This window comes from Stappia sp. (assembly GCF_048261845.1).
Lineage (GTDB): Bacteria > Pseudomonadota > Alphaproteobacteria > Rhizobiales > Stappiaceae > Stappia.
This window is the reverse complement of record NZ_JBLXFR010000023.1, coordinates 1-55306: the sequence shown is the minus strand read 5'-3', so window position 1 is coordinate 55306 and position 55306 is coordinate 1. Positions and strand designations below refer to the sequence as shown.

56 protein-coding genes and 3 pseudogenes (1 of these 59 cut by a window edge) are annotated in these 55306 nt (G+C 63.6%); 47 read left to right on the top strand and 12 right to left on the bottom strand.

Annotated elements, in window-relative coordinates; translation table 11 throughout:
* The 20 genes from ACN0T5_RS11585 to ACN0T5_RS11490 form a co-directional block, all read left to right on the top strand.
* Positions 1-2880: the 3' portion of a strawberry notch-like NTP hydrolase domain-containing protein gene (locus ACN0T5_RS11585; RefSeq protein ID WP_417768765.1), read on the top strand. 1443 nt of this gene lie to the left of the window's left edge; the window shows 2880 of its 4323 coding nt (coding positions 1444-4323); its start codon lies beyond the left edge, outside the window; it ends in the stop codon at positions 2878-2880.
* On the top strand, positions 2880-3926 hold the full coding sequence (locus ACN0T5_RS11580) for a DUF7146 domain-containing protein (protein WP_273068926.1): 1047 nt from the start codon (positions 2880-2882) through the stop codon (positions 3924-3926). Before ACN0T5_RS11585 ends, ACN0T5_RS11580 begins: the two co-directional genes overlap by 1 nt.
* A gap of 306 nt (positions 3927-4232) precedes the next feature.
* Positions 4233-5159 (top strand): DUF2493 domain-containing protein, encoded by a 927-nt coding sequence (locus ACN0T5_RS11575; protein WP_417768764.1) that lies wholly within the window; start codon positions 4233-4235, stop codon positions 5157-5159.
* Between the two features lie 133 nt (positions 5160-5292).
* Entirely contained in the window at positions 5293-5730 is a 438-nt protein-coding gene (locus ACN0T5_RS11570) for a hypothetical protein (protein ID WP_417768770.1), read from the top strand.
* A 555-nt stretch (positions 5731-6285) separates the two neighbouring features.
* Positions 6286-6609: a DUF736 domain-containing protein gene (locus tag ACN0T5_RS11565; protein WP_417768763.1), complete on the top strand. Its 324-nt coding sequence runs from the start codon at positions 6286-6288 to the stop codon at positions 6607-6609.
* 194 nt (positions 6610-6803) lie between these two features.
* A complete protein-coding gene (locus tag ACN0T5_RS11560) occupies positions 6804-7052 on the top strand; it encodes a helix-turn-helix domain-containing protein (RefSeq protein ID WP_009573769.1) in 249 nt (82 codons plus the stop codon).
* A 99-nt stretch (positions 7053-7151) separates the two neighbouring features.
* Positions 7152-7421, top strand: coding sequence for a DNA -binding domain-containing protein (locus ACN0T5_RS11555; RefSeq protein WP_417768762.1), 270 nt, complete (start codon positions 7152-7154; stop codon positions 7419-7421).
* A 106-nt stretch (positions 7422-7527) separates the two neighbouring features.
* Positions 7528-7848, top strand: a complete 321-nt coding sequence (locus tag ACN0T5_RS11550) for a transcriptional regulator domain-containing protein (protein ID WP_417768761.1) — start codon at positions 7528-7530, stop codon at positions 7846-7848.
* Positions 7793-8302, top strand: coding sequence for a DUF2285 domain-containing protein (locus ACN0T5_RS11545; protein WP_417768760.1), 510 nt, complete (start codon positions 7793-7795; stop codon positions 8300-8302). The genes ACN0T5_RS11550 and ACN0T5_RS11545 overlap by 56 nt, the downstream gene beginning before the upstream one ends.
* Positions 8303-8439: 137 nt before the next feature.
* Entirely contained in the window at positions 8440-8721 is a 282-nt protein-coding gene (locus tag ACN0T5_RS11540; protein ID WP_093412520.1) for a helix-turn-helix transcriptional regulator, read from the top strand.
* 18 nt (positions 8722-8739) lie between these two features.
* Positions 8740-9915: a replication initiator protein A gene (locus tag ACN0T5_RS11535; protein ID WP_417768759.1), complete on the top strand. Its 1176-nt coding sequence runs from the start codon at positions 8740-8742 to the stop codon at positions 9913-9915.
* A complete protein-coding gene (gene parA, locus ACN0T5_RS11530) occupies positions 9912-10565 on the top strand; it encodes a ParA family partition ATPase (RefSeq protein WP_417768758.1) in 654 nt (217 codons plus the stop codon). Before ACN0T5_RS11535 ends, parA begins: the two co-directional genes overlap by 4 nt.
* A complete protein-coding gene (locus ACN0T5_RS11525) occupies positions 10562-10816 on the top strand; it encodes a hypothetical protein (protein ID WP_043870025.1) in 255 nt (84 codons plus the stop codon). Before parA ends, ACN0T5_RS11525 begins: the two co-directional genes overlap by 4 nt.
* Positions 10813-11334 (top strand): DUF2840 domain-containing protein, encoded by a 522-nt coding sequence (locus ACN0T5_RS11520; RefSeq protein WP_417768757.1) that lies wholly within the window; start codon positions 10813-10815, stop codon positions 11332-11334. The genes ACN0T5_RS11525 and ACN0T5_RS11520 overlap by 4 nt, the downstream gene beginning before the upstream one ends.
* On the top strand, positions 11331-11873 hold the full coding sequence (locus tag ACN0T5_RS11515; RefSeq protein WP_417768756.1) for a S26 family signal peptidase: 543 nt from the start codon (positions 11331-11333) through the stop codon (positions 11871-11873). Before ACN0T5_RS11520 ends, ACN0T5_RS11515 begins: the two co-directional genes overlap by 4 nt.
* 67 nt (positions 11874-11940) lie before the next feature.
* Positions 11941-12276, top strand: a complete 336-nt coding sequence (locus ACN0T5_RS11510; RefSeq protein ID WP_417768755.1) for a DUF736 domain-containing protein — start codon at positions 11941-11943, stop codon at positions 12274-12276.
* A 2-nt stretch (positions 12277-12278) separates the two neighbouring features.
* A complete protein-coding gene (locus tag ACN0T5_RS11505) occupies positions 12279-13043 on the top strand; it encodes a lytic transglycosylase domain-containing protein (protein WP_417768754.1) in 765 nt (254 codons plus the stop codon).
* Positions 13044-13286: 243 nt separating this feature from the next.
* Positions 13287-15041 (top strand): relaxase/mobilization nuclease domain-containing protein, encoded by a 1755-nt coding sequence (locus ACN0T5_RS11500; RefSeq protein ID WP_417768753.1) that lies wholly within the window; start codon positions 13287-13289, stop codon positions 15039-15041.
* Positions 15042-15067: 26 nt separating this feature from the next.
* Positions 15068-17053, top strand: a complete 1986-nt coding sequence (locus ACN0T5_RS11495; RefSeq protein WP_417768752.1) for a conjugal transfer protein TraG — start codon at positions 15068-15070, stop codon at positions 17051-17053.
* Positions 17054-17055: 2 nt separating this feature from the next.
* On the top strand, positions 17056-17484 hold the full coding sequence (locus ACN0T5_RS11490) for a hypothetical protein (protein WP_064790326.1): 429 nt from the start codon (positions 17056-17058) through the stop codon (positions 17482-17484).
* Between the two features lie 121 nt (positions 17485-17605).
* Here the strand turns inward: ACN0T5_RS11490 and ACN0T5_RS11485 are convergent, their stop codons facing one another.
* Positions 17606-18925, bottom strand: coding sequence for an MFS transporter (locus tag ACN0T5_RS11485; RefSeq protein ID WP_417768751.1), 1320 nt, complete (start codon positions 18923-18925; stop codon positions 17606-17608).
* 8 nt (positions 18926-18933) lie between these two features.
* Complete coding sequence (locus ACN0T5_RS11480) at positions 18934-19188, bottom strand: metal-sensing transcriptional repressor (protein ID WP_293011416.1); 255 nt, start codon at positions 19186-19188, stop codon at positions 18934-18936.
* Between the two features lie 119 nt (positions 19189-19307).
* On the opposite strand from ACN0T5_RS11480, the gene ACN0T5_RS11475 reads away from it, so the two are divergent.
* The 3 genes from ACN0T5_RS11475 to ACN0T5_RS11465 are packed head-to-tail and all read left to right on the top strand — an operon-like array spanning position 19308 to position 21036.
* Positions 19308-19628, top strand: a complete 321-nt coding sequence (locus ACN0T5_RS11475) for a hypothetical protein (protein ID WP_372530082.1) — start codon at positions 19308-19310, stop codon at positions 19626-19628.
* A 54-nt stretch (positions 19629-19682) separates the two neighbouring features.
* Positions 19683-20402 carry a HupE/UreJ family protein gene (locus tag ACN0T5_RS11470; protein WP_293011420.1) on the top strand — a complete coding sequence of 240 codons (720 nt, stop codon included), beginning with the start codon at positions 19683-19685 and terminating at the stop codon, positions 20400-20402.
* Positions 20403-20418: 16 nt separating this feature from the next.
* Complete coding sequence (locus tag ACN0T5_RS11465; RefSeq protein ID WP_417768750.1) at positions 20419-21036, top strand: transmembrane anchor protein; 618 nt, start codon at positions 20419-20421, stop codon at positions 21034-21036.
* A 123-nt stretch (positions 21037-21159) separates the two neighbouring features.
* On the opposite strand, the gene ACN0T5_RS11460 is transcribed toward ACN0T5_RS11465, so the two are convergent.
* Positions 21160-22545 carry an IS1182 family transposase gene (locus tag ACN0T5_RS11460; RefSeq protein WP_417768749.1) on the bottom strand — a complete coding sequence of 462 codons (1386 nt, stop codon included), beginning with the start codon at positions 22543-22545 and terminating at the stop codon, positions 21160-21162.
* 284 nt (positions 22546-22829) lie between these two features.
* On the opposite strand from ACN0T5_RS11460, the gene trbB reads away from it, so the two are divergent.
* From trbB to ACN0T5_RS11405, 11 genes are read left to right on the top strand one after another with little or no spacing between them, the layout of a single operon-like run.
* Positions 22830-23825, top strand: coding sequence for a P-type conjugative transfer ATPase TrbB (gene trbB, locus ACN0T5_RS11455; RefSeq protein WP_417768748.1), 996 nt, complete (start codon positions 22830-22832; stop codon positions 23823-23825).
* Positions 23822-24154: a TrbC/VirB2 family protein gene (locus ACN0T5_RS11450; protein ID WP_064790337.1), complete on the top strand. Its 333-nt coding sequence runs from the start codon at positions 23822-23824 to the stop codon at positions 24152-24154. Before trbB ends, ACN0T5_RS11450 begins: the two co-directional genes overlap by 4 nt.
* Complete coding sequence (locus ACN0T5_RS11445) at positions 24154-24435, top strand: VirB3 family type IV secretion system protein (protein ID WP_417768747.1); 282 nt, start codon at positions 24154-24156, stop codon at positions 24433-24435. The genes ACN0T5_RS11450 and ACN0T5_RS11445 overlap by 1 nt, the downstream gene beginning before the upstream one ends.
* A gap of 6 nt (positions 24436-24441) precedes the next feature.
* The gene (trbE, locus tag ACN0T5_RS11440) at positions 24442-26952 is read left to right on the top strand and encodes a conjugal transfer protein TrbE (protein WP_417768746.1); all 2511 of its coding nucleotides are present in this window, start codon (positions 24442-24444) and stop codon (positions 26950-26952) included.
* On the top strand, positions 26949-27731 hold the full coding sequence (trbJ, locus tag ACN0T5_RS11435) for a P-type conjugative transfer protein TrbJ (protein ID WP_064790340.1): 783 nt from the start codon (positions 26949-26951) through the stop codon (positions 27729-27731). The genes trbE and trbJ overlap by 4 nt, the downstream gene beginning before the upstream one ends.
* Before the next feature lie 17 nt (positions 27732-27748).
* The gene (gene trbK-alt, locus ACN0T5_RS11430) at positions 27749-28036 is read left to right on the top strand and encodes a putative entry exclusion protein TrbK-alt (protein ID WP_417768745.1); all 288 of its coding nucleotides are present in this window, start codon (positions 27749-27751) and stop codon (positions 28034-28036) included.
* 3 nt (positions 28037-28039) lie between these two features.
* Positions 28040-29392 carry a P-type conjugative transfer protein TrbL gene (gene trbL, locus ACN0T5_RS11425; RefSeq protein WP_114089511.1) on the top strand — a complete coding sequence of 451 codons (1353 nt, stop codon included), beginning with the start codon at positions 28040-28042 and terminating at the stop codon, positions 29390-29392.
* Complete coding sequence (gene trbF / locus ACN0T5_RS11420; protein ID WP_417768744.1) at positions 29389-30078, top strand: conjugal transfer protein TrbF; 690 nt, start codon at positions 29389-29391, stop codon at positions 30076-30078. Before trbL ends, trbF begins: the two co-directional genes overlap by 4 nt.
* Positions 30075-31103, top strand: coding sequence for a P-type conjugative transfer protein TrbG (gene trbG / locus ACN0T5_RS11415; RefSeq protein ID WP_417768743.1), 1029 nt, complete (start codon positions 30075-30077; stop codon positions 31101-31103). Before trbF ends, trbG begins: the two co-directional genes overlap by 4 nt.
* Complete coding sequence (locus ACN0T5_RS11410; RefSeq protein WP_417768742.1) at positions 31100-32221, top strand: TrbI/VirB10 family protein; 1122 nt, start codon at positions 31100-31102, stop codon at positions 32219-32221. The genes trbG and ACN0T5_RS11410 overlap by 4 nt, the downstream gene beginning before the upstream one ends.
* A gap of 2 nt (positions 32222-32223) precedes the next feature.
* Positions 32224-32463 carry a DUF2274 domain-containing protein gene (locus ACN0T5_RS11405; protein ID WP_064790346.1) on the top strand — a complete coding sequence of 80 codons (240 nt, stop codon included), beginning with the start codon at positions 32224-32226 and terminating at the stop codon, positions 32461-32463.
* Here ACN0T5_RS11405 and ACN0T5_RS11400 read toward each other — a convergent pair.
* A complete protein-coding gene (locus ACN0T5_RS11400) occupies positions 32396-33379 on the bottom strand; it encodes a LysR substrate-binding domain-containing protein (RefSeq protein ID WP_417768741.1) in 984 nt (327 codons plus the stop codon). The two genes, ACN0T5_RS11405 and ACN0T5_RS11400, sit on opposite strands and share 68 nt — an antisense overlap.
* A 383-nt stretch (positions 33380-33762) precedes the next feature.
* Here ACN0T5_RS11400 and ACN0T5_RS11395 point away from each other — a divergent pair, with 383 nt between their 5' ends.
* The 3 genes from ACN0T5_RS11395 (at position 33763) to ACN0T5_RS11385 (ending at position 35663) form a co-directional block, all read left to right on the top strand.
* On the top strand, positions 33763-33972 hold the full coding sequence (locus ACN0T5_RS11395; RefSeq protein WP_064790348.1) for a heavy-metal-associated domain-containing protein: 210 nt from the start codon (positions 33763-33765) through the stop codon (positions 33970-33972).
* A 278-nt stretch (positions 33973-34250) separates the two neighbouring features.
* The gene (locus ACN0T5_RS11390; protein WP_064790349.1) at positions 34251-35267 is read left to right on the top strand and encodes a cation diffusion facilitator family transporter; all 1017 of its coding nucleotides are present in this window, start codon (positions 34251-34253) and stop codon (positions 35265-35267) included.
* 51 nt (positions 35268-35318) lie between these two features.
* Positions 35319-35663, top strand: a complete 345-nt coding sequence (locus ACN0T5_RS11385) for an ArsR/SmtB family transcription factor (protein ID WP_417768740.1) — start codon at positions 35319-35321, stop codon at positions 35661-35663.
* A gap of 142 nt (positions 35664-35805) precedes the next feature.
* On the opposite strand, the gene ACN0T5_RS11380 is transcribed toward ACN0T5_RS11385, so the two are convergent.
* The 3 genes from ACN0T5_RS11380 to ACN0T5_RS11370 form a co-directional block, all read right to left on the bottom strand.
* A complete protein-coding gene (locus ACN0T5_RS11380) occupies positions 35806-36231 on the bottom strand; it encodes a DUF305 domain-containing protein (protein WP_174713899.1) in 426 nt (141 codons plus the stop codon).
* A 92-nt stretch (positions 36232-36323) separates the two neighbouring features.
* Positions 36324-37085 carry a MauE/DoxX family redox-associated membrane protein gene (locus tag ACN0T5_RS11375; RefSeq protein WP_417768739.1) on the bottom strand — a complete coding sequence of 254 codons (762 nt, stop codon included), beginning with the start codon at positions 37083-37085 and terminating at the stop codon, positions 36324-36326.
* Between the two features lie 17 nt (positions 37086-37102).
* Positions 37103-37378 (bottom strand): metal-sensitive transcriptional regulator, encoded by a 276-nt coding sequence (locus tag ACN0T5_RS11370; RefSeq protein WP_064790834.1) that lies wholly within the window; start codon positions 37376-37378, stop codon positions 37103-37105.
* A 116-nt stretch (positions 37379-37494) separates the two neighbouring features.
* Between ACN0T5_RS11370 and ACN0T5_RS11365 the strand changes: the two are divergent.
* Positions 37495-38679: pseudogene (locus ACN0T5_RS11365) on the top strand (MFS transporter).
* A 90-nt stretch (positions 38680-38769) separates the two neighbouring features.
* On the opposite strand, the gene cueR reads toward ACN0T5_RS11365, so the two are convergent.
* Together cueR and ACN0T5_RS11355 are read right to left on the bottom strand one after the other, a co-directional pair.
* Positions 38770-39219 (bottom strand): Cu(I)-responsive transcriptional regulator, encoded by a 450-nt coding sequence (cueR, locus tag ACN0T5_RS11360; protein WP_114089509.1) that lies wholly within the window; start codon positions 39217-39219, stop codon positions 38770-38772.
* Positions 39220-39279: 60 nt separating this feature from the next.
* Positions 39280-41979, bottom strand: coding sequence for a heavy metal translocating P-type ATPase (locus ACN0T5_RS11355; RefSeq protein ID WP_417768738.1), 2700 nt, complete (start codon positions 41977-41979; stop codon positions 39280-39282).
* A gap of 194 nt (positions 41980-42173) precedes the next feature.
* Here ACN0T5_RS11355 and ACN0T5_RS11350 point away from each other — a divergent pair, with 194 nt between their 5' ends.
* The gene (locus ACN0T5_RS11350) at positions 42174-42368 is read left to right on the top strand and encodes a heavy-metal-associated domain-containing protein (RefSeq protein ID WP_064790831.1); all 195 of its coding nucleotides are present in this window, start codon (positions 42174-42176) and stop codon (positions 42366-42368) included.
* Positions 42369-42382: 14 nt separating this feature from the next.
* On the top strand, positions 42383-42775 hold the full coding sequence (locus ACN0T5_RS11345) for a DUF305 domain-containing protein (RefSeq protein WP_064790830.1): 393 nt from the start codon (positions 42383-42385) through the stop codon (positions 42773-42775).
* A 164-nt stretch (positions 42776-42939) separates the two neighbouring features.
* Here ACN0T5_RS11345 and ACN0T5_RS11340 read toward each other — a convergent pair whose 3' ends face one another.
* Positions 42940-43971 (bottom strand): 2Fe-2S iron-sulfur cluster-binding protein, encoded by a 1032-nt coding sequence (locus tag ACN0T5_RS11340; RefSeq protein ID WP_417768737.1) that lies wholly within the window; start codon positions 43969-43971, stop codon positions 42940-42942.
* A 10-nt stretch (positions 43972-43981) separates the two neighbouring features.
* Entirely contained in the window at positions 43982-44248 is a 267-nt protein-coding gene (locus ACN0T5_RS11335) for a glutaredoxin family protein (RefSeq protein WP_064790828.1), read from the bottom strand.
* A gap of 322 nt (positions 44249-44570) precedes the next feature.
* Between ACN0T5_RS11335 and ACN0T5_RS11330 the strand changes: the two genes are divergently transcribed.
* From ACN0T5_RS11330 to ACN0T5_RS11305, 6 genes and pseudogenes are all read left to right on the top strand, one after another.
* Positions 44571-44960, top strand: a complete 390-nt coding sequence (locus ACN0T5_RS11330) for an ArsR/SmtB family transcription factor (protein WP_197482613.1) — start codon at positions 44571-44573, stop codon at positions 44958-44960.
* A gap of 131 nt (positions 44961-45091) precedes the next feature.
* Positions 45092-47752, top strand: coding sequence for a heavy metal translocating P-type ATPase (locus tag ACN0T5_RS11325; RefSeq protein WP_082923643.1), 2661 nt, complete (start codon positions 45092-45094; stop codon positions 47750-47752).
* Positions 47753-48036: 284 nt separating this feature from the next.
* Positions 48037-49296 (top strand): efflux RND transporter periplasmic adaptor subunit, encoded by a 1260-nt coding sequence (locus tag ACN0T5_RS11320; protein ID WP_114089507.1) that lies wholly within the window; start codon positions 48037-48039, stop codon positions 49294-49296.
* Positions 49293-52463: an efflux RND transporter permease subunit gene (locus tag ACN0T5_RS11315; protein WP_064788632.1), complete on the top strand. Its 3171-nt coding sequence runs from the start codon at positions 49293-49295 to the stop codon at positions 52461-52463. The genes ACN0T5_RS11320 and ACN0T5_RS11315 overlap by 4 nt, the downstream gene beginning before the upstream one ends.
* Positions 52464-52600: 137 nt before the next feature.
* Entirely contained in the window at positions 52601-53050 is a 450-nt protein-coding gene (locus tag ACN0T5_RS11310; protein WP_064788633.1) for a MerR family transcriptional regulator, read from the top strand.
* Positions 53051-53091: 41 nt separating this feature from the next.
* A pseudogene (locus tag ACN0T5_RS11305) lies at positions 53092-53148 on the top strand (hypothetical protein); the annotation flags it as partial.
* A 26-nt stretch (positions 53149-53174) separates the two neighbouring features.
* On the opposite strand, the pseudogene istA reads toward ACN0T5_RS11305, so the two are convergent.
* A pseudogene (gene istA, locus ACN0T5_RS11300) lies at positions 53175-53933 on the bottom strand (IS21 family transposase); the annotation flags it as partial.
* Between the two features lie 115 nt (positions 53934-54048).
* Between istA and ACN0T5_RS11295 the strand changes: the two are divergent.
* Complete coding sequence (locus ACN0T5_RS11295; RefSeq protein WP_272988589.1) at positions 54049-54942, top strand: Fic family protein; 894 nt, start codon at positions 54049-54051, stop codon at positions 54940-54942.
* The last annotated feature ends 364 nt before the right edge of the window (positions 54943-55306 follow it).

Below are 55306 nucleotides of genomic sequence, written 5' to 3'. Positions count from 1 at the left end.
GATGCTGCCGGCGCTGTCCGTTTCCGCCGCGGCTTCATGCTCGGTGACGGCACCGGTGCCGGCAAGGGCCGTCAGTCGGCCGGGATCATCCTCGACAACTGGCTGCGCAGTCGGCGCAAGGCGGTCTGGATCTCCAAATCCGACAAGCTGATCGAAGACGCGCAACGCGACTGGTCGGCGCTTGGCATGGAACGCCTGCTGGTCACGCCGCTCTCGCGCTTCCCTCAAGGCGCAAAGATCACGCTGACCGAGGGCATCCTGTTCACCACCTATGCCACGCTACGCTCCGATGACCGCGGAGAGAAGGTTTCGCGCGTCAAGCAGATCGTCGAATGGTTGGGCACCGATTTCGATGGGGTCATCATCTTCGACGAAAGCCATGCGATGCAGAATGCCGGTGGCGGCAAGGGAGACCGCGGCGATATCGCCGCCTCGCAGCAGGGACGCGCAGGCCTGCGGCTCCAGCATGCCCTGCCGGATGCCCGAGTGGTCTACGTCTCTGCGACCGGCGCCACCACGGTCCACAATCTCGCCTATGCGCAGCGTCTCGGTCTCTGGGGTGGCGAGGATTTCCCGTTTGCAACCCGCGCCGAGTTCGTCGAGGCGATCGAAGCCGGTGGCGTTGCGGCCATGGAAGTGCTGGCCCGCGATCTGCGGTCCCTCGGCCTCTACACCGCCCGCTCGCTTTCCTATGATGGCGTCGAATATGAACTGATCGAGCATCAGCTCACGGATGAACAGCGGCGCATCTATGATGCCTATGCCGGAGCTTTCGCCGTCATTCACAACAATCTCGATGCGGCGATGGAGGCGGCCAACATCACCGGCAGTGAAGGCACGCTAAACCGGCAGGCCAAATCCGCCGCGCGCTCGGCCTTTGAGAGCACCAAGCAGCGTTTCTTCGGCCATCTGCTGACCTCGATGAAAACCCCGACGCTGATCCGTTCGATCGAAGCCGATCTGGCGGCGGGCCATGCGGCCGTCATCCAGATCGTCTCGACCGGCGAGGCGCTGATGGAACGGCGGCTGTCCGAGATACCCACCGACGAATGGAACGACATCTCCGTCGACGTCACGCCAAGGGAATATGTCGGCTCATATTTGCAGCATTCCTTCCCGGTGCAGCTCTACGAGCCTTTCACCGACAGCGAGGGCAATCTTTCGTCGCGGCCAGTGTTCCGGGACGGCCAGCCGGTCGAAAGCCGCGAAGCCGTAGCCCGGCGCGATGAGATGCTGGAGCAGCTGGGTTCGCTTCCGCCTGTCCCGGGCGCGCTCGACCAGATCGTTCAGCGCTTCGGCACCGATCTGGTGGCGGAGGTTACGGGGCGGTCCCGGCGCATCGTGCGCAAGGGCGATGGCGCATCGGCCCGCCTGGTCGTAGAGAGCCGTGCGCCCTCCGCCAACCTTGCCGAGACTTCGGCCTTCATGGATGACCAGAAGCGCATTCTGGTCTTCTCGGATGCGGGAGGCACCGGGCGCAGCTATCACGCCGAACTCTCGGTGCGGAACCAGCGCCTGCGGGTGCACTACCTGCTGGAGCCGGGCTGGAAGGCCGATGCCGCCATTCAGGGGCTCGGGCGCACCAACCGCACCAATCAGGCGCAACCACCGCTCTTCCGGCCCATCGCCACGGATGTGAAGGCCGAGAAGCGGTTCCTCAGCACGATCGCCCGCCGCCTCGACACCCTGGGTGCGATCACGCGCGGGCAGCGCCAGACCGGCGGCCAAGGCCTGTTCCGGCCCGAGGATAATCTGGAATCCGCCTATGCCCGCGATGCGCTGCGCCAGCTCTATCTGCTGATCGTGCGCGGCAAGGTCGAGGGCTGCTCGCTCGAACGGTTTGAATCGGCCACCGGCCTGAAGCTGATGGACGCGAATGGCATCAAGGACGACCTGCCGCCGATCACGACCTTCCTCAATCGCCTACTGGCGCTGACCATTGAGTTGCAGGGTATCCTGTTCTCGGCATTCGAGCAGCTTCTGCAGGCCCGGATCGACGGGGCGATTGCCTCAGGCACCTATGACATGGGGCTGGAGACGCTGCGTGCAGAGAGCTTCATCGTCACCGACCGGCAGGTAATCCACACCCATCCGGGTACTGGTGCGGAAACGCGGCTGCTGACCCTGACCGAGCGCAAGCGCAATCAGCCGGTCACGCTGGATGCAGCGCTGGCGGAGCTGGATGATCCGCGGGTGAAGCTGCTCGTGAACGAGCGATCCGGTCGCGCTGCCGTACAGATCCCGACCACCAGCGTCATGCTGGATGATGGCGAGATCGAGCGCCGCGTCCGGCTGATCCGGCCGATGGAAGCAATGAACCTGCCCATGCGGGCGATGGGCGAGACCCACTGGGTAGAGGCCGAGCGCGCTGCCTTCGCCTCGGCATGGCAGGCCGAGTTGGACGAAGTGCCGGAGTTCACCGACAGCATCCTGCATATGGTGACCGGGCTCCTGCTGCCGATCTGGAAACGCTTGCCGCAAGACTCCTCCCGCGTCTATCGACTCCAGACCGACGAGGGCGAACGCATCATCGGTCGCCGTGTCTCGTCGGCATGGGCTACCAATGCTTCGACCAGTGGCGTCACCAGCAGCCTGACGCCGGATGCCGCCTATGCCGCGTTAATCGAAGGCCGAACGATCCTTGATCTCACCGAGGGGCTGCAACTGCGCCGCGTCCGCGTCATGGGCGCGAACCGTATCGAACTCACCGGCTTCACCGCTACCATGCGCGATCGGTTGCGAACCTATGGTCTCTTCAGCGAGATCATCTCATGGAAACTCCGCTTCTTCGTGCCGGTGGGCGCATCGGGGCCGGAGATCATCGGCAAACTGGTCGACCGCTTCCCGGTCGAGCGCATCTCCGAGCGGGGGGCTGCGTGATGGCACGTCTCAACGCTTCCGAGCTGGCGCAGCGTCTTGGTCGCCAGGCCGAGGCGGTGTGCCGCCACTATCTCTCGAATGGGCGCAAGCAGGGCAATTACTGGCAGGTTGGGGATGTGCGAAACACGCCCGGTCGCTCCATGTTCGTCCGTCTGACCGGGCCGGAGTCTGGCAAGGGCGCAGCCGGCAAATGGACCGATGCGCAGAGCGGGGAACATGGCGATCTGCTCGACGTGATCGGCGAAAGCCTCGGCCTCATCGATTTCGCGGACATCGCCGAAGAAGCCCGCCGCTTCCTCAGCCTGCCGCATCCCGAACCGGAGCCAGGGTCCCGAAAGTTCCGAACACCGCCAGCGCCATCCGGATCGTCCGAAGCGGCGCGTCGCCTCTGGCGCATGACGCAGCCGCTCACCGGCAGTCTCGCAGAGACGTACTTACGGCAACGCGGCATTGCGGATTTACGCGGAAGAGCAAATCTGCGCTTCCATCCGACCTGCTACTGGCAGCCGGAAGGCGACGGCCCAACCGAAACCTGGCCGGCCATGATCGCCGCCGTCACCGACCTCGACGGCAGGATCACCGGTGCGCATCGCACCTGGCTTCAACGTGACGGCTCCGGGAAAGCGCCGATCGATCCGCCGAGAAAAGCGATGGGAGACCTGCTCGGAAACGCCGTCCGGTTTGGCGAGGCGCAGGATGTCATGGCGGCAGGCGAGGGGATCGAAACCATCCTCTCGCTGCGGCAGGCATTGCCGTTCCTGCCGATGGCCTCCGCACTTTCGGCCGGGCATCTCGCCGCCATCCAGTTCCCGCCGCAACTGCGCAGGCTCTATATCGTCCGCGACAACGATCCGGCAGGCGACGCCGCACGGGACAGCCTGGTGGACGGGGCCATCGAGGCCGGGATTGAGGCAATCACGCTTTCGCCCATGCTGGGAGATTTCAACGATGATCTCGTCAGTTTCGGCCTGGAGGCGCTTCGGGCGCAGATCCGGGTGCAGATCGCCCCCGAGGACGTCAGCCGCTTCATGGCGCTTGCGTCATAGCCAGAGAGGGCCGTGATCGGAGATAACCGATCCCGCCATGGGCAAGGGGGTGCGGCACCTCGGCAAGGAGGCCGCGCCTTGGCCTTCTTGAGAGGGCGAGCGGCCCACAAACGCTCCGGCCCGGCAATGGCGGCGCCCGACTGATTTCCGTCGGCGGCGGAGCCGCCTTTACAGCGCGAAACAAATCAGCCGGGCTTTGCCATCAAGGCCCTCGCAAAGAGCTCGGGCTGTCAGACCGGAGCGCCCGTGGGCTTGTCGTCGCCATGAAGGCCGCGACGGTCGCGGTCCAGCCGAAGGACACATCCCATGTATGCCCATGACGAATTCGAACCCGATCACAGCACATCTCCCACTGGCCATGTCATTGAAGCGCTCGAACTCTATGGCTACCATCCAGCCGAGGGCGAGGCCGATCCCCGGATCACGCCCGAGGATACCGCCATCCAGGGCGCGGTTGCCGACATCTTCGATGCCCTGATCTCCACCATGGCCGACACCAGCCTCGATTTCGACCTCGACGAGATCATGTGGTCCACCGTCAATACCTTCCACCGCGCCGTCGAGCGGATCGAACGCAAACTCGACGATAACGAGCAGGCCCAGAAGCGCCTTCAGCGCGAACAGGACGGAAGCGAGGTCAAATCCGTCCAGCTCGAAACCCTGATCGGTATCGGCCAGAGCCTGATCGAGCGCCGCGACAGCATGGAGACCTTCCGCGAGACCGCCGCCGACCTCTACCTGCGCAGCACCGGCACGCCCTGGTCGCCGCGCTCCGGCTCACGGGTCAACCATCGCCAGATGACCTCGGCCATGATCGACAGCCGCGATTTCCTCGCCGCCAAGCGACGGGCCGACAACGAGGTGCTACTGCCCGCCGGACCGAAGATTGCTTTCTCGGGCGGGGAGACCACCGATCACCGGACGATCTGGGCCAGGCTCGATCACGTTCATGCCAAGCACCCCGACATGGTGCTCCTGCATGGCGGATCGCCAAAAGGCGCCGAACGCATCGCCGCCACCTGGGCCGACAACCGCAAGGTGCCGCAGGTCGCCTTCAAGCCTGACTGGACCAAACACGCCAAGGCCGCGCCCTTCAAGCGCAACGACCGTATGCTCGATACCATGCCGATCGGGGTCATCGTCTTCCCCGGAACGGGCATCCAGGAAAACCTCGCCGACAAGGCCCGCAAGATGGGCATTCCGGTCTACCGCATGGCGGAGGGCAGCGCGTGAGCGCTGCCAGCAATCCGTCGACACCATGCCCGGCAGAACTCTCGCCATGCCGGGCGATTTCATGCTATGTTCGCCTTGCGCCATGGTGGTGGTGGAAGGCGCGACCGTTCCAAGTCAAACGGGAGACTCCACCATGATCGTTCTCGGAATCCTCGCATCTTTCGCGGCCATTGCGGGCCTGTGCTGGTTGGTGTTCAACCTCGCGGTCTTCGCCCTGCCGTTCCTCGTCGGACTTCATACCGGCATTTGGGCCTATGGAACCGGCGCAGGCTGGTTCGGTGCAATCCTCGTCGGCGGCTTCGCTGCTGGGTTGACGCTTGCCATCGGTCAGGCGCTGATCATGCACGTGCGCCCGCTCTGGGCGCGGTTTTTCATCGCGCTGATCTTCGTGGTGCCGGCGGTGCTCGCTGGCTTCCACGCAACCCTCGGGATCGCCAGGGCCATGATGCCCTCGGAGACCTGGCAGATGATCTTCGCCGTCATCGGCGCTGGCGCTGTAGGCGTTTCCGCCTTTCTTCGCATTGCCGGTTCGGCAGCCGAGCCTTCGGACAGCTCTCCTGTGAGCGCCTGACACTGCAGGCGATCCGATGAGGCGGGGCCTGATCAGTGCTGGACTGTCATCCCAATCCTCAGATTGCCGGTATGGGGCGATGTGCGGATCGGCATGAGGCCCGCATCGCGGCCGGTGGCCGTGCGGTGGGAATGGCGGACCGTTCGAGCGACAAATCGCACCTGCGATCGCGGGGAGGACGCCGGGCGGGGCGCCTGGAGAACGACGCGCATGGCCTGTCGCGGGTGAGCCAATTCGCCGGTGAAAAGCCGGTTAGGTTGAGGGGCATCCACGGTTGCCAGCGTCTCCGTTCTGACCCGTCCCATGTCCGCTCCATACGGCCCTTTCAATGGCCTGATCTGGCCGAAGACCGGCTGCGCCTCGACCGGCTTGGCGCAACAGCGCCGCCATAACTTTCTTCCCCTGGGCTGTGCCCATTCCGCGCGGAACAAGAAAGTTCTGCCTTTGCTGTCCAGCCCCCGGTACGCCGGGGGTGCGCCGCCGGTCGTCTCCGGCCTGTCGATCGCCATCGGGCCGCAATGGTGCGGACCCGGAAACGGAAAAAGGAGACTTAAAATGGCAACCATCGGCACCTTCAAGAAGACCGGCAACGAATTCACCGGCGAAATCGTCACCCTCAGCGTTCAGGTCCAGGGCGTGCGCATCATCCCCGACACCCGCGCCACCGGCGAGAACGCCCCCAGCCACCGGGTCCTGGTCGGCCGCGCCGAGATCGGCGCCGCCTGGTCCAAGCGCTCAGGCGAGGGCCGCGACTATCTGGGCCTCAAGCTGGACGATCCGAGCTTCACCGCCCCGATCTACGCCAACCTCTTCGACGACGAGGACGGCGAGAGCTACGCTCTGATCTGGTCCCGCCCCAACGGTCGCCGCGGCGAATAACGCCGTCGCGAGGCCCCGGTCGTAAGACCGGGGCCGATCGCCAAACAAGGCAACCGAATCAGTTCCCGAAATTTGCGACGCCAAAACGGAAACGCGATGTAAACAAGTCAGAATTTTGGTGGTGAAATTCTGATAGGCGACTATAATAGTCGTAGTTCTGGCGTTTGCGCCGGGCCGGATGGGAGGTGATCTGCATGATCACCGCCCGACAATCACGGGCCGCGCGCGCGCTTCTTGGCTGGACACAGGAGCAGCTTGCGGATGAGGCCCGGGTATCTTTGACCGCGCTCAAGCGCCTCGAGTCCGAAAGCGGGCTCGAGGTCTACGAGACCACGCGCGATCAGGTCCGACGGGCTTTCGAGGCGAATGGCATTCTGCTCCTGAACTCCGACCAGGGGATAGGAGTGATGCATGTTCAGGCGAAGGCTGCCTCGAAGGCCTGACCTTTCCGGCAGGTTTTGCAGAGAGCCGAATTGCGCTATTGCCGTGCTCACGAAAACGTCAACCTTCTGTGCTAGGATTGTACAGAAGCCGCAGTGGGGATGCGTGTGACGATCAGCAGCTTGCAGGATGTGCCGCCGCAGGGGGCCGTGGTGACGGAGTATGACCGTCGTCACATGACGCAGTACATGCGTTTGCTCGATGCTGCAGGCGAGGGCGCGAGCTGGCAGGAGGCCGCGCAGATCATCCTGGGTCTCAATGCGCAGAAAGAGCCGGAGCGGGCGCGCATGGTCTATGACGCCCATCTTGAACGCGCGCGCTGGCTGAGTTCCGAGGGCTATCGGCAATTGGCGGCGGGGCGAACCGCCTGAGGAGGTGATGCGCCGCGCACATCACCTAATGCCTTGGGGTGGGCTTCCCAAGTGATTGACCTCTTGGAATCCTTTCTCGTGATCAACCCAGGGGAGAGGCGATGCCATGCAACCTGATCGCTCGAATTGGCGTGACCAGGCCGCCTACGACTATCTCGATGATCTGGCTGCGCCGGACCTCGGCTGGGAATGCCTGCGCCGCAATCCCGAATATCAGCATGATTACGCGAAGCTCGCAGGAGAACCCCCGGAGAGGGTTGATCTGATGGATCAGGTCGGCCGTCGATGGGGGTTGTGCTTTCCCGATCCGGCCCGGGCTGCCCGCCTCCGTTGCGGAGGTGTTCTGGTGTCCGGCGGTCGATACAGGTGTCGTGGTGCTCGTTGCCGCCCCCGAGGCACTGGCCGAAGAGGCAGACGCCCCCGGTAGTGAAATAGTTGCCCCGACGGGCAGGGCGTCCCCCATTGGCAAGCACCTGCGCCACAGGCTGCCGGACGGGACATACCTGCATCTCGTCGCTCCCCTGAAACAAGACGGTCGGCTTGTGGCCACCGTTCCTCTCGGCCTCGACGGGCTCGACCGCATCGAAGCAATCCAGCGGCTCCTGGCGGATCAGCATCGACGTCGATCCATCCCCCGCGACACCCGTCTGACCGCGCAGCAGAAAGCGCGCCTGCGGCGTGTCCTTCAAGCCTCCGACGCCGCCTTCCATGGCGCGACCCAGAAGCAGATCGCCGAGGTCTTGTTCCGGACCGGTCGCCTGGACCGCGATGAATGGCAGGTCTCCTCGGCCCGCTTTGCCGTCTCCAGCCTCCTTCGCGAGGGGCGTGACCTGATCGCTGGCGGCTATCGCAAGCTCCTGCGTCACCAGCGCCGCCTCTAGGTCGGCGATCCCGCGCCGCGGTGTGCGAATTTACCCCTGCTACCTTCCCACTGCATCTGACCGGACGCGCTTCGCCATCGTGACCGTCATCAGCCGCTGTTTCGCGGCACTAGTCACACACAGTAGGGAGACGCCCGATGTCCGCCATCTCAACCGAACTTCCCCCGCGCTATCTGCGCACCAAGGAAGCCGCCCAGTTCCTGAGCCTGTCGGCTCGGACGCTGGAGAAGCACCGGACCTATGGCACCGGTCCCGCCTACCACAAGCTGGGCGGACGCGTGGTCTATGCGATCGAGGACCTGCAGGCCTGGGTCGGACGCGGCGCCGTCACCTCGACATCCGACCCGCGCGGGCAGGTGCTGCCGGCGAAACGCCACACGCTCGCCAACCTCCCGCAGCCCGGCCGCTTCGTGCGCTGACCTGGGGGCGACACCTTCATGACCGATGGACGCAGACCCCGTTCCGAGCGTGGACAGCTCGATCTGTTCCGCGCGCTGCCCGGGGATTTCGCCCCAAGAGATGCGCAAGACCTCATGGCCTATCCCTTTTTCTCCCTCGCCAAATCCAAACGGGTCGCACCGATCGACTTTGCCGCTGGCAACGTCAGCATCCGGGTCGAGGCGGTTCCCGATCACGGTATGGCCACAATCTGGGATGCCGACATCCTGATCTGGGCAGCGAGCCAGATCGTCGAGGCGCGTGACGCGGGGCTGCGCACTTCCCGGCTGATGGCCGCCACCCCTTACGAGATCCTCACCTATGTCGGTCGCGGAACCGGTGCGCGGGACTATCAGCGTCTGAAGGCGGCGCTGGATCGTCTGCAGTCGACGACAATCTCCACCTCGATCCGGCAGCCGGCGGAAGGACGCCGCCATCGCTTTTCCTGGATCAACGAATGGCAGGAGCGCAGCGACAGGGACGGGCGTCCGGACGGCATCGAGCTGATTGTGCCCGACTGGTTCTACCAGGCCGTGCTCGACAATGCGCTCGTCCTCACCATTGATCGGGCGTATTTCGACCTGACTGGCGGGCTCGACCGTTGGCTCTATCGCCTGGTGCGCAAGCACGGTGGCCGGCAGCGGGATGGCTGGCGTTTCGACTTCCATCATCTTCACCAGAAGTCCGGGGCGCTGTCCCCCTTCAAGCGCTTCGCCTTCGAGCTTCGCGACATCATCCAGCGGCAGCCGCTGCCGGGCTACACGCTCTTTCTCGAGACTGAGGTTGGTGGACGCAAGCTGCTGGCTTTCGAGCCTGCGCCGGGCTGTGGAAAACCTGTGAATGGGCTCGTGCTATCGGGAACCCGGGCTATCGTGCTATCGGGAACCAAAGGCTCGTGCTATCAGGAACCCAAACAGGGGGTAACGCACGGAAGAAAAAGCGGAAATTGCCCCCTTAACTTAGAGTCTAACAAAGAGTCTAACTTTGAAGGGCGCGCGCGTGATGTGGAAAACCTCATCCGTGCCACCGCAAAAAGCCTCAGCCAGGCCGGTAAGACGAAGGCAGCCGTCGCCCCATCGGTGCCGCGAACGGCTTCCGATCAGGGTGTCGCAGCAGCCTCCGATCATCCAGATACGCCCCGCCTTCCTCTCGAATTGCCGGGAGATGGCGAATGATCATCGCTCTGCTCAATCAGAAGGGTGGCGTCGGCAAGACGACGCTGGCGCTCCATATTGCTGGTGAATTGGCGATGCAGGGCAAGCGTGTCACCCTGATCGATGCCGACCCGCAAGGCTCCGCCCTGGACTGGTCGCAGCAACGCGCCCGCGAAGGTCTGCCGCGGCTCTTCGGCACCCTCGGCCTAGCCCGTGACACCCTGCACCGCGAAGTCCCCGAACTTGCCCGCACAGTCGATCATGTCGTTATTGATGGCCCACCGCGTGTTGCGGGGCTCATGCGCTCAGCGCTGCTCACCGCCGATCTGGTGCTGATCCCGGTACAGCCCTCGCCATTCGATGGCTGGGCCTCTGCCGAGATGCTGTCCCTCCTTGCGGAGGCCCGCATATATCGGCCGGAACTTGTAGCTCGCTTCCTGCTCAACCGCTGTGGCGCGCGCACCGTCATCGCCCGGGACACCGCCGAGGCGCTGGCGGATCACAATCCTCCTGTGCTTGCCAGCACGATTGGTCAGCGCGTCGTCTTTGCGGATGCGGCGCAAACCGGTCGCCTCGCCAGTGACATCGACCGTCAATCGCCTGCTGCCCGAGAGATCGCGGCGCTGACGTCTGAGATCGGGCGCCTCGGTCTTGGGAAGGTGGCGGTATGACCGGGCGCAATGACAAGCGTGGTTTCGCCGCGCGGCCAGTCGATGCCGAGACCTGGATCAAGGCCGGCGAGGCGCCATCCGCACACGGTCGCGCGGCGGCGATCTATACGGCCCGGCTCACCATCGACATCACCCCGGACCTGCGCGGTCGCATCAAGGTCGCAGCTTTCAGCCGAGGCGTCACTGTCGCTGACATGCTGCGCGAGTTGCTCGGGCGCGAATATCCGGAACCCGAAGGAGAACCTCAATGACCGGCTTTGTGATCCCTGACGTGACGGGAGACGGACGTTTCGACGCCCATTCCCGCGGCGCGCTGACGCGCGTGGAACTGACCTGGGTGGAGAAGCGGATCGAGTTCTGGATCAGGTTCGGCCAGGAGGCCGGAACGCAGATCCTCGACCGCAGCCGCCGCATCGTCTTCTTCCGTCCCGGCACCGTGTTTGGCTTCGTCCGCTGGACGGCGAATGACTACGGTACCGTTGTCTCGCGCATCGACATTGTTCGCGCGATCGCGGCTGGCAACTCCTACCAGACGCTGCCCTTTGTGCGTCCCGGTGGCGAGATTTTGTTGAAAATCGAAGGCTGGCCCAAGGTCGAAGAGGTCCTGCGCCATATCGATGCCATCGAGGGTCTCGGCATCGATCCGGCCGACGTCGATCCCGATCACTGGCGTCATGTCGGGCACTGGATGAAGGCGGGCGAAGCGCCGCGACCCTATACGGCGGAACGCCATGCCGCATGGCTCCGGCGTCGGGAGATCGGAAAATGACCCACGTCCGCTACATCGTGGCGACGGTTGCCGCGCTCGCCGCCGTCATCGCCGGCAGCATTCCGACTGCGCCACGGCTGGTCTGGAACGCCTCGGCCAGCGTGCCGATCGGTTTCTACACCATCGCACCAACGGATCGGCTCGAGGTGCCAGATCTGGTCGCCGTTATGCCGCCCGAACCCCTTGCGGGTTTCATGGTCGCGCGCGGCTATGTCGGTCGCGATGTGCCGATCCTGAAGCACGTCATCGGGCTGCCGGGACAACGGGTCTGCCGTGAGGGCGCCGCGATCACCGTCGATGGCAGACACCTGGGGGAGGCGCGAGAGCGCGACAGCCAGGGCCGCGATCTTCCCGTCTGGCAGGGCTGCCGCACCATCGCGGAGGGCGAGGTCTTCCTGATGAACCCGGCGGTCGCTGACAGTTTCGACGGCCGCTACTTCGGCCCGTTCCCCACCTCGGCAGTGATCGGCCGGGCCAGTCCACTGTTCACCGACGAGGGTGGCGATGGACGCCTCGTCTGGCGCGCGCCGGATCGGTGACGGCGCGCTGATAGCGGGACGTGCAAGCGGCCCGCATCCCACTCACCGCATAAAGAAGGAACCTACAATGCCACAGATCGGTCAATTCACCCGCACCTCGTCCGGCTATGCCGGACATCTTCGCACGCTCTCTCTCGACCTGGAACTGACCTTCGTTCCCACAGACAATGTCGATTCCGAGAAAGCTCCCGACTATCGCATCCATCTCGGTGACGAGGAGGGCCCGGAGGTTGGCGCGGGCTGGAAGCACACCGGCGAAACCGCAGGGGCTTTCGTCTCGGTCCTGCTTGATGATCCGGTGTTCCGGCATCCGATCCGCGCCCGCCTGTTCCAGTCGGATGAGGAGGGCAGGGACTGGGGGTTGCACTGGACCCGCCCGAAGAAACGCGACGAGCAGGACTGACCATGATCATGTCCTGCACCCCTCCCGCTTCGGGAAGATGCGGCGCTCGCCGCCGCATTCTCTTCCTTCTTCTTTCCGGCCTCTTCCTCCCGGTCACCGCCACGCAACCGCTTCTGGCGCAAACCGATGTGGCCGAACACGCAATCGCCGCGCATCCCTACGCCGCCCAGGTCACCGAGGCATCGCAGCGCTTCGGCATACCGACGACCTGGATCATGGCCGTGATGCGGGCAGAGAGCGCGGGCGATCTGCGTGCGGTTTCTTCTGCTGGCGCGATGGGGCTGATGCAGGTCATGCCCGACACCTGGGCCGGGCTGCGCATCCGTCATGGTCTTGGCCAAGACCCTTTCGAGCCGCATGACAACATCCTCGCGGGGACGGCCTATCTGCGCGAAATGTGGGACCGCTATGGCAATGTCGCGGCGATGCTGGCGGCCTATAACGCCGGTCCCGCCCGCTACGACGAATACCGACTGGCGGACCGTCCACTGCCCGCCGAGACGCGCGCCTACGTCGCTGCGCTTGCGCCCGCTCTGCTTAGTGAGCGACCATCGGGCGGCACGGTTGCTGCAGCCCGGTCGCTCGACTGGCGCGAGGCGGCGATCTTTGTCACCCGCGACGACGGCGTGTCTGCGATCGATCCTATGTCGCCTCATCGGACGGTCGGCGCCGCCCCTTCACCCGTCCCGGCGGCGCAACAGGCGGGCATCACCCCGCAGCCCGAGGGCCTCTTCGTCCAGCAGGAGACTGGTGAGGCCCGGCCATGACCCGCGCGACGACACTTCGCATTCCGTCGTGCTCTGGCGTGTCTTGGAGGGCGCAAGGAGTGGTGGCGGGCACCACGACCGAAGGATGGCAGGATAAAAGGGCGCACGGTGCGCGGCGGTTGGGCGGTTGTTTTTGTTCATGTTTTTGCCGCGCTCCGCACCGTGTGGCGCGTGCCTGCACCGTGCGAGATGTGCCTAAGGTTCTGATATTCAGTGTAGTTTCGCACTGTGTGGGGATTTGCCATGCGCGGTGATCGCGAGTTCCGCATCCGCCCGGGGCGTATCCGCTCTACCCGGGCGCAGCAGGCCCGGCCCTTCATCGCACAGGCTCTGGCTGCCGCGAAAAAGGCCGGCGGTGGCGTCTCGCGGGCCGGGCGCGTCACCACGGGCAATCGGTCCAGATTCGGGCGCGGTCAGCGTGCCAGCATTCAGGCCAACCGCCTCATCACCGCCCGCACACGCGGCGCGGTGGTCAAGGCGCGTGTGGTCCGGCACAGCGGGAAATCCGCGCCCCTCGGAGCCCACCTCGATTACCTGCGCCGGGACGGCGTGACCCGGGACGGGGAGAAGGCCAGGCTCTTCGGGCCCGGAACGGAGGATGCCGATGGCCGGGCCTTTGCCGGGCGGTGTCGCGATGACCGTCATCATTTCCGCTTCATCGTCTCGCCCGACGACGCGCCGGACATATCCGACCTGCAATCCTTTACCCGCGATCTCGTCGGGCGGATGGAGCAGGATCTCGGCACGTCTCTCGATTGGCTCGGCGTCGATCACTGGAACACCGCGCATCCGCATGTCCATCTGATCGTTCGGGGTGTGCGCGACGACGGCCAGGATCTCGTGATCTCGCGGGACTACATCAAGGAGGGGATGCGCGACAGGGCACGGGATCTCGTCACCCAGGAACTGGGCCCGCGCAGTGATCTCGACATCCGCCGGACGCTTGAAGGTCAGATCGGGGCCGAGCGCTGGACGCAGCTCGATCGTCAGTTGCTGCGGGATGCGGGGCGTTCGCGCATCCTCGACATGGCGCCGGATGCGGATCGGCAGCCGGATGCGTTTCACACACTGAAGGTCGGGCGTTTGCGCCGGCTGGAAATGCTCGGGGTCGCCGACCAGATCGGACAGTCGCAATGGCACATCAGGGACGATGCCGAGGCGGTCCTGCGGGAGATGGGGGAGCGTGGCGACATCATCAAGCGGATGCATCGTGCCCTGACGGACCGGGGGATCGAGCGCGGGTCCTCGAGTTACGTCCTTGCCGCGGAGAGCCTCGATGTTCCCGTCATCGGTCGTCTGGTCCAGCGGGGCCTCGATGACGAGCTGAAGGGGACAGCCTATGCCGTGGTCGATGGTGTCGATGGCCGGAGCCACCATATCCGTCTGCCCCATCTCGACGCTGCCGGCGACAGTGCGCCGGGCTCGATCGTGGAACTCCGCACCTATGACGATGCGCGCGGCCAGCGTCGTGTCGCGCTGGCGGTCCGGTCCGACCTGGACCTCGCTGCGCAGGTGACCGCATCCGGGGCCACCTGGCTCGACCGGCAGGCCATCGCGCGGGAACCGCTCGCGCTGTCGGACCAGGGCTTTGGTGCCGAGGTCCGGCAGGCTCTGGAAGCCCGGGCCGATCATTTGACCTCGGAGGGGCTGGCCGAGCAGAGGGTCGGCAGAGTGGTCTTTGCCCGGCGCCTGCTCGGAACCTTGCGCGACCGGGAGCTGCAGGCGGTTGGCGAGCGGCTCTCAGGGGAAACCGGGTTGCCGTTCAGCAAGACGGGGGCGGGCGACTACGTCAGCGGCCTCTATCGTCAGCGTCTCGCGCTGGCCTCGGGTCGCTTTGCGATGATCGAGGGCTATGGCGCCGACGGCGCGCTCGGCTTCCAGCTCGTGCCGTGGTCCCCCTCCCTCGAAAAGCATCTCGGCCGGGATGTCACCGGCGTCGCACGCGGGGACGGAGGGGTCGATTGGGACTTCGGCCGCAAGCGCGGCATTGGCCTCTGATCAAACACCGGAAAGGAGCGACAGTCATGTCCGCGACCAAGATCCTCTGGGGGCAGATCTCCATCGTCTTCCTCATCATTCTGGCCACCACCTGGGGCGCAACGCAATACGTGGCCGCGAGCCTTGGCTACCAGGCACAGCTGGGCCCGCCCTGGTTCGAGCTGTTCGGGACGCCCGTCTACTATCCTCCCGCCATCTTCTGGTGGTGGTATTTCTACGAGGCCTACGCGCCCCCGGTCTTCGCGACAGGCGGGATCATCGCTGCCTCTGGGGGCTTCATCGCCATCGGTGTGGCCATCGCCATGTCGGTCTGGCGTGCCCGCGAGGCCCGCAACGTTGCGACCTATGGATCAGCCCGATGGGCCGAGAAGGGCGAGGTGAAGGCGGCTGGATTGCTGGACCCGGATGGCGTGGTCCTCGGCCGCTATGAGCGGGAATACCTGCGCCACGATGGGCCGGAGCATGTGCTTTGCTTCGCGCCGACGCGCTCCGGCAAGGGGGTAGGGCTCGTCGTACCCTCGCTTCTCACCTGGCCCGGCTCGGCCATCGTTCATGACATCAAGGGCGAGAACTGGCAGCTGACCGCCGGATTCCGCGCCCGGCACGGTCGGGTTCTGCTGTTCGATCCGACCAATCCGAACTCTTCGGCCTACAACCCCCTTCTGGAAGTGCGCCGTGGGGAGTGGGAGGTTCGCGATGTCCAGAATATCGCCGACATCCTCGTCGATCCCGAGGGGAGCCTGGAGCGACGAAACCATTGGGAGAAGACCAGCCACAGTCTGCTCGTCGGTGCGATCCTGCACGTCCTCTATGCCGAGAAGGACAAGACGCTGGCCGGTGTCGCCAACTTCCTGTCCGATCCGCGGCGTCCCGTGGAGTCCACACTCCGCGCGATGATGCGGACGTCGCATCTGGGCGAGGCGGGGCCGCATCCCGTGGTCGCCAGTGCCGCCCGTGAATTGCTCAACAAGTCCGAGAATGAACGCTCCGGTGTGCTTTCGACGGCGATGTCTTTCCTTGGCCTCTATCGCGACCCTGTCGTCGCTCAGGTCACGCGCCGCTGCGACTGGCGGATCGGTGACATTGTCGGGGGAGTGCGCCCCGTCACGCTGTATCTCGTGGTGCCGCCATCTGACATCAATCGCACCAAGCCGCTCATCCGCCTGATCCTCAACCAGGTCGGCCGACGCCTGACCGAAGACCTGCAGGGCAAGGATGACCGTCATCGGCTGCTTCTGATGCTCGATGAGTTCCCGGCGCTTGGCCGGTTGGATTTCTTCGAGAGCGCGCTGGCCTTCATGGCGGGCTACGGGCTGAAGAGCTTCCTCATCGCCCAGTCGTTGAACCAGATCGAGAAGGCCTACGGCCCGAATAATTCGATCCTCGACAATTGCCACGTCCGGGTGAGCTTCGCGACCAATGATGAGCGTACGGCCAAACGGGTTTCTGACGCTCTCGGCACCGCCACCGAGATGAAGGCGATGAAGAACTACGCCGGGCACCGTCTGGCGCCCTGGCTCAGCCATCTCATGGTGTCCCGGTCGGAAACCGCGCGGGCCTTGCTCACCCCCGGAGAAATCATGCAGCTGCCGCCTTCAGAAGAGATTGTCATGGTGGCAGGCACTCCGCCGATCCGCGCGACGAAAGCACGGTATTACGAAGATTCGCGGTTTACCGAACGGGTCTTGCCGCCACCCGACTTGGTGGAGGTGGGCGCCTCGGGGAAGGATGACTGGAGCGGTCTGGCCGTACCAACGCAGGACGTCGAGCTGGAGCCAGTCTCCGAGACGGGACCGGAGGACGAGGACCCGACAGCGTCAGAGCGCCGTCTTCAGCCGGAGCTGGCGCAGCCTCAGCCGGTCGACAAGCAGACGCTTCTCGAGAACGAGTTTGAATTCGACCCACCCGAGGATGAGGAGGATGGCGCCGTCCGTAACCGCAGTGTCATGCAGCAGATGCGTGGTGTTGCACGTCAGATCTCCCTCAATCCCGATGATGGCATGGAGCTTTGAGCATGACCACCAGCCGCAAGAAGACGAAGATTTCGGTCTACCTCGATCCTGAGGTCATGCAGATGCTGGCGGAGTTTGCCGCCCGGCGTGATCGATCCCAATCGATGGTGGCCGAGGCAGCGATCGCATCCTTTCTCTCCCCGGATGACGCAGAGCGCCGCGAGGCGGTTCTGGCCAGGCGCCTGGATCAAATCGACAGGCGGATCACCCGGCTGGAACGCGATGTCGGGATCTCCGTCGAAAGCCTGGCGGTGTTCATCCGTTTCTGGCTTGCGACAACACCGGCTCTGCCGGAACCCGCGGCCAAAGCGGCGCGGGCAAAGGCTGGGGAGCGCTACGAGGCGTTTATCTCAGCTCTCGGTCGGCGCCTCGCACAGGGGCCGAAGCTGCGGCAGGAGGTGTCGGAGGATGTGGACGGGGGGCTCAGGTAGCTGAAAGGATGTCACCTGTCTCAGCCGCAGACGTCGGAACTGTAGCCGTGATCACCGTGTCCGGGTTGATCGGCCCATAGCCGTCATTGGCGAGGTCTACTCAATCCGTCCGCTCTGTCGCTCAGAAACTCGTGCCCCATTTCGGGTGTTGATCGTCGATGACCAGAGCATGGCTGTGGGTCCGATGCCCCTGCAAGTGCGGGTGATCCGGCAGAAGGTTGTCGTGTGTATGCTCGACCTCAGCCGCATCGCTGGCGGGCCAGAGCCGCAGGGCGATGATGATCCCGAGGGCTGCAACCAGAGCCAGGACAAGCAGAGCGGTGACTGCTCCGAACCGGGTCATCAGCCAGCCGGCCAGCGGGTAGCACAGCAGCCAGCAGGCGTGGGACAGTGCGAACTGGGCGGCGAAGACGGCGGGGCGATCCTCGGCATGAGCCGAGCGGCGCAGCAACCGGCTCGACGGCGTCAACACGGCCGAATAGCCGAAGCCCACGGCCAGCCATGCCACCATGAGCATGGGCCAGGTCAGGCCAAGCGCCAGCATCGCCGCCGCAAGTGCCAGCAGCACCGCGACCATGACTCCCGCGCCGGCCAGCATGACCGGGCGGTCCGCCATCCGGTCAAGGACCCGCGGCAACACGAAGGCCGCGATCATCGATCCGAAGCCGAAGGCGAACATCGTCCAGGCCAGCGCCACCTCGGACAGCCCCAGCATCCCCCGCACGAGGATGACCGAGTTCACCAGCACCATCGCCCCCGCCGCCGCGACCGCCATGTTCAGCGCCAGCAGCCCACGAAGGCGCGGGGTGGCAAGGTAGATGCGGATGCCGCGGGTGGTGCGGTCGTAGATGCCGCGCGGCGCAGTGGCCTTGGGGCTCGGCAGCAGGACCGACACGACCAGCAGGGCCGAGCCGAGGAAACCGACGACGGTGCCGAGGAACAGGCTGTTGTAGCTCATGACCGTCAGCAGCAGGGCCGCGAGGGTCGGGCTGACGATGTTCTCAAGGTCATAGGCGAGGCGCGACAGCGACAGGGCGCGGGTATAGCGTTCCTCTTCCGGCAGCACGTCCGGGATGGTCGCCTGGAAGGTCGGCGTGAAGGCCGCCGAGGCCGACTGGAGCAGGAAGATCAGCCCGTAGACCTGCCATACCTCGCTCACGAAGGGCAGTGCCAGCGCGCAGCCAGCCCGCACGAGGTCAAGCGCCACCAGCAGCACCCGCCGGTTCACGCGGTCGGCGAAGGCGCCGGCCACCGGGGCCACGCCCACATAGGCCACCATCTTGATCGTGAAGACGGTGCCCAGCACCATGGCCGCATTCTCTCCGGCCAGGTCATAGGCCAGCAGCCCGAGGGCGACGGTCGCCAGCCCCGTGCCCAACAGAGCAACAATCTGCGCCAAGAAGAGATGTCTGTAAGTGCGGTCGGCAAGGATGCTCAGCATGGGAAGCCTCAGAGTAAGCGGGAGATGGCCTTCAGTTCGTCGCGATCCGTCTCTGCGTCGGTCAGGCAATGGTCCATGTGGTCGTGGATCAGCGCCTGCTTGGCATTGCGGATCGCGCTTTCGACCGCCTGCAACTGCTGCGCGACATCGAGACAGGGCTTGCCCTCCTCGATCATGGCAGTAACCGCGCGCAGATGCCCCTCGGCGCGTTTCAGCCGCGTGACGATCTTCGGATGACTTGCATGGCGATGTTCGGATGACATAGGGTAGCCATAACCTCCCCCGGGGGATAAATCAAGATGGCGCATCAAGCGCCTGAGCAGGCGACAACGGCAGGCGGATGAAGCGGGCACAGACTTTCCTGACGATCTTGCGGAACGGCATGGCGGCTCTGCTGTGCCTGACGTTGATCGTCTGGACGATCCAGCCCGCCACGGCGCACACACCTGCCATCCTCGATGTCCTGTCCGAACACGCCCGAATGATCGAAGAGCATGGCCACAGCCATGGTCTGGAAGAAGATCTCGCCTGGGCGATGCATGGCCACAGCCACGACAAGGCGGATCACGACCACAGCACCGCTGTCCTGATCGACCTGCCGGGACTGCACTGGATCACCGCGGAAACCGACATCGACAGCCTGCGACCTGCCGATTGGCGATCGACCCCCAGAGCACCGCACGAACGACCTCCGCGCGCCTGACGCCGGGCCTTTGGCCCATCTCGTCCTGACGCAATTCACATCGGAGATCTTTCCATGATCGCACCCTCGCGGGTTGCGGCGCGTGCCCACAAGCGCGGCGTCACAGCCCTGACCTTCATTCTTCTCGCCCTCTGCGCCACGCAGGCCATGGCCCATAACGTCACCGAAGGGGACGCGGGCTATATCCAGGAAATCTGGGGCGTGAACATCATTCCGTTCATGTATCTCGGCGCCAAGCACATGGTGACCGGATATGACCACATCCTGTTCCTGCTGGGCGTCGTGTTCTTCCTCTACCGGATGCAGCACGTCGCCATCTACGTCAGCCTCTTTGCGCTCGGCCATTCGACGACCATGTTGCTGGGCGTCTATTTCGGCTGGGGCGTGAACGCCTATTTCATCGACGCCATCATCGGCCTGTCGGTGGTCTACAAGGCGCTCGACAACCTCGGCGCCTTCCAACGCTGGTTCGGTGTCCAGCCCAACACCAAAGCCGCCACGCTGATCTTCGGCTTCTTCCACGGCCTCGGCCTGGCAACCAAGATCCTCGATTACGACATCGCCTCGGAGGGCCTGGTGCCGAACCTGCTGGCGTTCAATGTCGGCGTCGAACTGGGGCAGATCATGGCGCTGGCCGTGATCCTGATCGCCATGGGCTGGTGGCGCCGCCAGCCGTCGTTCTGGCGCCACGCCTACACGGCCAACGTCGTGATGATGTCCATGGGGTTCATCCTCATGGGGTATCAGCTGACCGGCCTCTTCCTCACGTCCTGATCTTACGGAGACAGACATGCACAACGCACAGAAACCCGCCCTCGAAGACCTGCCCACCAGCCGCCAGCTGCTGAAGTCGACGGGCATCGCCGCTGCCTCGGCTGTCGCCATCTTGGTGACCGTCGTCCTGCCTGCGGAATACGGCATCGACCCGACCCGCGTCGGCGGCCTCCTTGGCCTGACCGAGATGGGCGAGATCAAGCAGGAGCTGGCCGAGGAAAAGCGCCTCGACGAGATGAGCGCGATTGAGCCCCGCTCCAGCCTCTGGTCCGATCTGGCCGGGCTTTTCGTCAGCAGCGCCGCCGCGCAGGAGGCACCGGTCTGGCGCGATGAAACGACCTTCACGCTCGCGCCCGGCGACACGGCCGAATGGAAAATGGAGATGACCGAGGGCCAGACCGCGCAATACCTGATGACCGTCGAAGGCGGCCGGGTGAACTTCGACCTGCACGGACACGGCGGCGGCAACTCCGTCACCTACGAAAAGGGCCGCGGCTCGACCGGTGAGGAAGGCGAGTTCACCGCCGAGTTCGACGGCGACCACGGCTGGTTCTGGCGCAACCGCGATAATTCGGATGTGACTGTCCGGGTTCAGGTCCGCGGCGATTACCAGGTGTTCAAGGACGCCAGCTGACACACCGGAGCAGCCATTCATGCGTCACGCAGCGAATGGCTGCTCTCCGCCGATTCTGTGGAAAAACACCCGTTTGCTGGCGCAGAATGCGGCGCCCAGATTTGAGCGCGAGCGCCTTTCCTGTCAGGCTTTTCGCGGTTGCTGCGGTGCAGGAAGGAGCTTGGCCATCTTGCGGAGGTTTTGGGCGGTTGCGGCCAGGAGGAATTCGTCATTTGCGCCGCATGGGCCACGTAATCGGAGCCGGTTCAGGCCCAAGATCCGTTTGAGGTGGGCGAAGAGCATCTCGACCTTCTTCCTCAGCTTCATCGAGATGACGTATTGCTCGGTTTTGGCGATATCGCGGGCGACCTGCCGGGCATCCTCATGTTCTTCACGGGTGATCTTGCGCGCATCCGCGTTGGGGCAGCACTTTGCCTTGGATGGACAGGCCTGGCAGACCTCTTTCAGCGCCCGATAGCGCGCTGTTCCCTTGCCTGTCGGCCCCCGGTTCGGGTCGGAATAGTTCCGGCGGAATTGCTTCAGCTCGTGCCCCTCGGGGCAGAGGTATTGGTCGTTTGCAGCGTCCCACTCGAAGTCGGCGCGGGTCCAGGTGCCATCGCTGCGTCCAGACTTGTCGAGGACAGGAATGTGGGGCGCGATTTTGCGGTCGACCAACCAGCCCAGCATTGGAGCGGTTCCGTAGGCGGCGTTTGCAATCAGACGCTCGGGATGGAGGTCGAACCTGGCTTTGACGCGCCCCAACATGGTCTTGGTTGAACCGACTTCGGCTTGCCGGTTGGACCGCGTCGCTTCAACATCCACGATGACGCCGTGGTCCGTGTCGATCAGGTAATTGTCGGAATAGCTGAAGAATGCCGGTCCCTTACGGGCGGCCGTCCATTGGCTGGCCGGGTCGGAATGCGACGTGAACTTGGGCTGCACCTCGCTGGCGGCACCGAACGCCGCCTCATCCAGGGTGGCGAGATACTCACGCACAGCGCGGGGCGCGTCGTCCGGATCGACCTGCGCCGGATCCCACTCTTCCTTTGGTGTCGAGTTCTGCTTGTTGGCATCGGCCTCAATCAGACTGGCGTCGATGGCCATGCGCTGGCCGCTGACCAAGCCCTCTTCGATACAGCGGGCCACCGTGGTCTCAAACAGGTGCCGCAGCAGTTCGCTGTCGCGGAACCGTCCATGCCGGCTCTTGGAAAATGTCGAGTGATCCGGGACGCGATCGCTAAGGTCGAGGCGGCAAAACCACCGGTAGGCAAGGTTCAGATGCACCTCCTCGCAGAGCCGCCGTTCTGACCGGATGCCGAAGCAATAGCCCACCAGAAGCATCCGGATTAGCAGCTCGGGATCGACCGAAGGCCGACCGGTGTGGCTGTAGAAATCGGCAAGGTAGGTGCGGATCCCGGACAGGTCGACGAACCGATCAATGGAGCGCAGCAGGTGGTTCTGCGGAACATGATCCTCAAGCGAGAACTCGTAGAACAGCGCCGGTTGCGCCTCCTGCCGCGGTCCCATCATCGCCGATCCTCCCACCCTCTTCAGGAATTGAATCAGCCGACGGCCCTTCGATCAAGCGCGAGTTTTTCAACAAAATACGCCCGAAACCACCAAGTTCGCATGACGGTTGCCACGACGCCTTCCTTCTGAAGTGGATCTGGAGGCAAAGTCGCCGTTTTCCTGTCTTTACACGCCACGCTACTACCCCCTCGGAAACCTGTTGAGCTGTAGGCATTTACGGCTTTCTTAATCGACCCCGATCCAGGGCGGCCTGTTGGAGGCGCCCGAAAGGGAACGGGGCCGGCATGGGAAAGACTGATCAGAGACCAGAGGTGATCCGGAGAGGCGCGCGGATGCTGCGCACCGCGCTCGGGCCGGCGATCGCCGGGTTTCTGGACGACCCCATGACCGTCGAGGTGATGCTCAACCCCGATGGGCGGCTCTGGGTCGACCGACTTTCCGAGGGGCTGGCCGACAGCGGCAAGATGCTGAGCGCAGCAGACGGCGAGCGCATCGTTCGACTGGTCGCGCACCATGTCGGCGTCGAAGTTCATAGCCTGTCCCCGCGCGTTTCCGCGGAACTGCCGGAAACCGGCGAGCGCTTCGAGGGGCTGTTGCCTCCCGTGGTCGCGGCGCCGACGTTCGCCATCCGCAAACCCGCCGTCGCCGTCTTCACCCTCGAAGATTATGTCATCGCCGGAACCATGACCTTTATGCAGGCCGAGGCGCTGCGCCAGGCGGTTGCGACCCGTGCCAATATCCTGGTGGCGGGGGGTACCTCGACCGGCAAGACCACGCTGACCAATGCACTGCTCGCCGAGGTGGCCAAGACCTCCGATCGCGTCGTGATCATCGAGGACACCCGAGAGCTTCAATGCGCCGCGTCGAACCTCGTGGCGATGCGCACCAAGGACGGTGTTGCCAGCCTGTCCGATCTGGTCCGGTCCTCGCTGCGCCTGCGCCCCGATCGTATTCCGATCGGTGAGGTGCGTGGCGCCGAGGCGCTTGACCTGCTCAAAGCCTGGGGCACCGGCCATCCCGGCGGCATCGGCACCATCCATGCCGGTACCGGGATCGGCGCGCTGCGTCGTCTCGAGCAACTCATCCAGGAAGCCGTCGTCACTGTGCCGCGGGCCATGATCGCGGAGACCATCGATCTCGTGGCCGTCCTAGCCGGGCGCGGTTCCGCGCGTCGTCTGGCCGAACTTGCCCGCGTCGAGGGCCTGGGGCCGGAGGGCGACTACCGGATTTCACCTTTCATTTCAGAACCCACCACTCACGAACCAGGAGACCTCGAATGATCCGTCACGCCCTGCGCATCCGCCAGCACATCGCCACCGCGGCCACCGCCACCTATGTCAGCCTGTTCATCGCCCCGGTCGCTCATGCCTCCGGTTCTTCCATGCCCTGGGAAGCGCCGCTGCAATCCATCCTCGACTCCGTCGAGGGGCCGGTGGCCAAGATCGTGGCGGTGATCATCATCATCGTCACCGGTCTGACACTGGCCTTCGGCGATACCGGCGGCGGGTTCCGGCGGCTGATCCAGATCGTCTTCGGGATTTCCATCGCCTTTGCGGCCTCGTCCTTCTTCCTGAGCTTCTTCAGCTTTGGTGGCGGAGCGCTGATCTGATGGCGGTGAGTTTCGAGGCCCTCGACGCAGTTCCGGGGTTCAGCGTTCCGGTCCACCGCGCGCTGACCGAGCCGATCCTCCTCGGCGGCGCACCGCGCTCGGTTGCCATCCTGAATGGCACGCTCGCCGGTGCGGTCGGCCTCGGGCTTCAGCTCTGGCTGATCGGAATCCTGATCTGGGCCGTTGGCCACATCGCAGCTGTCTGGGCGGCCAGGCGCGATCCGCTCTTCGTCGAGGTCGCGCGCCGCCATTTGCGCATTCCCGGTTATCTCTCGGTGTGAACCCCCATGATGAATCTTGCTGAATACCGCCGCACCGCCTCGCGCCTCGCCGACTACCTGCCCTGGGTGGCGCTGGTCGGGGAGGGCGTGGTCCTCAACAAGGACGGCTCGTTTCAGAGGACGGCGAAGTTTCGGGGGCCCGATCTCGACAGCGCCGTCGCGGCCGAACTGGTCGCGGTCGCCGGCCGGCTGAACAACGCTTTCCGTCGCCTCGGTTCCGGGTGGGCGATCTTTGTGGAAGCACAGCGCTCTGAGGCCGCGACCTATCCGGTGAGCACCTTCCCGGATGCGGCATCGGCGCTGGTCGATGCCGAGCGCAAGGCCGGTTTCGAGGAGGAGGAGAGCCACTTCGTATCCGGCTACTTTTTGACGCTCCTCTGGCTTCCACCGGCGGAGGACGCGGCACGTTCAGAATCCTGGCTCTACGAGGGACGCGAAACCTCGGGTGTGAACCCCTGGGAACAGGTGCGCGGCTTCATCGACCGTACCGATCGCGTGCTGGCGCTGCTCGACGGCTTCATGCCGGACTGCCACTGGCTCGATGACGCCGCTACGCTGACCTACCTGCATTCGACGATCTCGACCAGCCGTCATCGCGTGCGCGTGCCCGAGGTGCCGGTCTATCTCGACGCGCTCTTGCCCGACCAGCCGCTGGCCGGCGGGCTGGAGCCGCGCCTGGGTAATCATCACCTTCGCGTCCTGACGATCACCGGCTTTCCCGGCGCCACGACCCCGGGCCTGCTCGACGAGTTGAACCGGCTGGCCTTTCCCTATCGCTGGTCGACCCGGGCCATCCTCATGGACAAGCTGGATGCAACCAAGCTGCTGACGCGGATACGCCGTCAGTGGTTTGCCAAACGCAAGAGCATCGCCGCGATCCTAAAGGAGGTGATGACCAACGAGCAATCCGCGCTGGTTGATACAGACGCGGCGAACAAGGCCGCTGACGCAGATATGGCCTTGCAGGAACTCGGCGCGGATCTGGCTGGCATGGCCTATGTCACGGCCACGATCACTGTCTGGGACGAGGACGTCCGCCGCGCTGACGAGAAACTGCGGCTGGTCGAGAAGATCGTCCAGTCCCGCGATTTCACCGTCATGGTCGAGACGGTCAACGCCGTCGATGCCTGGCTCGGAAGTCTGCCCGGCCATGCCTATGCCAATGTCCGCCAGCCTCCCGTCAGCACATTGAATCTCGCCCATATGATCCCGCTCTCGGCGGTCTGGGCGGGGCCGGAACAGGATGAGTATTTCGGCGACGCTCCGTTGCTCTACGCCAGGACCGAAGGCTCCACCCCGTTCCGGTTTTCTCTCCATGTCGGGGATGTCGGTCACACCCTCGTCGTCGGCCCGACCGGCGCGGGAAAGTCCGTGCTGCTGGCACTGATGGCGCTTCAGTTCCGCCGGTATCCGCGCAGCCAGGTCTTCGCCTTCGACTTCGGCGGCTCGATCCGCGCCGCTTCGCTCGCCATGGGAGGCGACTGGCACGACCTCGGCGGAGAGCTGACCGAGGCGGACGAGAGTTCCGTCTCGCTACAGCCGCTGGCCCGCATTCACGAGACGTCGGAGCGCGCCTGGGCGGCCGACTGGATCGTCGCCATCCTGACGCGCGAGAACATCCAGATCACCCCGGATGTGAAGGAACATATCTGGACCGCGCTGACCTCGCTGGCCTCGGCCCCTGTGGGCGAGCGGACCATGACTGGCCTCGCGGTCCTGCTGCAGTCCAACGAACTGAAGCAGGCGCTTCGCGCATACTGCGTGGGTGGACCCTATGGCCGGCTGCTCGATGCCGAGACCGAACAGTTGGGATCGGCGGATGTGCAGGCTTTCGAGATCGAGGGGCTGGTGGGAACCGGCGCGGCGCCCGCCGTCCTTTCATACCTGTTCCACCGGATCGGTGATCGGCTTGATGGACGCCCCACGCTGCTCATCATCGACGAGGGCTGGCTGGCCCTTGATGACGATGCCTTCGCGGAGCAGCTCCGCGAATGGCTGAAGACGCTGAGAAAGAAGAATGCTTCGGTGATCTTCGCGACGCAGAGCCTCAGCGACATCGACGGCAGTTCCATCGCGCCGGCGATCATCGAAAGCTGCCCGACACGGCTCCTGCTGCCGAACGAGCGGGCGATCGAGCCGCAGATCACCGCTATCTATCGTCGCTTCGGCCTCAATGACCGGCAGATCGAGATCCTCGCGCGGGCCACGCCCAAGCGCGACTACTACTGTCAGTCGCGGCGTGGCAACCGGCTGTTCGAGCTGGGCCTCAGCGACGTCGGTCTGGCCCTCTGCGCGGCGTCGTCCAAATCGGCCCAGGCGCTGATTGCCGAGATCTGCGCCGGACACGGCCAAGACGGCTTCCTCGCCGCCTGGCTGAAGGCGCATGGCCTCGATTGGGCCGCCGAGCTGATCCCCGACCTCACCAATCTCACCATCGACGCGGACGGGGCCTTTCCGGCCACTGCTGTTGTTGAGGACGCCGACATCGACCTTGAAGAAGAGGAAGTCACACCATGACACGCAAGATTACGTTTCGGTTCGCCGGCCCGTCGCTGTTCGCCCTCGCGCTGGCGATGCCCATGGCCATGTCGCCCATCGCAGCGCCGCCCGCACACGCGCTCTTCGGCATCGGCGGGGGACCTTTCATCGTCTACGACCCGACCAACCACGCGGAAAATCTCCTGACCGCAGCGCGGGCTCTGGAGCAGATCAACAACCAGATCGCACAGCTCCAGAACGAAGCGCAGATGCTGATCAACCAGGCGCGCAATCTCGCCAACCTGCCGTATTCCGCGCTCCAGCAGATCCAGCAGAACGTCAGCCGCACGCAGCAGCTCCTGGCGCAGGCGCAGAACATCGCCTTCGACGTGCAGAGCATCGACCAGATGTTCCAGCAGGACTATGGCAACCTTTCCCTGACGGCGACCGACCAGCAACTGATCGCCGAAGCCCGGTCCCGTTGGGAGAACACCGTCGTTGGCCTGCAGGATGCCATGCGCGTGCAGGCCGGAGTCGTTGGCAATATCGAAGCCAATGGCGCCGAGATGTCCGCGCTCGTGGGGCAGAGCCAGAACGCGGTCGGTGCTCTGCAGGCCACGCAGGCGGGCAACCAGCTCCTCGCGCTGCAATCGCAGCAGCTCTCAGATCTGATCGCGGTGATCTCGGCAAACGGCCGCGCCAACGCGCTGACTGAGGCCGAGCGCGCCACCGCTGCTGAACAGGGCCGCATCCAGCGCGAGCGCTTCCTGACGCCGGGCTCGGGCTACCAGCCAGGCAACGCGCAAATGTTCAACTGAGGCCGGGAGGGGAGACGATGGAGGGGAAGGTGCTAGCCCGGATCGCGGCCATCGTATTCGTAGCGATCGCGATCACAGCCACGGTGATCGAGATGACACGCGAGGAAGCTCCCGTGTCGGCCAGCAGTGCGCCCGCGCTCCAGCCGTCTGCCGATCCTCTCCGCGCGACGCTGCGCTGGTGCCAGCAGCTTGGCGAGGCCGCTTCCAGCGATGCCGATTGCCTCGCCGCCTGGGCTGAGAACCGTGACCGGTTCCTCGGTCGGACGCCTGCATCTGACGCGCCGCAGCATTCGGGAGATCACTGAGCCATGGGTGGAACCGGCGTCATCGACAACTTTCTGGGCATCTTCACCAGCTACATCGACAGCGGGTTTGGGCTGCTTGGCGGCGAGGTCGCCTTCATCGCCACCACGCTGATCGTCATCGACGTGACGCTGGCGGCCCTGTTCTGGGCCTGGGGCGCCGATGACGACATCATCGCCCGGCTGGTGAAGAAGACGCTCTTTGCCGGGGTCTTCGCCTATATCATCTCCAACTGGAACAACCTCGCCCGGATCGTCTTCGAGAGCTTCGCGGGCCTCGGTCTGATGGCCTCGGGCACCGGGTTTTCCGCCGCAGATCTTCTGCGCCCTGGCCGCGTGGCCCAGACCGGGCTAGAGGCCGGGCGACCGCTGCTCGAAAGCATCTCCGATCTGATGGGCTGGGTCGCGGTCTTTGAGAATCTCGTCCAGATCCTCTGCCTGTTCTTCGCCTGGGCGCTGGTGATCCTCGCCTTCTTCATCCTCGCGGTGCAGCTCTTCGTTACCCTGATCGAGTTCAAACTCACGACCCTCGCGGGCTTCGTGCTGATCCCCTTCGGCCTCTTCGGCAAGACCGCCTTCATGGCCGAGCGCGTGCTGGGCAACGTCATTTCGTCCGGCATCAAGGTTCTGGTCCTCGCCGTGATCATCGGCATCGGATCGACGCTCTTCGGCCAGTTCACCGCAGGTTTCGGCGGCGTGACGCCGACCATCGATGACGCCATGGCGATTGTTCTGGCCGCCCTGTCTCTGCTGGGCCTCGGAATCTTCGGCCCCGGCATCGCCTCAGGTCTGGTGTCCGGCGGGCCCCAACTCAGCGCGGGGGCGGCCATAGGCACCGGCCTTGCCGCTGGTGGCGCTGCGATCGGGGCCGGAGGGGCAACCATGCTCGCAGCACGCGGAGCTGGATCTGCACTCTCCGGAGGCGCCGCCCTGGCACGTGGCGGCGCCTCCGCGGCGGGTGCTGCCTCGAGCGCCTACACGCTTGGCTCGATGGGCGGAGGTGGTCTCCCCGGCGGGATGGCTGGTGTGGCGCGCGCCGGGGCCGCTGCCGCGGCATCACCGCTCAAGAAGGCGTCCTCTCGCGCGGCTGGCGGGATCCAGTCCAGCTACGCCGAGGGCGTCAAGGGCGGTGTTGCGGCGACGGGCGGAACCACCTCGATGGGCACGGTCGGCAGCGCGGCATCCGAGCCTGGCAGCTCCGGCCCGTCCTTCGCCGATGGCCCGCCAGCCTGGGCGAAGCGCATGCGCCATAGCCACGCCGTGAGCCATGGCGTGCGCGCTGCGGCCCATGCCGTCCGGTCGGGCGACAGCCACGGCTCGGGCTCCTCCGTCAATCTCTCCGAAAGGGATCGCTCATGAACCTCTTCAGGCGCTCCGCCACCCATTATGGCAAGACACCTCAGCCAGAGACGCCCTATCAGAGGGCCGCGCAGGTCTGGGACGAGCGTATCGGCTCCGCCCGCGTCCAGGCCCGCAACTGGCGCTACATGGCCTTCGCCAGCCTGATCCTAGCGGCGGGCTTTGCTGGCGCCCTGGTCTGGCAATCTGCGCGTGGTACCGTCGTACCCTGGGTCGTTCAGGTCGACGCGCTCGGCGAGGCCCAGGCTGTCGCGCCGGCCTCGGCCGACTACGAGCCCACCGATCCGCAGATCGCCTTCCATCTTGGCCGTTTCATCGAACAGGTTCGTTCCATCCCCGCTGACGCGATCATCGTGCGGCAAAACTGGCTGCGCGCCTATGAGTTCACTACGGACCGTGGCGCGGCAGCACTTAACGACTTCGCCCGCGCCAACGACCCGTTCACCCGCGTCGGTCGCCAACAGATCGCTGTCGAGGTGTCCTCTGTCATCCGGGCCTCACCGGGATCGTTCCGCGTCGCCTGGACCGAGCGCCACTACGAGAACGGCCAGCTCTCCACCACCGAACGCTGGACCGCGATCCTGACCGTCGTGATCCAGACCCCGCGCAGCGCCGAGCGCCTGCGCGCCAATCCCCTCGGAATCTATGTCAATGCGATCTCCTGGTCGCGGGAGATGGGCCAATGACTGAACAGCATCTTCATGCAACCAGGTCTCCGGACATCAGGACGCCGATGTTGGTGGCCTTGTTGCTTTCCGCATCCATGCTGGCGGGGTGCGCCAGTAACCCGGTACCGGAATTCAGCTACGACGAGTCCGTGCCGCCGTTGCCCACTCCACCTGTCTCGGTCACCGAGAAACGCCCTCGGCCGCTGCATACGCCGCCCGTCTGGACAGTGGCGCATGGCGGAGCGGCGGCAGGCACACCGACCGGACGTATCGAAAACGCCAATGCCGCCGCCCGGGTCGAGCCGCGCCGCGAGGGCTACTACAATGCGATCCAGATCTACCCTTGGTCGGAAGGCGCGCTCTATCAGGTCTATGCCGCTCCCGGTCAGATCACCAACATTGCACTCGAGCCAGGCGAACGTCTGACCGGCGCGGGTCCGATCGCTGCGGGGGATACCACGCGCTGGATCATCGGCGACACGGAGAGCGGGTCCGGATCCACTGCCCGCGTCCACATCCTCGTCAAACCGACGCGGGACGACATCTCGACCAACCTGGTAATCAGCACTGACAGGCGGGTGTATACGATCGAGCTGCGTGCACGCGAGGCGCTCTACATGCCCTCGGTTGCCTGGGCCTATCCGGCAGCGCCTCGTGGTGGGCGACAGGCTGTGGCAACCGCGCCGACCATTCCGGCGCCCTCTGCCCGCAATCATCGCTACGGCTTGCAGATCCAGGGGGAAAGCCCGCCCTGGCGCCCGGTTTCTGTCTTCGACGACGGCCGCCGCGTCTATGTCGTTTTCCCGGCTGGTATCGCCCAGGGCGAGATGCCGCCGCTCTTCGTGCTCGGCGCCGACGGAGAACCACAGATCGTCAACAGCCGCATTCACCGGAACGTGCTGATCGTGGATCGCCTCTTCGGTGCGGCGGAGCTCCGGCTGGGGGCAGGAGACCGCCAGCAGGTGGTCCGGATCGTGCGCATGGAGGAGCGCGAGGCGGATGCGCGGGCGGAGGGGGATGCGCGAAGGGGAGGGGCGTCATGAGTGACACCGATCCCGCGGCTCCGATGCGTCTGCGTCCCGATCCGCCCCGCGTGACCAGACTGTCGCGCAAGGTTCTGGCCGGTGTCGGAGCGGTCGCGCTGTTGGGTATCGGGGGGGCGCTGATCTATGCGCTCCAGACCCGTGAGGCTGGGCCGGGAGGTGGAGAACTCTATTCCATAGACAACCGACCGGCAGCGGACGGCCTGGAAGGGCTGCCGTCCGACTATACCGGCCCGGTTCTGGGACCCGCACTGCCCGGTGACCTCGGGCGACCGATCCTCGATGCGCAGGAGCGCGGAGTGCCCGTGACCCCTCCGCCGATTGTGGGCCCGACCGTCGATCCGGAAGCGGAGCGCCGCAGGGCAGAGGAGGAAACCGCGCGTCTGAGCGGTGTCTTTTTCCAGACGGCATCTGGCAGGGCAACGACGGCCGGGGCCGGCGTGAACCTTCCGGGCCTGGGTAGCACCGAACAACCTGAGGGGAGCCGGCATACGGCTTTCCTCAACGGTCCGGTGGACCGGCAGACCGTCGCGTCGGACCGTATTCAGCCGCCAGCCTCGCCGTACATCCTTCAGGCGGGAGCGGTGATACCCGCCGCGCTCATCACCGGCATTCGCTCCGATCTCCCGGGGCAGATCACCGCGCAGGTCACCGAGAATGTCTATGACAGCCCGACCGGGTCGCTGCTGCTGATCCCGCAGGGAACCCGTATCATCGGCCAATACGATGACGGTGTGACGTTCGGCGAACGCCGCGTGCTGCTGGTCTGGAACCGCCTGATCCTTCCCGGCGGTCGGTCCATCGTTCTCGAACGTCTGCCGGGGGCGGATGCGAGCGGCTATGCCGGCCTCGAGGATGGCGTCGACTATCACTGGTGGGACCTCATGCGCGCGGCGGGTCTGTCCACGCTGCTCGCAATCGGCGCGGACCTCGCCACCGATGAAGAAGACCGCCTGGTCCAGGCGATCCGCGATGGGGCCGTGGACACGATCAACCAGGCCGGCCAGCAGATCATCCAGCGTCAGTTGCAGGTCGCGCCAACGCTGACCATCCGTCCGGGGTTCCCGGTCAGGATCATCGTCACCCGCGATCTGGTATTCGAAACGGCAGGAGGTTGATCATGTCGAAACTGAAGCTTGGGCCGCTGCCCGATGACAAGCCGGTGAAGGTGACAGTGGAATTGCCCGCGACCGTTCATCGCGATCTTGTCGTCTATGCCGAGGTGCTGGGACGGGAGACGGGGCAACCTGTTGCCGATCCTGTCCGGCTGATCGTTCCCATGCTCGAAAGGTTTATGGCAACGGATCGCGGCTTCGCAAAAGCACGTCGCTCGCCCCAATCTGCGAAGCCGCTTGCCTAAGCTTCGCGGCCTTGGCAGATGCCGCCTTTGCCATGGAGAGCAACCTGCGGAACGAGGGATTGTCGTTCGCCGGAGACCAGACCGCCGAAAATGGAAGCATCTCGCCGGCGATGGGCCGGTATGTGATGCCTGGAAGCGCGGCCACTGTCATGGCCTCGCTTACCAGCGTAAGGCCCTGGCCGATCGCCACCAGAGGCAACAGATTGTCCCGGCCGACCGATTGAACCTGGATTTCGGGATGCCGGCCGAGGTCCGCCAACTCCCGCACCAGATGGTCATGGATCTCCTGGCCCGGCGCAGCTTCGCTGACGATGAAGGGCTCATCGGCGAGGTCTCTCCACATCACCTCGTCCAAAGCCGCCAGGGGGTGGAGATCGGGCAGCACAACGAAAACCCGCTCGGACCACAGAGGCGCCCGGTCGCATCCGGGCCATTCCCGGTCGCCGGTCAGGAAGGCGACGTCGAGGCGGAACTGGCGGATGGCCGCGACGTGTTCGGCAGGATTGCCATCGATCAGTTCGATCCTGACGTCTTTATGAGACCGACCATAGCTTGCCAGCAGCTTTGCCAAAAAGCCCGAAGCGATGGACGAATAGATGCCGATCCGCACTCGTCCCTGCTCGGATCGTCCTGCGGCGGCAACTTCGTGAGCGCCTTCGTCTATCGTCTTGATAGCCCGACGCGCGCGATGAAGGAAACGCTGCCCCGCAAAGGTCTGCGATACGCCCCATGCGTGCCGGTGAAAGAGTGACGCGCCCATCCTGTCTTCGAGGTCGGCGATGCAACGGCTGATTGCCGATTGCGATAAACCTAACGAACTCCCTGCCTTTCGGAAGCTGCCATGTTCGGCAGCGGCTATGAAGTAGCGAAGGTGACGAAGCTCGATGGAGTCAGGGAACTTGGCGGTCTCCTTCATCCGAGGGCCGCCGTCCGGATCATATGCTCACGGACCATAGGCAAGCCAATTGTCCCTCTCCGATTGTCGAGCATTCACGCGATGACGAGATGTATCGCGCGTAGCGGGTCACAGCCAGATTATACAACATTTGAACACATAAACAACTGTTCAATATTTGTATGGAGGAGGGAGATGATCGAGAGAGGCGATGCCACCGCCAGTCCATCATGCCGAGGTCTTAAAACGAGCCCGTGGCGCTTGAGGATCGCGGTCTTGGCATGTCGGATGCTTGCGGCTTACAACAGTGGCAAGGTCAAGCAGATAGTTTCTGAACTTTGCCCCTTGACCTTCCAACGGTGGAAAGCCCCATTTCCCAGAGGACTCAAATCAAGGAGCCCTCCATGTATCTCTTCACCGTTCCCAACATGACATGCGGCAGTTGCGCCAAGTCGGTAACCAAGGCGCTGCAAAGCGTTGATGCCGCCGCGAAGATCGAGACTGATCCGCCCAAGCGTGAGGTCCGTGTTGAATCATCCGCGACCGAGGCGGACCTGCGTGCCGTTCTCACCGAAGCGGGCTATCCGGCCGAAGGCGCCGCGGCGGCCGCCTGATGCTACCTCCTGCCTACTGATCGCTAGCGCCAAGCCGCTACCGAAGGTGTCCCCAGGTTCATAGCAGTGTCAAAATGGGCAGTCCTTGGACTGCCCATTTTGTTTTCGAGGATGAGCCAGATCTTCAACGTCGAAGGTGTCAGCATTGCTCTGTACGCGGTCACTGCCCATCGGCTCTAGAGGCTCCGGGCAGATGGCAAAAAAATCGCGCAGCCGGTTGACAGACATATACTTGAACACTTATTCAATTGTTGACTTGATGTAATCGGAAACGAGCAATGGCAAACTCATCACACTCCCACAGCGACCATGACGGTCACGACCACTCCAAGCACGACCATAGCCACGGTGGCAGCCACGATCATGACCACTCGCATGTCCCGACAGTCACGAAGGACAACGAGCGCAAGATCCTCATTTCGTTCTTCATCATCTTCACTTTCATGATCGTGGAGGCCGTCGGCGGCGTGATCTCGGGCTCGCTCGCGCTGCTTGCCGATTCCGGCCACATGCTGACCGACGCAATTGCGCTCGGCCTCGCCTATGTCGCCTTCCGCCTCGGCCGCCGCGCCGCCGACAGCCAGCGCACCTTTGGCTATGCCCGCTTCGAGGTAATCGCCGGCCTGGTCAACGCCCTTACACTGTTCGGCATCGTCGGCTTCATCGTCTATGAAGCTATCGAACGGTTCCGGGAACCCCAGCCGGTCCTCGCTGGCTCGATGTTCGTCGTTGCCATTATCGGCATGCTCGTGAATCTCTTCGTGCTTTGGTATCTGACGCGCGGAGATTCCGAGCACGTCAACGTCAAGGGCGCCATCCTGCACGTCATGGGCGACCTGCTCGGCTCGGTCGGCGCGATCGTTGCAGCTATCGTGATCTGGTATACGGGCTGGACCCCCATCGACCCCATCCTGTCGGTCTTCGTGTCCCTGCTGATCCTGCGCAGCGCATGGAGCCTGCTCAAGAACACCTTGCACATCCTGCTCGAAGGCGCACCTGTTAACGCCGGAAGCACCCAGATCTCCGAACATCTGCTCAAGACCGTTCCGGGGCTTCAGAAAGTCAGCCATATCCATGTCTGGTCGCTGACCTCCGGTCGTGTGCTGGCGACGCTTCAGGTGCAGCCGACGGAAGATGCCGATATTCGGGGTGTCTGCAAGCAGGTCGAGCATGAGTTGAAGAGGAAGTTCAGCATCGAACACCCGACGATCGGCATCGACTGGGACGGTATGGCCAGTTGCAGCCTGGAGGAGCCGAACACCGCAGCGCTCTCCCATGCGGGTCATTCGCACTGACCGGCTCCACTTGAGGGAAGGGTTCATTCGAAAGATCGGAAAGGTAACGACGTGAATACGGCAGAACCTATCTCATCGCAGGATCTGAACTTTCTGGCCGAGGCCTTCCGCCTGCTGGGTGATCCCAGCAGGCGGAAGATTCTCCTGCATTGCGAAGACAGTCCGAAGTCAGTGACCGATATTTCCGAGGCGCTGGAGCTATCCCAGTCGCTCGTTAGCCATCACCTGCGTCTTCTCCGTGGCGCGCGGCTGGTGACGCGCGTTCGCCATTCGAAGCAGATGTTCTATGAGGTCACAGACAGGCATGTCGGTGACATCCTGCTCGACATGCTTTCCCATGCGCGTGAGGAAAGACGGAACGATCCGCAAAGCGACGGCATTGCTCGCCACTCATGAGTCCTGAATTTTCCCGCAACACCACGAAGCCGAAGCGCCTGCTTGCGGCAATGTTTGCTACCTCTCGATAGCCGTGCTGCCAAGATCGGCTCGTTACAGGTCGGCCAGACATGAGGCATTTGTCTGCCGGTGCCCTCGACGCCTACAGCCGGCTTCGGATGCTCTCCATCTGGTCAATCTCCTCGCGCTGCGCCCCGATGATTGCCTCGCACAGCGTCTTCAGTTCTGGGTCAGCGAGCTTCGCCTCACGGCACATCAGGATCGCCCCGGAATGATGCGGGATCATCGAGTCGATGAACTGGCCGTCATCAATCAGTGCCTGGCTTCGGGTCGCCCAGAAGGAACCGGCCGTCAGGAGGGCGAAGACGACATAAAGGACAATATTCACGCTGGGGTTCGGAAACATGCCCGGCATCGTCGCTAACATGAAGATGCCCATCGGTGCCCACATGGTTATCGCCATGTAGAGCATGTTCAGATTGTTCCGGAAGTCGCCCCAACCGTCGATCATCGAGAACATCACGACATACATGACGACGAGGCCAAGGATCATGTTGATCCAGAACATCAGATAGGGACGGCCATGGGAGCCGTGGCTATTCCCCGAATGCCCCCATGAGCCGTGTGGTCGCTCGCCATTTGATCGTCCTTTCGCGGTTGTCAGTGTCCAATGCCCATCGGCTTGAAGATCATCCAGACCGCCATGCTGATCATCATGAGGTTCTCGGTGAGCGACACGAAGCCGAGCGGCACATTGCTGTCGCCGCCAACGCAGGCGCATTTCAGCTCGCGCTTGTCGATATAGACCGCCTTGAACACCGAGACGGCGCCGATGCCACCGATGAACAGCGCGACGGGGATCGACACCCACATCAGCGCGCCGGCCATCATCAGGACACCGGCGAGTGCCTCCGCGAAGGGATAGATGTAGGCATATCGGACCCATCGCTGCGCCAGAAGGTCGTAGTTCAGGAACATGGTAGCGAAGCCTTCCACGTCCTTCAGCTTCTGAAGGGCAAGAAGGCACATCGCGATGGCGATGAACCATTCGGCGGCCTGGACCGTTGCGAGGTTTCCGCACGCCGCCCAGCTCGCGGCCAGCGCCATCAGCGCGGCCATCGCGAACAGCGCGATCACCGGCTTGTAGGTGACGGCATCCTTGTCCTTGACCTCGCCGCCGAAGAACCGGACGAGATCGTCATACCCGCCGATCCGCTTCCCGCCGATAAACGTCTGCGGCGTCGATTGAACATTATGCTTTGCCTTGAAGGCGTCCGTTTCGGCGCGGGTCGTCAGATGGTGATCGTCGACCTCGTAGCCTCCGCGCTTGAGCAGATCGAGCGCCTTAAGCCCGTAAGGACAGGTATGGTTTTCCATCACCATTCGATGAAGCTCGGCGCGTTTGGCAGCATGGGTCGCCATTGTCTGATCCCTTCGATCTATAGTTTCGCCTTTGCGAACACCTCGACCAACTCGTTGAACTTAGCCCGCTGAAGGTCGGCATCGCCCGAGGCGATCGCCTCCTCGACGCAACAGGCGGCATGCGATCGCAACACCTGGTTCTCCACCTTCGACAAGGCGGCTTTGACCGCGTGGATCTGGTTGAGAATGTCGATGCAGTATCGCTCGTCCTCGACCATTTGACCGACACCGCGGACCTGGCCGGCGATCCGGTTGAGCGACGCAATGATCTGCTTCGAGTTTTTATTGCACATCCATCTACCCCTACCCGGTATGGGTATATATACGTTTGAGGAAAGGTTTCGTTCCCGCAAAACCCAAGAGTTTTGCCGGCCTGTCAGCATCGAAGCAAATAATTGTGGGAGTTCCGATGGACGATACTGCAACTGTCCGGCGCAACTTCACCGTGCTGACCGCCGCGCAGGCGCTCGGAGGATCGAGCGCGCCGATCGTCATGTCGCTCGGCGGCCTGGTCGGCCAGCAGCTTGCCGACAACCCCGCATGGGTGACGCTGCCGGTCAGTCTCTTCGGTCTCGGGCTTGCAATCGGCACGCTGCCGGCCGCATTCGTCATGCGCGCCTGGGGACGCCGGGGCGGTTACCTGTTCGGTGCTTTATTCGGCGTCGCGGCGGGTCTCATTGCCGCGCTTGGCATCTTCGCGACATCGTTCCTGCTGTTCTGCGTCGGCTGCTTTACCGCCGGTCTCTATGGCTCCTACGTCCAAAGCTATCGCTTCGCCGCTGCCGACGCTGCCGAGGGCGCTTTGAAGGCAAGAGCAATCTCCTAGGTGATGGTCGGCGGGCTCATTGCCGCCGTCATTGGTCCGCAACTCGTCATCTGGACACGCGATTCCTTCCCCAGCACGCCCTATGTCGGCAGCTTCCTCAGCTAGGCGGCGCTTCCGCTACTCTCCATTCCCATTCTCCTGATGCTGCGCACGCTGAAATCGGCTTCGCAGTCGGCGTTGGAAAGCTCGAGCAGATCCCTAATGGAGATACTCCTGATGCCCCGCTACACGCTGGCGGTCGCGGCCGGCGTCGTCTCCTACGGTCTCATGGCTTTCGTCATGACGGCCTCACCGATCGCGATGGTCAACACCGGCCATTCGGTCGACAGCGCCGCGCTGGGAATCCAGTGGCATCTTCTGGCGATGTTCGCGCCGAGTTTCGTTACTGGACGTCTCATGACGCGCTTCGGCAAGGAGCGTGTGACGGCGGCAGGAATGCTGCTCATCGCTGTCTCGGCCGTGGTCGCGCTGGCGGGGCTTGAGCTGATCAATTTCTGGGGGTCTCTCGCTATCATGGGGATCGGCTGGAACTTCAGCTTCATCGGAGCGACGGCGATGGTCACCGACTGCCACACCCCCGGCGAGCGTGCCAAGGCACAGGGCGCGAACGACTTCATGGTGTTCGGCGCGACCGCCGCCGTCTCGTTTCTGGCAGGCAGCGTCCTGCACAGCTCGGGCTGGGCGACGATCAACTGGTTGCTGTTTCCTCCGGTCGCCCTGATCCTCGTGCCTTTGCTCTGGCAGGCGGCGCGTAAGCCGCAAGACTGAACCCAATGTCCCCGCCGTTGCCTTCGGCTGGAACATTGCAGAGTTAAAACCGCACTCAGCGCCTTCGCGGTCGAAGGGCGGAGGATGCGGTTATTGCAGCGAGCGACTAACCGCGCCGGAACGAGGCCGGATCGAAAGATCCTCGTTGTCCTGGTCGGTTTCAAGGCGCTGGAGGATCGGGCAATGCGGGCGATGGTCCCCATGGCAGGCATTCACCAGCATGGTGAGCGTGTGGGCCATGTCTTGCAGAACCACGATCTTCTTCTCCAGCGCGTCGATATGGCCCTGGGCCAGGCGCTTCACTTCCGCGCTCTGCCGCGTCTCGTCGCGCCAGAGGTTCAGCAAGTCGCCGATTTCGGCCACCGAAAAACCGAGGTCGCGCGCGCGGCGGATGAAGCGCAGCATGTGGACGTCGGTATCCGAATAGTCGCGGTAGCCGGAGTCCGTCCGGTCGGCGGCCGGGATGAGGCCGGTCTGCTCGTAGTAGCGGATCATCTTGGCCGAAACGCCTGATGCCTTTGCTGCCTGTCCGATGTTCATCATCAATCTCCCGTATGGTGCGACAGCCGACCCTTCATATAGGGTCGGCTGTCTGGTTCTTCAGTTCGCAACCTTGAAAGTCTTGAGCCGCAGCGCATTGCCGAGGACGAAGACGCTCGACAGGGCCATGGCGCCGGCGGCGAAGACCGGCGACAGCAGGATGCCGTAGCCCGGATAGAGCAGACCGGCGGCGACCGGGATCAGGGCCGTGTTATAGGCGAAGGCCCAGAACAGGTTCTGCCGGATATTGCCAATCGTCGCCTTGGACAGCGCGATGGCGTTCGGCACCCCGGTCAGGCTGCCTGACATCAGCACCACGTCCGCCGCCTCGATGGCGATGTCCGTCCCCGTGCCGATGGCGAGGCCCACATCTGCCTCTGCCAGCGCCGGAGCGTCGTTGATGCCGTCGCCGACGAAGGCCACCTTGCCATACTCGGCCTTGAGGCGACGGATCGCCTCGACCTTGCCGTCCGGCAGCACTTCCGCCACCACCTCGTCGATGCCCAGGCGGGCCGCGATGGCCTTGGCCGTCCGCTTGTTGTCGCCGGTGATCATTGCGACCTTCAGGCCGAGGTCGTGCAGCGCCTTGATCGCGGCAGGCGTCGTCTCCTTGATCGGGTCCGCAACGGCAATGATCGTCGCCAGCTTGCCGTCGATCGCGGCATAGAGAGGTGACTTGCCCTCGTTGCCCAGACGTTCGGCGACCTTGGCGAAGCCCGCCACATCATGGCCGAGTTCGACCATGTAGCGGTCCGCGCCGATCTCGACACGCTTGCCGTCGACCACGGCCTTCACGCCGAAGCCAGTGACCGACTCGAAGTCCGACACTGCGGGCAGTGCGATGCCTTCCGCCACGGCCGCGTCCACGATGGCGCGGGCGATCGGGTGTTCCGACTTGGCTTCAACGGCTGCGACCAGGCCCAGCACCGTCGTCCGCTCGAAGCCGGCGGCCAGTTCGAGGTCGGTCAGGGCCGGCTTGCCTTCGGTCAGCGTGCCGGTCTTGTCGACGGCTACCACCTTGGCATCCTTCAGCAGTTGTAGAGCTTCACCCTTGCGGAAAAGCACGCCCAGTTCCGCGCCCCGGCCGGTGCCGACCATGATCGAGGTCGGCGTCGCCAGACCCATGGCGCAGGGGCAGGCGATGATCAGCACAGCGACGGCATTGACCAGCGCGAAGGTCAAAGCGGGCGAGGGGCCGAAATAGAGCCATGCAGCGAAGGTGAGCGCGGCGACGGCGAAGACTGCCGGCACGAAATACATCGTCACCTTGTCGACCAGAGCCTGGATCGGCAGCTTCGAGCCTTGCGCTTCCTCGACCATGCGGATGATCTGCGACAGCACGGTATTGCCGCCGGCCGCCGTGGCGCGGATCGCGAAGGCGCCCTTCTGATTCACGGTTCCGGCCACGACCTCGCTGCCGCTCGTCTTGGACACCGGGATCGGCTCGCCGGTGATCATGGATTCGTCAACATAGCTTTCGCCTTCGATGACCTCGCCGTCGACCGGGATACGGTCGCCGGGGCGGACCTCCACGACGTCGCCGGACAGCACCGAGTCGATCGGCAGATCCACCGTCTTGCCGTCACGGCGCACGCGCGCCGTTTTGGCCTGAAGGCCGACCAGACGCTTGATCGCTTCCGAAGTGCGGCCCTTGGCGCGGGCCTCCAACAGCCGGCCGAGCAGGATCAGCGTGACGATGACCGCTGCGGCTTCATAATAGACGTTCACCGTCCCGGCAGGCAGGAAGCCCGGCGCGAAGGTCGCCACCAGCGAATAGAGGTAGGCAGCGAGTGAGCCGACGGCGACCAGCGAGTTCATGTCGGGAGCCAGCCGCCAGATCGCGGGAAGGCCCTTGTCGTAGAAGCGGATGCCGGGCACGAACAGTACCAGCGTCGTCAGCACGAACTGAAGATACCAACTGTTCTGCATGCCGATGGTCGCGGCGATCATGTCGTGCGCGCCCGGAATGAGGTGCGACCCCATCTCCAGGATGAAGACCGGCGCGGTCAGCACCGCCGCGATGGTAAAATCGCGGGTAAGCTCCCGGCGTTCGGCTTCCTTCTTCTCGGCGCGATCATCGACCTCGGCCTGGCTCGACCCGGTTGCCGCTGCGATCACCTTGGCGTCGTAGCCCGCGTTCTCGATTGCCGCGATGACGGCCGCCGCGTCGGCGGTTCCCTGGATCGTGGCCTTCTCGGTTGCGAGGTTGACGACGGCGTTGGTGACACCCGGCACGGCCTTGAGGGCTTTTTCGACACGCCCGACGCAGGAGGCGCAGGTCATGCCCTCGATCGCGACCTCAAGCGAAGCCGCCGCCGGCGCAGTGAAACTTGCCGAAACCGCGTAGCCTGCGTCTTCCACGGCCTTCACGACGACCGCTCGGTCCACCGGGCCGTTCGTCGTGATGCTGGCTTTCTCGGTAGCTAGGTTGACCACGGCATTGGCAACGCCGGGGATGGCCTTGAGGGCCTTTTCCACCCGCCCCACGCAAGAAGCGCAGGTCATGCCTTCGATCGGCACCTCAAGGAGAGCAGCTTTCGGCGCACTGAAGCTGGCCGGCACTTCATAGCCAGCTTTCTCGACAGCCTTGACGAGCGCTATGCGATTAACCGTGTCATTCGTCGTGATGCTTGCCTTCTCGGTCGCCAGATTGACGACCGCGTTGGCGACGCCGGGGACGGCCCTCAGGGCGCGCTCGACACGGCCGACGCAGGATGCGCAGGTCATGCCCTCTATAGGCAGGGAAATTGCTGCATTCATCTTGTCCGCAGCTCGAACAGGGGCATCCATTGCCGCCTCCTTTCTAAGTCAGAATTCGAGTTCGGACACTGATATGCTCCTTCCAACGATGGGAAGGTCAAGGGTAAAAATTACTTTTCGATTCCTCTTGACCTTACCATCGTTGGAAACCCCAACTTGAGGACCATGAGAACCGAACCCAAAGGAGAAAGCTCATGGAACTCAAGATCGAAGGCATGACCTGCGGCGGTTGCGCCAAGTCCGTCACCAAGGCGATCCAGTCGGTCGATCCGACCGCCAAGATCGACACCAACCCAGCCCAGCGGACAGTCAAGGTCGAGACGACCGCAACCCCCGCTGTCCTTCAGCAGGTTCTCGAAGAGGCTGGGTATCCGGCGACCGTGAATTGAACAGGAGCAAGATCATGCACAAGCTGACCCCGATTTTCATTGGCGGCGCACTCGCCATCAGCGCCGGCCTCGCCATCGCACAAAGCCAACTGAACACGGATACCACCATGCAAGGCCACGAAATGCCGGGGCATTCGATGCCGGCCTCCGACAACCCATCCACGCAGGCTTATATCGAAGCCAATGATCGCATGCACAAGGACATGATGGTCGAGTTCACCGGCGATGCCGACATCGACTTCATGCGCGGAATGATCCCGCACCACCAGGGCGCGATCGACATGGCGCGGGTCGTTCTGCAATACGGTACCGATCCTGAGGTTCGTAAGCTGGCCGAGGACGTGATCTCGGCCCAAGAAGGCGAGATCGCCATGATGCGGGAATGGCTCACCGCACGCGGGCAATAAGAATCGCACCCGCGGCAACGCCTCGCAGATCCACAAATTTGGGGGCATTCTGCGAGATCGCCCATACCGGGCCGGGCTGTCCAGGTTGAAACGGCACATGAAAAGCCAGCAGCGAAGTCGTTCGCGGCTGGCTTTTGTCACTGGCGGACTCGGACCGCGGCAGATCACTCTACCGTCGCTGCCGCCACTTGCTCTTCCGGCGTGAAGAAGACATCGGCGTGCATGTCTTCGGGACGCAGGCCCCGCGCGAAAACCACGTCCATCGCCGCATCGACCATCGGGGGCGGACCTGCAACATAGGCTTTCCACCCGTCGAAGTCGGCGAGATCCTCGACCACCGCATCGGTCACGAAGCCGTGCCGATGGAGTGCTGCCTGCATATCCGACAGGACAGCCGTAAAGCTGAGGTTATTATGACGGTCCGCCAGTGCCTCGAAATGCTCGACGAGATAGAGGTCGCGCGCGCCGCGTGCGCCAAAGTAGACATGGATCGGCTGCTTCATGCCGTGAGCAAGGGCCGTTTCCACGATCGACTTGATCGGCGCCAGACCGGAACCGCCAGCGATGCACAGGATCGGGCCGGAATGATGCTGACGGAGGTAGGAGGAGCCTAGCGGAAATTCGAGCGTCACCTTGTCGCCGGCTTTCAGCGCGTCATGGACGTGCTGTGACGTGATGCCCCCCAGAACCTTGCGAATGTGGAATTCGAGGCTGTCGTCGCCGTGACGATTGGCCATGGAGTAGCTGCGCGCAGGCACACCATCGAATCCGACCTGGGCATACTGACCGGCCGTGAAGAGCAGGGGAGAGCCGTCGGCAGGCGCGATCCGAACCAGCTTGATGTCGTGAGTGAGGTCATCGAGGCCGATCACGATGGCATCCAGCCGTCGAGGAGCCGTAACGGCATCATCGTCATCGCTGCCCAGCCAGGCGACTGCCGCATCGGTCTTCGGCACCGCACGGCATGCCAGGATCAGGCAATCGGCCTTCTCTTCCTCGCTGAGGGCGAAGCGAGAATGCTGGAGCAGCTCCACCTTACCCTCGATCAGGCGGGACTTGCAGGAGCCGCAGCGGCCGGACCGGCAACCGTGAGGATAGGGGATGCCGGCGGCGAGCGCGGCGTCGAGAATTGTTTGGCCCTCATGGACCTCAAGGCTGGTCCGCGCCTGCCGGATGTCAACAAACTTGCTCGTCATCTGCGTCTCCTCACAGGCTCCCGGCGAGCCCGAGCGCCTTGACGAGGCCCGGCTTCTGGCTCGGGAAGGTCCCGTAGAAGACGTCCGATCCGATGATGGTGATCGGAGCGACCCGGACGCCGGTCCGGGCCTTTGCCTCCTCGGCGATCTTCGGGTCGGTGAGGTCGCGTTCCTCGTAGGCGAGGCCCTGTTGGTCGAGCCAGCGTTTGAGCGTGTGGCAGTCCGGACAGGTCGGTGTGGTGTAGATGAGAATCTGGGGGGTGCTGCTCTCCGTCATCGGTCTTGCCTTTCTCTGAATTCGACATGGTTGCCCCGCTGCCTAGCCGCGTAACGGCGGGCGGATTTGGCAGGATTGTCGTCAGCGTGCGGCTTCCAGCGCTTGTAAGGTCAAGACTGTTCTTGCGCGGAAAAGGAAAATTCGAGATGTGACGCAGGGGCAGAGAAGGGCAGCGCCAACTGTCCCGCCGATCGACAGCGACCGTGTTTCGCATTGTAATTGCGCGCCCATCCGGTAGATTGGGCGGGACCAAACAACGCGGACAGCTCTTGGCGGTCAAATGCCGGCAGGTTCCGTCCCAAAACTCAGGTAAATCTAGCAGATGACTGCTCTCAAGAAGACAAACATCAAAAAGCCGGACGAACGTGCGATCTCCGCACATGCGGAGGCTGAAGGCCATCTCCTGCTTCCTTCGCTCTCACAGAACGAGGTCACGATCCTGGCGGAAACGTTTCGGCTGCTTGGCGATCCCTCACGGTTGAAAATCCTGTTGAGTTGCGTCCCGGCGCCGATCTCGGTGGGCGACATCGCCGAGCGGCTCGACCTGTCCGTGACCCTCGTCAGCCACCATCTGCGCCTGCTGCGCGGGGCGCGTCTCGTCAAGGGCGATCGCCAGGGCAAGCAGATCTTCTACGAGATCGCCGATCATCACGTCAGCCATGTTCTTCAGGACATGGCGACGCATATTTCGGAGGACCATGCGGACGACTGATCTGCCGGGAAAACAGCACTATTTCAAATGAACACTTGAATAGCTGTTCAAGTGTGTTATTTACTCCTTCCGAAGCCGCGCATGGCGTCTGAGCACGCGCGCCCGCTGCGGCGGCCGGAAAGGAGATCGGAATGACAACTGGACTTTCAACGCCGGGCGCTGATGAGCGGCTCGGCTTTCGCGTCGACGGCATGGATTGCGCAAGCTGCGTCGGCAAGATCGAGACGGCCTTGGGCCGTCTGGGAGGTATCTCCGAGGTAGCCGTCAACTTCGCTACCGAGACACTCTTGCTATCCCGCGATGCGACGAGCAAAACGACCTCGAAGGATATCGCCAAAAAGATTCGCTCGCTCGGGTTCGACGTGACGGAACTGCCGGCTTCTGCGATTCCCGCCGCGCCTGTGCAGCGCTCCGACGCCCATGCCGGTCATGATCACAACGGCTGCGCCGGCGATCACGGTGCTTGCGGTGGCGATCACGACCACGCTCACCACGATCATGATCACGGCCACGGTGGCTGCTCTGGACATGATCATGCGGGCCATGCGCCAACTCCGCGCGCCGCACCGGTCTCTCCGCCCAATGTCTCGATGCGCGTCGAGGGGATGGATTGCGCAAGCTGCGTCGGCAAGATCGAGGTCGCGCTGGCGCGGATGCCAGACGTTTCCGACGTGCGCGTAAACTTCACGACCGAAACGCTCGAACTGACGCTCGGCGCCGGCGCGCTCACCAAGGTCGCGGACATCGAAAAGACGATCAAGAGCCTCGGCTTCGGGGTGTCCAACACACGCGAGCTTTCGGCTTCGTCCGATGCGGCCATCGACGTCGAACCCGCGCCAGCGATGCGCAATCAGCGCTGGTGGCAGACCCGCAAGGGCAAGCACGTCATCGGCCTCGGCCTGCTGATGGGCTCGGCCTACGTCGTTGCCCAGTTCATCCCGCTTTATGCGGAATGGATTTTCGCTGCTGCCGTCATTGCCGGTGTCATTCCCTTTGCTCGCAAGGCGTTCGCGCTCGCGACCTCGGGTTCTCCCTTCTCCATCGAAACGCTGATGGTCGTCGCCTCGATCGGCGCCCTCGTGATCGGCGAGGCTGAGGAGGCGGCGGCGGTCGTGTTCCTGTTTGCTGTCGGCGAGCTGCTCGAAAGCGTCGCGGCTGGGAGAGCGCGTGCCGGCATAAAGGCTCTCGCGTCGCTGGTGCCAAAAACGGCTGTTCTCCTCGACTCGAATGGCGGCCAGCGCACCGTGCCGGCATCGGCGTTGCGAGTGAATGATCTCGTTCTCGTGCGGCCGGGCGACCGCGTGCCGGCCGACGGACAGATCCTACAGGGAACCTCCAGTCTGGACGAGTCGCCCATTACCGGCGAGTCGGTGCCGCGCTCGAAGACCACTGGCGAAAGTGTGTTCGCCGGTTCGATCAATGTTGATGGTGTCCTCCAGGTCAGTGTCGAGAAGACTGCCTCTGACAATACCATCTCGCGCATCATCCAGCTAGTTGAGCAGGCGCAGTCGGCCAAGGCCCCGACCGCTCGGTTCATCGAGAACTTCAGCCGGTATTATACTCCGGCGGTGATGCTGATCGCCGCGCTGATCATCACCGTCCCGCCGCTGGCGATGAACGGCGATTGGGACACGTGGATCTACCGTGGTCTCGCCCTTCTACTCATCGCATGCCCCTGCGCGCTCGTTCTTTCGACGCCTGCAGCGATCGCCTCGGGCCTCGCCGTGGGTACGCGCCGCGGTCTGCTGATCAAGGGCGGCAATGCGCTCGAAACGATTGGCAAGGTTCGCGCCATTGCTTTCGACAAGACGGGAACGCTGACCGAAGGCAAGCCGCGTGTCACCGAGGTTCTCGCGCTCGGAAACAATGAAGAAAGCGATGTCATTGCTCTGGCAGCGGCGGTTGAAACAGGTTCAAGCCATCCGCTTGCCAAAGCAATCATCGGACGCGCCGAAACCGACGGTATCGCCGTTCCGCTCGCTCGGGACGCATCGGCGACCGCCGGCAAGGCCGTGCATGCGACTGTAGCCGGGCGTCGCCTCGCAGTCAGTTCCCCGACCCATGCCGCCAAGGCGGCAACGCTCGGCGCGCTGGAACGCAGCGCCATCGAGAAGCTCGAGGATCTCGGCAATACGGTTGCCGTTCTTTTCGACGAGCAGGCAAGGGAAGTCCTCGGTCTCATAGCCCTGCGCGACGAACCGCGCCGTGACGCGCGCGAGGGCGTTGCCCAGCTCAAGGCGATGGGCGTTCGCTCCGTCATGCTGACCGGAGACAACCAGCGCACCGCCCAGGCGATCGCCAAGGGTCTCGGTATCGAGTGGAGCGCCGAGCTGCTTCCGCAGGACAAGCTCGATCTCGTCAACGAGATGAAGCGGAAGACCAAGGTGGCCATGGTCGGCGACGGCATCAACGATGCTCCGGCGCTGGCGACGGCGGACGTCGGGATCGCCATGGGCGGCGGAACCGATGTGGCGATCGAGACCGCGGACGCCGCCCTGCTCAAGAGCCGTGTCACGGACGTTGCCCATCTCGTCGCGCTTTCGCGCGCCACCATGGCCAACATCCACCAGAACGTGATCTTCGCTCTTGCGCTGAAGGGAGTGTTTCTCGTCACCAGCGTCCTTGGGCTTACTGGCCTCTGGATCGCGGTACTCGCAGATACGGGCGCGACCGCCATTGTCACACTGAACGCTCTGCGGCTCCTGCGGTTCAAGGGTGCCAAATCCCCAGAGGATAGCGGCCGTGACGAAGGAATGCCTTCACGCCAGCTTATCGCGGCCGAAAGTCACTAATTCCCTGCACTAAAGACGTCGCCAGTCATCAAGACTGGCGGCGTCGGCCAACCGGGCCTGCTGGTTCACCGATCTAAATTTGGGAACGGCGCCGGCTCGAAGATGTCGGCGAAGTACGGAATGCGGCAGTCCGCGGCATGAACTGATGATCGCGTCAAGGGCCTATACGGAAATCGTTTTCCAAAGGTCTTGACCTTCCTATCGTTGGAAACCGCACCTTCGTCGAAAATGCACTCGCCGCGCCCTGGTCGCTGGGTACGCGCGCCCTATGAAGGTGAACGAGAATGAGTAAAAAAGCCGCCGCTCTGCGATTGGTCGGTGCTGCTATCGCGGTCGGTACTCTTGCAATCATATATCGAGAGGACATTGGCCCGTATACAAAGGGCCTGATGTCGCTGGTCTCTTCGACATCGGCATCGGAAGCTGAGGCACAGCCGGCGCAGATGCCCGTCCCGCAAGTTCCCGTGGCTGAAGTCATCATTCGCCAAGTTGCGGCTTCTACGGAATTCACTGGCCATCTCGAAGCGATGAAGACCATCGAACTGCGTTCGCGTGTTGGCGGTGCAATCGATACCGTGAGTGTCCCCGAAGGCGGTATGGTGCAACCTGGAGACCTTCTCTTCCAGATAGATCCCAGACCTTTCGAGGTTGCATTGAATGCAGCAAAGGCTCAGTTGCAGCAGGCCAATGTCCTGCTTGAACAAGCCGAGACCGACTTCAGGCGTACAGAATCGCTGTCTCCCAATGGTACGGTATCACGCAAAACACTCGATGACGCGCAAGCGCTGCTCGGTCAGCGCCAAGCCCAGGTAGAGATTGCCAAGGCGGCTGTCGCGGCTGCCGAGCTCGACCTTTCCTACACAAGGGTCACTGCCCCAATTGCCGGACGCGTTGACCGGGTTCTTGTCACGGAAGGCAATCTTGTTGCAGGCGGCAATGCCGGTGCGGCTACGTTGCTCACCACGATCGTCTCGGTCGATCCACTCTATGTTTATTTCGATATTGACGAGGCCACCTATCTCGGCTTCGTCGGTAATGCGCGCGCGCCCGAAACGGGCAAGGTCGCGGAAAAGCTTGTTGTCCAGCTCGGTCTGATGACCGATACAGGCTTTCCGCATACCGGCCAACTCGACTTCCTTGGCAATCGTGTCGACCGGAGTACGGGCACGATCCGCGCCCGGGCCATCGTCAGGAATTCCGACGGCAGGCTGACTCCCGGCCTCTTCGCACGGGTCAAACTCGTTACCGCGCAACCGGCTCAAACCGTTCTTATCGACGATCAGGCGATCGGCATCGATCAGGGACGGCGCTACGTCCTGGCGCTTGGCCCCGAGAACAAGGCGGAATACCGCCCCGTCGAAATCGGACCTATGGTCGACGGTCTGCGCGTCGTCTCCAAAGGTCTCACTCCGACTGACAAGATCATCATAAAGGGCCTTGTGCGCCCCGGTATGCAGGTTGTCCCGCAGATGGTCTCAATGCTTCCAGGGCAGGCTGCTGACGGCGAGCGGGCCTCCGGGCAAGCGCAGGAGGCGCGTCGATGAACATTCCGCGCTTCTTTGTCGACCGCCCGATCTTCGCGGTCGTTCTCTCCGTCTTGATGCTGATCGCCGGCGGCCTGACGCTGCTGAAGCTCCCGCTCAGTGAGTACCCGCAGGTGACGCCGCCGACAGTCCAGGTCACTGCGAGCTATCCGGGCGCCAATCCCGAAGTGATTGCCGAAACAGTCGCCGCTCCGCTGGAGCAGGCGATCAACGGCGTCGAAAACATGCTCTACATGAGTTCGCAGGCAGCGACCGACGGACGCATGACCCTGACAATTGCGTTCAAACAGGGCACTGACCCCGACATGGCGCAGATTCAGGTGCAGAATCGGGTTTCTCGCGCCTTGCCCAGGCTTCCGCTGGAAGTGCAACGCATCGGTGTCGTGACGCAGAAAACCTCCCCCGACATCCTTATGGTTGTCCATCTCGTCTCACCTGATGACCGCTATGATCCGCTCTATCTGTCGAACTTCGCGATCCTTCAGGTGCGCGACCAACTGGCCCGCTTGCCGGGCGTGGGCGACGTCATCCTCGGGGGCGCTGGCGAGTATTCAATGCGGATCTGGCTCGACCCTGCCAAGGTGGCCGCGAGGGGGTTGACTGCCAGCGACATCGTCGCGGCGATTCAGGAACAGAACGTGCAGGTAGCAGCCGGCTCGGTCGGTCAGCAACCGGAAGCCTCGGCTGCCTTTCAGGTCACCGTCAACACGCTTGGGAGGCTTTCTAGTGAGGAGCAGTTCGGCGAGATCGTCATAAAGGCTGGTACGGACGGCCAGGTTACCCGTTTGCGCGACGTCGCCCGTATCGAACTTGGCGCAGATTCCTACGCCCTTCGCAGCCTGCTGGACGGCAAGCCGGCACTCGCGATGCAAATCATCCAAAGTCCTGGCGCAAATGCGCTCGACGTGTCGAGCGCCGTCCGCACCACCATGGCCGAGTTTCAAAAGGGCTTTCCGGAAGGCATCGAATATCGGATCGCCTACGATCCCACGGTGTTCGTGAAGGCGTCTCTCGAGGCCGTGGTCATGACGCTGCTAGAAGCCGTCGTGCTGGTGGTCATCGTCGTCGTGCTGTTTCTCCAGACCTGGCGGGCGTCGATCATCCCCCTCGTCGCCGTTCCCGTCTCCTTGGTCGGCACGTTTGCGCTCATGTATATGTTCGGCTTCTCGCTGAACACCTTGTCCCTCTTCGGCCTCGTTCTCTCGATCGGCATCGTGGTCGACGACGCGATCGTCGTGGTCGAGAACGTCGAGCGCCACATCGCGCTTGGAGAAACGCCGAAAGAGGCGGCGCGCAAAGCCATGGATGAGGTGACAGGACCGATCGTCGCCATCACCTCCGTCCTGTCGGCCGTCTTCATTCCATCCGCGTTCCTGTCTGGCTTGCAGGGCGAGTTCTACCGCCAGTTTGCGCTGACGATTGCGATCTCGACCATCCTGTCGGCGATCAACTCTCTTACGCTCTCTCCCGCGCTTGCTGGCGTGCTGCTGAAGCCGCACCACGGTGACGTGAAGCGGGACCTTCCTACACGCGTGATCGACTTTCTGTTTGGCTGGTTCTTCCGGCTGTTCAATCGCTTCTTCGACGGCGCCTCGAACGCCTATGTCTGGTCGGTGCGCCGTGCCGCGAGGCTCAGCGTTCTCGTCCTGCTGGTCTATGCCGGCCTGGTCGGCATGACGTGGGTCGGCTTCCAGACGGTGCCCAACGGCTTCGTGCCGGCCCAGGACAAATACTATCTCGTCGGCATCGCCCAGCTCCCGACCGGCGCTTCGCTCGACCGGACCGAGGCCGTCGTCAAGAAAATGTCGGAGATCGCACTGGCCGAGCCGGGCGTTGAGAGTGTCGTTGCTTTCCCGGGGCTCTCGGTCAACGGGATGGTCAATATCCCCAACGCAGCGGTCATGTTCACGATGCTGAAGCCGTTTGACGAACGAAAGGACCCGTCGCTTTCCGCCTTTGCCATCGCCGGCAAGCTGATGGGCAAGTTCAGCCAGATCCCCGATGGCTTCGCCGGTATGTTCCCGCCGCCGCCCGTTCCGGGTCTCGGTTCCACCGGCGGCTTCAAGATCCAGATCGAGGACCGAGCGGGCCTGGGCTTCGAGGCACTCGCCCAGGCTCAGGGTGCGATCATGGGTCGGGCGATGCAAACGCCCGAACTGGCGGGAATGCTGGCGAGCTTCCAGGTGAACGCGCCGCAGGTGCAGGTCGATATCGACAGGGTGAAAGCGAAGTCGCAAGGCGTTCCGCTCAACACGATCTTCGAGACATTGCAGGTCAATCTCGGCTCGCTCTATGCGAACGACTTCAATCGCTTCGGTCGCACCTACCGGGTGATGGTGCAGGCGGACGCACCGTTCCGCATGCAGCCCGAGGACATCGGCCGCCTTAAGGTGCGCAATTCAGCCGGCGACATGATCCCCCTCTCGGCCTTGCTCACCATCAAGCACAGCTCTGGCCCCGATCGGGTTATGCACTACAACGGCTTTCCGTCTGCCGATATCAGCGGAAGTCCCGCGCCCGGATATTCGTTCGGGCAGGCGACGGCAGCGATGGAGCGCATCGCATCGGAGACCCTGCCGCCCGGCATGGCCTTTGAATGGACCGATCTCGCCTATCAGGAGAAGCAGGCCGGCAACACCGCCATGTTTGTCTTCCCGCTGTCCGTCCTGCTCGCGTTCCTGATCCTCGCGGCGCAGTACAACAGTTGGTCGCTTCCTTTCGCGGTGCTGCTGATCGCTCCAATGGCGCTCCTCTCGGCGATCGCCGGGGTGTGGTTCACCGGCGGCGACAACAACATCTTCACGCAGATCGGATTTGTCGTTCTGGTCGGTCTTGCCGCGAAGAACGCAATCCTGATCGTTGAGTTCGCCCGAGCGAAGGAGGACGAAGGGGTCGATCCGTTGGCTGCCGTCCTCGAAGCGGCTCGCCTGCGTCTGCGGCCGATCCTGATGACGTCGCTCGCCTTCATTGCCGGCGTGGTTCCGCTCGTCATCGCCACCGGAGCGGGCGCCGAAATGCGGCACGCCATGGGCATCGCCGTCTTTGCCGGCATGCTCGGCGTGACGCTGTTCGGCCTGCTTCTGACGCCGATCTTCTATGTGGTTGTGCGCCGGCTTGCGATCAGGCGGGACCCGTCGCCCCAACAGGCGACCAAAGCCCATGCCTGAGCAGGTCGACACACGATTCCGCGCCGGGGCGGCCCATGGGCCGTCGCCGCACCCCGGCGCGGTCGGGCCTTGAGGGCCTCAGCGATAGAACACGCAGCAAATCATCAACACGCGGCTATCCGGAAGGAACTTCAAACATGGATATCGGCATCGGCGAACTCTCTCAGCTCACCGGCGTCAAAATTCCGACGATCCGCTACTACGAGCAGATCGGGTTGCTGCGCGAGCGCTCGCGGAGCAAGGGAAACCAAAGACGCTACGACCACGGGGCGGTCCATCGCCTTCTCTTCATTCGCCGCGCCCGCGATCTCGGGTTCAGCATCGAGGCGATCAAGGACCTGTTTCGACTTGCCGACGCCTCGTTCTCAAGCCCGGCCGAGGCGCTCCGCATCGCAAAGGAGCAACTCGCTGCGGTCGAGGAAAAGATCGCTCAACTGGAAACACTCGAAAAGGTGATCCAGCTCGTTGCTGAAAGCGAGAATGACGGGGATCTGATCCCGCTCGATATTTTGCCCTCTAATGACAGCGACCGCGATGGCGATGCTGAGGTGAAAGCTTCAAGCAGAGGCCGAGGATCGATTCACTAGCCTCATCCCAAGGACCTGCGAAGTTGAGATACTATTCCCATGTGAAAAGGAGCCAGAACTGCATCGTGGTCGGTGCGGGACCGGCGGGCCTGATGCTCGGTCTCCTACTGGCCCGGTCGGGGAACCGCCGTCGGACAACGCCGACCTGGTTCTCGACCTGTCCCTTCTCCCAGCCGGATGCCGGGGTGCAAGCGACGGGATCGACGAGGTAATGGCTGCACATCTGCTGGAACCGGCGGTTGTAGGCTCGGTCGCGGCCGACGAAGATCGTGTCGACCGCGGTCTTCATGTTGTCGTAGATGCCCCGCGTGCAGGTGCCCCCGAAGAAGGCGAAGGCCTTGTCATGGGCGTCGAAGACCATCTCCTGCGTCTCGCGGGGATAGGCACGCACGAACAGCATCCGGCTGTGACACAGGCGGACATGTGCCACCTTCACCGTGGTCGTCGCGCCGTCGATCACCACGATCTCGTGGCTCCAGTCGAACTGGTAGGCCTCGCCTGGATCGAAGGTTAGCGGGACATGGGCGGCCGCAGATGCCACCGCTTCCTCCTTCGACCAGGAGGCCGCGTATCGCCGGACCGCATCATAGCCACCGTCATATCCTTGAGCCCGGAGTTCCTCAAAAATGCGGATGCGAGTCAGTCGCTCGCGCTTGGGCTTCCGCGCGTTCACCGCCAGCATCTCGTCGAGCATGTCTTGCCAAGGCCCGATCTTCGGCAACGGCTGAATGGTTCGCTCATAGGTGAGCTCCGTCGCACCGGACCGGATCACCTTGCGCACCGTGTTCCGCGATACTCGCAGCTCCCGGCAGATCTGCTTGATCGACTTCTTGTCCTGAAAATACGCCCGCCGGATCTTCGCTATCGTCTCCACGACCAACATCCCACACTGTGCTCCCCGATGACCTCGGGGGCATCATCCACATCAGTGTAAGGGGGTCATTTTTGGACGCCGATCACCCCGCTACGGGGTCAATTTTGCATGCCGGTTCACACAAGTGCGCTCCTCCATTGCCCGGCGCCTCGGGATGGAGATCGGTGCGCTTGCCCCGGTCGATCGTGACGTCGAGGGTGTGGTCGAGATGATGCTGGATGCGACGCAGAACTATGCGTCCCCCCTCACCGCGGAACGGCTCTTCGCCTGGCATGCCGCACTGTTCCCGACCGGGCGCAGCGGCATGGCCCGGATCGCCGTCGGCGCATGGCGCCCCCCGGAGACCGGACCGATGCAAGTCGTCTCCGGCCCCTACGGGCGTGAGCGCGTGCATTTCGAAGCGCCGAAGGCAGAACGCCTGCCGGACGAGATGGCGGCGTTCCTGGACTGGTTCGAGACGCGCGATGCCACGGATCCGGTCATCCGCGCGGCCATCGCCCATCTCTGGTTCGTGACGATCCATCCGTTCGAGGACGGGAATGGGCGTATCGCCCGCGCCATCGCCGATATGGCTCTGGCCCGATCCGAGGGGAGTGCGCAGCGCTTCTACAGCATGTCGGCCCGGATCCGGCGTGAGCGAGGAGAATACTACGCCATGCTGGAAAGAACGCAGAAGGGCGGGTTAGACATCACCGGCTGGCTCGACTGGTTCCTCGGATGCCTGGACCGGGCTTTCGACGGCACTGAAGAGGTTCTGGGCCACGTTCTGCACAAGGCACGCTTCTGGGAGGCCATGGCAGGCGAGATCTTCAGCGAGCGTCAGCGCGCCGTGATCAACCGGCTGCTCGATGGATTTGAGGGAAAGCTGACATCCTCGAAATGGGCAAAGCTGACCAAGGTTTCCTCCGACACTGCGCTCCGCGACATCACGGACCTGGTTGACCGGGGTGTGCTTGAGAAGGAGGATGCTGGTGGCCGCAGCACCAGCTACAGGTTGGTTGGGCGGGCGCGGGGCTGAAGGTTGGAGGCTACCTGGTCAGTTCCGACTCGTATCCGTAAGCAAGTCAGCGGGCCGCCAAAGCGGTTTTCAAAGCCGGCAGAACAGGTTATGCTAAGCGGCAAGCTTCGGGATTTGACGCTCGACCAATCGCAAGTATCGTTGGTTGCACGCCCCCGCAACCAACGATACTTGCGAAACCTCCAAGGCTCCCGCCGCGGAGGTTTTTGCATTCCCGGACCCATTCCGCAGAGATCGTCTGTTGCGCCCTCCCGCAACCAACACCACCCAAAAAACGCCACGCACAGCGCCCCAAGGGGCGCTTTTTGCGTTCAAGCGTAATAGGTGGGGGCGATTTCTATTGCCGAGCCTTGGCTCTGCACCA

Bases quoted from the DNA above. Each gene is read 5' to 3' on its own strand.
- trbF (WP_417768744.1), top strand. From the start codon at position 29,389: ATGAACCTCTTCAGGCGCTCCGCCACCCATTATGGCAAGACACCTCAG.
- ACN0T5_RS11465 (WP_417768750.1), top strand. From the start codon at position 20,419: ATGCACAACGCACAGAAACCCGCCCTCGAAGACCTGCCCACCAGCCGC.
- ACN0T5_RS11450 (WP_064790337.1), top strand. From the start codon at position 23,822: ATGATCCGTCACGCCCTGCGCATCCGCCAGCACATCGCCACCGCGGCC.
- ACN0T5_RS11560 (WP_009573769.1), top strand. From the start codon at position 6,804: ATGATCACCGCCCGACAATCACGGGCCGCGCGCGCGCTTCTTGGCTGG.
- ACN0T5_RS11575 (WP_417768764.1), top strand. From the start codon at position 4,233: ATGTATGCCCATGACGAATTCGAACCCGATCACAGCACATCTCCCACT.
- ACN0T5_RS11470 (WP_293011420.1), top strand. From the start codon at position 19,683: ATGATCGCACCCTCGCGGGTTGCGGCGCGTGCCCACAAGCGCGGCGTC.
- ACN0T5_RS11515 (WP_417768756.1), top strand. From the start codon at position 11,331: ATGACCCACGTCCGCTACATCGTGGCGACGGTTGCCGCGCTCGCCGCC.
- ACN0T5_RS11345 (WP_064790830.1), top strand. From the start codon at position 42,383: ATGCACAAGCTGACCCCGATTTTCATTGGCGGCGCACTCGCCATCAGC.
- ACN0T5_RS11375 (WP_417768739.1), bottom strand. From the start codon at position 37,085: ATGGCGACCCATGCTGCCAAACGCGCCGAGCTTCATCGAATGGTGATG.
- ACN0T5_RS11480 (WP_293011416.1), bottom strand. From the start codon at position 19,188: ATGTCATCCGAACATCGCCATGCAAGTCATCCGAAGATCGTCACGCGG.
- ACN0T5_RS11475 (WP_372530082.1), top strand. From the start codon at position 19,308: ATGGCGGCTCTGCTGTGCCTGACGTTGATCGTCTGGACGATCCAGCCC.
- ACN0T5_RS11510 (WP_417768755.1), top strand. From the start codon at position 11,941: ATGCCACAGATCGGTCAATTCACCCGCACCTCGTCCGGCTATGCCGGA.
- ACN0T5_RS11395 (WP_064790348.1), top strand. From the start codon at position 33,763: ATGTATCTCTTCACCGTTCCCAACATGACATGCGGCAGTTGCGCCAAG.
- parA (WP_417768758.1), top strand. From the start codon at position 9,912: ATGATCATCGCTCTGCTCAATCAGAAGGGTGGCGTCGGCAAGACGACG.
- ACN0T5_RS11495 (WP_417768752.1), top strand. From the start codon at position 15,068: ATGTCCGCGACCAAGATCCTCTGGGGGCAGATCTCCATCGTCTTCCTC.
- ACN0T5_RS11350 (WP_064790831.1), top strand. From the start codon at position 42,174: ATGGAACTCAAGATCGAAGGCATGACCTGCGGCGGTTGCGCCAAGTCC.
- ACN0T5_RS11355 (WP_417768738.1), bottom strand. From the start codon at position 41,979: ATGAATGCAGCAATTTCCCTGCCTATAGAGGGCATGACCTGCGCATCC.
- ACN0T5_RS11310 (WP_064788633.1), top strand. From the start codon at position 52,601: ATGGATATCGGCATCGGCGAACTCTCTCAGCTCACCGGCGTCAAAATT.
- ACN0T5_RS11485 (WP_417768751.1), bottom strand. From the start codon at position 18,925: ATGCTGAGCATCCTTGCCGACCGCACTTACAGACATCTCTTCTTGGCG.
- ACN0T5_RS11370 (WP_064790834.1), bottom strand. From the start codon at position 37,378: ATGTGCAATAAAAACTCGAAGCAGATCATTGCGTCGCTCAACCGGATC.
- ACN0T5_RS11505 (WP_417768754.1), top strand. From the start codon at position 12,279: ATGATCATGTCCTGCACCCCTCCCGCTTCGGGAAGATGCGGCGCTCGC.
- ACN0T5_RS11390 (WP_064790349.1), top strand. From the start codon at position 34,251: ATGGCAAACTCATCACACTCCCACAGCGACCATGACGGTCACGACCAC.
- ACN0T5_RS11380 (WP_174713899.1), bottom strand. From the start codon at position 36,231: ATGTTCTGGATCAACATGATCCTTGGCCTCGTCGTCATGTATGTCGTG.
- ACN0T5_RS11565 (WP_417768763.1), top strand. From the start codon at position 6,286: ATGGCAACCATCGGCACCTTCAAGAAGACCGGCAACGAATTCACCGGC.
- ACN0T5_RS11525 (WP_043870025.1), top strand. From the start codon at position 10,562: ATGACCGGGCGCAATGACAAGCGTGGTTTCGCCGCGCGGCCAGTCGAT.
- ACN0T5_RS11555 (WP_417768762.1), top strand. From the start codon at position 7,152: ATGCGTGTGACGATCAGCAGCTTGCAGGATGTGCCGCCGCAGGGGGCC.
- trbE (WP_417768746.1), top strand. From the start codon at position 24,442: ATGATGAATCTTGCTGAATACCGCCGCACCGCCTCGCGCCTCGCCGAC.
- ACN0T5_RS11460 (WP_417768749.1), bottom strand. From the start codon at position 22,545: ATGATGGGACCGCGGCAGGAGGCGCAACCGGCGCTGTTCTACGAGTTC.
- ACN0T5_RS11335 (WP_064790828.1), bottom strand. From the start codon at position 44,248: ATGACGGAGAGCAGCACCCCCCAGATTCTCATCTACACCACACCGACC.
- ACN0T5_RS11325 (WP_082923643.1), top strand. From the start codon at position 45,092: ATGACAACTGGACTTTCAACGCCGGGCGCTGATGAGCGGCTCGGCTTT.
- trbG (WP_417768743.1), top strand. From the start codon at position 30,075: ATGACTGAACAGCATCTTCATGCAACCAGGTCTCCGGACATCAGGACG.
- ACN0T5_RS11500 (WP_417768753.1), top strand. From the start codon at position 13,287: ATGCGCGGTGATCGCGAGTTCCGCATCCGCCCGGGGCGTATCCGCTCT.
- ACN0T5_RS11445 (WP_417768747.1), top strand. From the start codon at position 24,154: ATGGCGGTGAGTTTCGAGGCCCTCGACGCAGTTCCGGGGTTCAGCGTT.
- trbL (WP_114089511.1), top strand. From the start codon at position 28,040: ATGGGTGGAACCGGCGTCATCGACAACTTTCTGGGCATCTTCACCAGC.
- ACN0T5_RS11520 (WP_417768757.1), top strand. From the start codon at position 10,813: ATGACCGGCTTTGTGATCCCTGACGTGACGGGAGACGGACGTTTCGAC.
- trbJ (WP_064790340.1), top strand. From the start codon at position 26,949: ATGACACGCAAGATTACGTTTCGGTTCGCCGGCCCGTCGCTGTTCGCC.
- ACN0T5_RS11330 (WP_197482613.1), top strand. From the start codon at position 44,571: ATGACTGCTCTCAAGAAGACAAACATCAAAAAGCCGGACGAACGTGCG.
- ACN0T5_RS11570 (WP_417768770.1), top strand. From the start codon at position 5,293: ATGATCGTTCTCGGAATCCTCGCATCTTTCGCGGCCATTGCGGGCCTG.
- ACN0T5_RS11400 (WP_417768741.1), bottom strand. From the start codon at position 33,379: ATGAAGGAGACCGCCAAGTTCCCTGACTCCATCGAGCTTCGTCACCTT.
- ACN0T5_RS11550 (WP_417768761.1), top strand. From the start codon at position 7,528: ATGCAACCTGATCGCTCGAATTGGCGTGACCAGGCCGCCTACGACTAT.
- ACN0T5_RS11405 (WP_064790346.1), top strand. From the start codon at position 32,224: ATGTCGAAACTGAAGCTTGGGCCGCTGCCCGATGACAAGCCGGTGAAG.
- trbK-alt (WP_417768745.1), top strand. From the start codon at position 27,749: ATGGAGGGGAAGGTGCTAGCCCGGATCGCGGCCATCGTATTCGTAGCG.
- ACN0T5_RS11410 (WP_417768742.1), top strand. From the start codon at position 31,100: ATGAGTGACACCGATCCCGCGGCTCCGATGCGTCTGCGTCCCGATCCG.
- ACN0T5_RS11580 (WP_273068926.1), top strand. From the start codon at position 2,880: ATGGCACGTCTCAACGCTTCCGAGCTGGCGCAGCGTCTTGGTCGCCAG.
- ACN0T5_RS11320 (WP_114089507.1), top strand. From the start codon at position 48,037: ATGAGTAAAAAAGCCGCCGCTCTGCGATTGGTCGGTGCTGCTATCGCG.
- ACN0T5_RS11340 (WP_417768737.1), bottom strand. From the start codon at position 43,971: ATGACGAGCAAGTTTGTTGACATCCGGCAGGCGCGGACCAGCCTTGAG.
- trbB (WP_417768748.1), top strand. From the start codon at position 22,830: ATGGGAAAGACTGATCAGAGACCAGAGGTGATCCGGAGAGGCGCGCGG.
- ACN0T5_RS11540 (WP_093412520.1), top strand. From the start codon at position 8,440: ATGTCCGCCATCTCAACCGAACTTCCCCCGCGCTATCTGCGCACCAAG.
- ACN0T5_RS11315 (WP_064788632.1), top strand. From the start codon at position 49,293: ATGAACATTCCGCGCTTCTTTGTCGACCGCCCGATCTTCGCGGTCGTT.
- ACN0T5_RS11535 (WP_417768759.1), top strand. From the start codon at position 8,740: ATGACCGATGGACGCAGACCCCGTTCCGAGCGTGGACAGCTCGATCTG.
- cueR (WP_114089509.1), bottom strand. From the start codon at position 39,219: ATGAACATCGGACAGGCAGCAAAGGCATCAGGCGTTTCGGCCAAGATG.
- ACN0T5_RS11490 (WP_064790326.1), top strand. From the start codon at position 17,056: ATGACCACCAGCCGCAAGAAGACGAAGATTTCGGTCTACCTCGATCCT.